At 72.9% G+C, this 57,025-nt stretch carries 49 protein-coding genes (2 of these 49 running past the window's edge); 35 read left to right on the top strand and 14 right to left on the bottom strand.

The features are described from left to right. On the bottom strand, window positions 1-706 hold the 5' portion of the coding sequence (locus tag M1P99_RS26345; RefSeq protein WP_304455281.1) for a LysR family transcriptional regulator. The gene continues 218 nt to the left of window position 1, outside the view; only the first 706 of its 924 coding nucleotides appear in the window; it begins with the start codon at window positions 704-706; the stop codon falls past the left edge of the window. Between the two features lie 71 nt (window positions 707-777). Here M1P99_RS26345 and M1P99_RS26340 point away from each other — a divergent pair, with 71 nt between their 5' ends. The 5 genes from M1P99_RS26340 to M1P99_RS26320 all read left to right on the top strand — a co-directional run bounded on the left by M1P99_RS26340 (window position 778) and on the right by M1P99_RS26320 (window position 7,460). After that, the gene (locus M1P99_RS26340) at window positions 778-1,833 is read left to right on the top strand and encodes a DMT family transporter (RefSeq protein WP_304455280.1); all 1,056 of its coding nucleotides are present in this window, start codon (window positions 778-780) and stop codon (window positions 1,831-1,833) included. A 186-nt stretch (window positions 1,834-2,019) separates the two neighbouring features. Continuing rightward, window positions 2,020-3,819 carry a hypothetical protein gene (locus tag M1P99_RS26335; RefSeq protein ID WP_304455279.1) on the top strand — a complete coding sequence of 600 codons (1,800 nt, stop codon included), beginning with the start codon at window positions 2,020-2,022 and terminating at the stop codon, window positions 3,817-3,819. 102 nt (window positions 3,820-3,921) lie between these two features. Then, a complete protein-coding gene (locus tag M1P99_RS26330; RefSeq protein ID WP_304455278.1) occupies window positions 3,922-4,569 on the top strand; it encodes an alpha-ketoglutarate-dependent dioxygenase AlkB in 648 nt (215 codons plus the stop codon). 315 nt (window positions 4,570-4,884) lie between these two features. Next, a complete protein-coding gene (locus M1P99_RS26325) occupies window positions 4,885-5,898 on the top strand; it encodes a methyltransferase (RefSeq protein WP_304455277.1) in 1,014 nt (337 codons plus the stop codon). Between the two features lie 164 nt (window positions 5,899-6,062). Continuing rightward, window positions 6,063-7,460, top strand: a complete 1,398-nt coding sequence (locus M1P99_RS26320) for a GH1 family beta-glucosidase (RefSeq protein WP_304455276.1) — start codon at window positions 6,063-6,065, stop codon at window positions 7,458-7,460. A 306-nt stretch (window positions 7,461-7,766) separates the two neighbouring features. Here M1P99_RS26320 and M1P99_RS26315 read toward each other — a convergent pair whose 3' ends face one another. Next, window positions 7,767-7,994, bottom strand: a complete 228-nt coding sequence (locus M1P99_RS26315; RefSeq protein ID WP_304455275.1) for a hypothetical protein — start codon at window positions 7,992-7,994, stop codon at window positions 7,767-7,769. 903 nt (window positions 7,995-8,897) lie between these two features. Here M1P99_RS26315 and M1P99_RS26310 point away from each other — a divergent pair. Beyond that, a complete protein-coding gene (locus tag M1P99_RS26310; protein WP_304455274.1) occupies window positions 8,898-9,809 on the top strand; it encodes a hypothetical protein in 912 nt (303 codons plus the stop codon). Between the two features lie 195 nt (window positions 9,810-10,004). On the opposite strand, the gene M1P99_RS26305 is transcribed toward M1P99_RS26310, so the two are convergent. Next, the gene (locus M1P99_RS26305; protein ID WP_304455273.1) at window positions 10,005-10,817 is read right to left on the bottom strand and encodes a DNA polymerase beta superfamily protein; all 813 of its coding nucleotides are present in this window, start codon (window positions 10,815-10,817) and stop codon (window positions 10,005-10,007) included. Between the two features lie 143 nt (window positions 10,818-10,960). Here M1P99_RS26305 and M1P99_RS26300 point away from each other — a divergent pair, with 143 nt between their 5' ends. Then, window positions 10,961-11,761 carry an SAM-dependent methyltransferase gene (locus M1P99_RS26300; RefSeq protein WP_304455272.1) on the top strand — a complete coding sequence of 267 codons (801 nt, stop codon included), beginning with the start codon at window positions 10,961-10,963 and terminating at the stop codon, window positions 11,759-11,761. 91 nt (window positions 11,762-11,852) lie between these two features. On the opposite strand, the gene M1P99_RS26295 is transcribed toward M1P99_RS26300, so the two are convergent. Further along, window positions 11,853-12,470: a TetR/AcrR family transcriptional regulator gene (locus M1P99_RS26295; protein WP_304455271.1), complete on the bottom strand. Its 618-nt coding sequence runs from the start codon at window positions 12,468-12,470 to the stop codon at window positions 11,853-11,855. Between the two features lie 228 nt (window positions 12,471-12,698). On the opposite strand from M1P99_RS26295, the gene M1P99_RS26290 reads away from it, so the two are divergent. Beyond that, a complete protein-coding gene (locus M1P99_RS26290; RefSeq protein WP_304455270.1) occupies window positions 12,699-13,841 on the top strand; it encodes an MFS transporter in 1,143 nt (380 codons plus the stop codon). A 232-nt stretch (window positions 13,842-14,073) separates the two neighbouring features. On the opposite strand, the gene paaK is transcribed toward M1P99_RS26290, so the two are convergent. Beyond that, a complete protein-coding gene (paaK, locus tag M1P99_RS26285; protein ID WP_304455269.1) occupies window positions 14,074-15,432 on the bottom strand; it encodes a phenylacetate--CoA ligase PaaK in 1,359 nt (452 codons plus the stop codon). Between the two features lie 224 nt (window positions 15,433-15,656). Between paaK and M1P99_RS26280 the strand changes: the two genes are divergently transcribed. The 10 genes from M1P99_RS26280 to paaI all read left to right on the top strand — a co-directional run bounded on the left by M1P99_RS26280 (window position 15,657) and on the right by paaI (window position 23,638). Then, window positions 15,657-16,892 (top strand): acetyl-CoA C-acyltransferase, encoded by a 1,236-nt coding sequence (locus M1P99_RS26280; protein ID WP_304455268.1) that lies wholly within the window; start codon window positions 15,657-15,659, stop codon window positions 16,890-16,892. Next, window positions 16,889-17,638 (top strand): enoyl-CoA hydratase/isomerase family protein, encoded by a 750-nt coding sequence (locus tag M1P99_RS26275; protein WP_304455267.1) that lies wholly within the window; start codon window positions 16,889-16,891, stop codon window positions 17,636-17,638. The genes M1P99_RS26280 and M1P99_RS26275 overlap by 4 nt, the downstream gene beginning before the upstream one ends. Next, a complete protein-coding gene (locus tag M1P99_RS26270) occupies window positions 17,635-18,522 on the top strand; it encodes a 3-hydroxyacyl-CoA dehydrogenase family protein (RefSeq protein ID WP_304455266.1) in 888 nt (295 codons plus the stop codon). Before M1P99_RS26275 ends, M1P99_RS26270 begins: the two co-directional genes overlap by 4 nt. After that, window positions 18,515-19,303, top strand: coding sequence for an enoyl-CoA hydratase-related protein (locus M1P99_RS26265; protein ID WP_304455265.1), 789 nt, complete (start codon window positions 18,515-18,517; stop codon window positions 19,301-19,303). Before M1P99_RS26270 ends, M1P99_RS26265 begins: the two co-directional genes overlap by 8 nt. A 96-nt stretch (window positions 19,304-19,399) precedes the next feature. Further along, window positions 19,400-20,377, top strand: coding sequence for a 1,2-phenylacetyl-CoA epoxidase subunit PaaA (gene paaA / locus M1P99_RS26260; RefSeq protein ID WP_304455264.1), 978 nt, complete (start codon window positions 19,400-19,402; stop codon window positions 20,375-20,377). After that, window positions 20,374-20,679, top strand: a complete 306-nt coding sequence (gene paaB / locus M1P99_RS26255; protein WP_304455263.1) for a 1,2-phenylacetyl-CoA epoxidase subunit PaaB — start codon at window positions 20,374-20,376, stop codon at window positions 20,677-20,679. The genes paaA and paaB overlap by 4 nt, the downstream gene beginning before the upstream one ends. Before the next feature lie 10 nt (window positions 20,680-20,689). Continuing rightward, on the top strand, window positions 20,690-21,571 hold the full coding sequence (gene paaC, locus M1P99_RS26250; protein ID WP_304455262.1) for a 1,2-phenylacetyl-CoA epoxidase subunit PaaC: 882 nt from the start codon (window positions 20,690-20,692) through the stop codon (window positions 21,569-21,571). After that, a complete protein-coding gene (gene paaD, locus M1P99_RS26245) occupies window positions 21,565-22,131 on the top strand; it encodes a 1,2-phenylacetyl-CoA epoxidase subunit PaaD (protein WP_304455261.1) in 567 nt (188 codons plus the stop codon). The genes paaC and paaD overlap by 7 nt, the downstream gene beginning before the upstream one ends. A 2-nt stretch (window positions 22,132-22,133) precedes the next feature. Continuing rightward, entirely contained in the window at window positions 22,134-23,234 is a 1,101-nt protein-coding gene (gene paaE / locus M1P99_RS26240) for a 1,2-phenylacetyl-CoA epoxidase subunit PaaE (protein WP_304455260.1), read from the top strand. Between the two features lie 29 nt (window positions 23,235-23,263). Further along, window positions 23,264-23,638, top strand: a complete 375-nt coding sequence (gene paaI / locus M1P99_RS26235; RefSeq protein WP_304455834.1) for a hydroxyphenylacetyl-CoA thioesterase PaaI — start codon at window positions 23,264-23,266, stop codon at window positions 23,636-23,638. A 57-nt stretch (window positions 23,639-23,695) separates the two neighbouring features. On the opposite strand, the gene yjfF is transcribed toward paaI, so the two are convergent. The 4 genes from yjfF to M1P99_RS26215 all read right to left on the bottom strand — a co-directional run bounded on the left by yjfF (window position 23,696) and on the right by M1P99_RS26215 (window position 28,337). Beyond that, on the bottom strand, window positions 23,696-24,688 hold the full coding sequence (gene yjfF, locus M1P99_RS26230; protein ID WP_304455259.1) for a galactofuranose ABC transporter, permease protein YjfF: 993 nt from the start codon (window positions 24,686-24,688) through the stop codon (window positions 23,696-23,698). Continuing rightward, window positions 24,685-25,692 (bottom strand): ABC transporter permease, encoded by a 1,008-nt coding sequence (locus M1P99_RS26225; protein ID WP_304455258.1) that lies wholly within the window; start codon window positions 25,690-25,692, stop codon window positions 24,685-24,687. Before M1P99_RS26225 ends, yjfF begins: the two co-directional genes overlap by 4 nt. Beyond that, window positions 25,689-27,236: a sugar ABC transporter ATP-binding protein gene (locus M1P99_RS26220; RefSeq protein WP_304455257.1), complete on the bottom strand. Its 1,548-nt coding sequence runs from the start codon at window positions 27,234-27,236 to the stop codon at window positions 25,689-25,691. The genes M1P99_RS26225 and M1P99_RS26220 overlap by 4 nt, the downstream gene beginning before the upstream one ends. A gap of 135 nt (window positions 27,237-27,371) precedes the next feature. Then, complete coding sequence (locus tag M1P99_RS26215) at window positions 27,372-28,337, bottom strand: ABC transporter substrate-binding protein (protein WP_304455256.1); 966 nt, start codon at window positions 28,335-28,337, stop codon at window positions 27,372-27,374. Between the two features lie 312 nt (window positions 28,338-28,649). Here M1P99_RS26215 and M1P99_RS26210 point away from each other — a divergent pair, with 312 nt between their 5' ends. Next, window positions 28,650-29,681, top strand: a complete 1,032-nt coding sequence (locus M1P99_RS26210; protein ID WP_304455255.1) for a LacI family DNA-binding transcriptional regulator — start codon at window positions 28,650-28,652, stop codon at window positions 29,679-29,681. Between the two features lie 755 nt (window positions 29,682-30,436). Here M1P99_RS26210 and M1P99_RS26205 read toward each other — a convergent pair. Beyond that, window positions 30,437-30,631: a hypothetical protein gene (locus M1P99_RS26205; protein WP_304455254.1), complete on the bottom strand. Its 195-nt coding sequence runs from the start codon at window positions 30,629-30,631 to the stop codon at window positions 30,437-30,439. Window positions 30,632-30,952: 321 nt separating this feature from the next. On the opposite strand from M1P99_RS26205, the gene M1P99_RS26200 reads away from it, so the two are divergent. The 4 genes from M1P99_RS26200 to M1P99_RS26185 all read left to right on the top strand — a co-directional run bounded on the left by M1P99_RS26200 (window position 30,953) and on the right by M1P99_RS26185 (window position 33,964). Then, window positions 30,953-31,369, top strand: a complete 417-nt coding sequence (locus M1P99_RS26200; RefSeq protein ID WP_304455253.1) for a hypothetical protein — start codon at window positions 30,953-30,955, stop codon at window positions 31,367-31,369. A 92-nt stretch (window positions 31,370-31,461) separates the two neighbouring features. After that, window positions 31,462-32,136, top strand: coding sequence for a hypothetical protein (locus tag M1P99_RS26195; protein ID WP_304455252.1), 675 nt, complete (start codon window positions 31,462-31,464; stop codon window positions 32,134-32,136). 107 nt (window positions 32,137-32,243) lie between these two features. After that, complete coding sequence (locus M1P99_RS26190; RefSeq protein WP_304455251.1) at window positions 32,244-33,347, top strand: LLM class flavin-dependent oxidoreductase; 1,104 nt, start codon at window positions 32,244-32,246, stop codon at window positions 33,345-33,347. Beyond that, the gene (locus M1P99_RS26185) at window positions 33,344-33,964 is read left to right on the top strand and encodes an FMN reductase (protein WP_304455250.1); all 621 of its coding nucleotides are present in this window, start codon (window positions 33,344-33,346) and stop codon (window positions 33,962-33,964) included. Before M1P99_RS26190 ends, M1P99_RS26185 begins: the two co-directional genes overlap by 4 nt. A 52-nt stretch (window positions 33,965-34,016) precedes the next feature. On the opposite strand, the gene M1P99_RS26180 is transcribed toward M1P99_RS26185, so the two are convergent. Then, complete coding sequence (locus M1P99_RS26180; RefSeq protein ID WP_304455249.1) at window positions 34,017-34,706, bottom strand: triacylglycerol lipase; 690 nt, start codon at window positions 34,704-34,706, stop codon at window positions 34,017-34,019. Window positions 34,707-34,821: 115 nt separating this feature from the next. On the opposite strand from M1P99_RS26180, the gene M1P99_RS26175 reads away from it, so the two are divergent. The 6 genes from M1P99_RS26175 (at window position 34,822) to M1P99_RS26150 (ending at window position 45,586) form a co-directional block, all read left to right on the top strand. Continuing rightward, a complete protein-coding gene (locus M1P99_RS26175; RefSeq protein ID WP_304455248.1) occupies window positions 34,822-37,605 on the top strand; it encodes an AAA family ATPase in 2,784 nt (927 codons plus the stop codon). Between the two features lie 221 nt (window positions 37,606-37,826). Further along, window positions 37,827-38,492: a maleylpyruvate isomerase N-terminal domain-containing protein gene (locus M1P99_RS26170; RefSeq protein ID WP_304455247.1), complete on the top strand. Its 666-nt coding sequence runs from the start codon at window positions 37,827-37,829 to the stop codon at window positions 38,490-38,492. A 391-nt stretch (window positions 38,493-38,883) separates the two neighbouring features. After that, the gene (locus M1P99_RS26165) at window positions 38,884-41,379 is read left to right on the top strand and encodes a glycoside hydrolase family 48 protein (RefSeq protein WP_304455246.1); all 2,496 of its coding nucleotides are present in this window, start codon (window positions 38,884-38,886) and stop codon (window positions 41,377-41,379) included. Window positions 41,380-41,478: 99 nt separating this feature from the next. Next, the gene (locus tag M1P99_RS26160) at window positions 41,479-42,906 is read left to right on the top strand and encodes an endo-1,4-beta-xylanase (RefSeq protein ID WP_304455245.1); all 1,428 of its coding nucleotides are present in this window, start codon (window positions 41,479-41,481) and stop codon (window positions 42,904-42,906) included. A 178-nt stretch (window positions 42,907-43,084) separates the two neighbouring features. Further along, on the top strand, window positions 43,085-44,452 hold the full coding sequence (locus M1P99_RS26155) for a cellulase family glycosylhydrolase (protein WP_304455244.1): 1,368 nt from the start codon (window positions 43,085-43,087) through the stop codon (window positions 44,450-44,452). Window positions 44,453-44,524: 72 nt separating this feature from the next. After that, a complete protein-coding gene (locus M1P99_RS26150; RefSeq protein WP_304455243.1) occupies window positions 44,525-45,586 on the top strand; it encodes a lytic polysaccharide monooxygenase in 1,062 nt (353 codons plus the stop codon). A gap of 106 nt (window positions 45,587-45,692) precedes the next feature. On the opposite strand, the gene M1P99_RS26145 is transcribed toward M1P99_RS26150, so the two are convergent. Next, window positions 45,693-46,931: a nitrate/nitrite transporter gene (locus tag M1P99_RS26145; RefSeq protein ID WP_304455242.1), complete on the bottom strand. Its 1,239-nt coding sequence runs from the start codon at window positions 46,929-46,931 to the stop codon at window positions 45,693-45,695. Window positions 46,932-47,138: 207 nt separating this feature from the next. On the opposite strand from M1P99_RS26145, the gene M1P99_RS26140 reads away from it, so the two are divergent. Genes M1P99_RS26140 through narI form a run of 4 tightly spaced genes read left to right on the top strand, consistent with a single transcriptional unit; the run spans window position 47,139 to window position 53,939 of the window. Then, window positions 47,139-50,840 carry a nitrate reductase subunit alpha gene (locus tag M1P99_RS26140; protein WP_304455241.1) on the top strand — a complete coding sequence of 1,234 codons (3,702 nt, stop codon included), beginning with the start codon at window positions 47,139-47,141 and terminating at the stop codon, window positions 50,838-50,840. Continuing rightward, window positions 50,840-52,558 (top strand): nitrate reductase subunit beta, encoded by a 1,719-nt coding sequence (gene narH, locus M1P99_RS26135; RefSeq protein WP_304455240.1) that lies wholly within the window; start codon window positions 50,840-50,842, stop codon window positions 52,556-52,558. Before M1P99_RS26140 ends, narH begins: the two co-directional genes overlap by 1 nt. Then, window positions 52,555-53,205 carry a nitrate reductase molybdenum cofactor assembly chaperone gene (gene narJ, locus M1P99_RS26130; protein WP_304455239.1) on the top strand — a complete coding sequence of 217 codons (651 nt, stop codon included), beginning with the start codon at window positions 52,555-52,557 and terminating at the stop codon, window positions 53,203-53,205. The genes narH and narJ overlap by 4 nt, the downstream gene beginning before the upstream one ends. Further along, window positions 53,202-53,939: a respiratory nitrate reductase subunit gamma gene (gene narI, locus M1P99_RS26125; protein ID WP_304455238.1), complete on the top strand. Its 738-nt coding sequence runs from the start codon at window positions 53,202-53,204 to the stop codon at window positions 53,937-53,939. The genes narJ and narI overlap by 4 nt, the downstream gene beginning before the upstream one ends. 72 nt (window positions 53,940-54,011) lie before the next feature. Here the strand turns inward: narI and M1P99_RS26120 are convergent, their stop codons facing one another. Continuing rightward, on the bottom strand, window positions 54,012-54,605 hold the full coding sequence (locus M1P99_RS26120) for a flavin reductase family protein (protein ID WP_304455237.1): 594 nt from the start codon (window positions 54,603-54,605) through the stop codon (window positions 54,012-54,014). 49 nt (window positions 54,606-54,654) lie between these two features. Between M1P99_RS26120 and M1P99_RS26115 the strand changes: the two genes are divergently transcribed. Next, window positions 54,655-55,617 carry a threonine/serine dehydratase gene (locus tag M1P99_RS26115; RefSeq protein ID WP_304455236.1) on the top strand — a complete coding sequence of 321 codons (963 nt, stop codon included), beginning with the start codon at window positions 54,655-54,657 and terminating at the stop codon, window positions 55,615-55,617. Window positions 55,618-55,811: 194 nt separating this feature from the next. Here M1P99_RS26115 and M1P99_RS26110 read toward each other — a convergent pair whose 3' ends face one another. Continuing rightward, window positions 55,812-55,994 (bottom strand): hypothetical protein, encoded by a 183-nt coding sequence (locus tag M1P99_RS26110; protein ID WP_304455235.1) that lies wholly within the window; start codon window positions 55,992-55,994, stop codon window positions 55,812-55,814. Between the two features lie 218 nt (window positions 55,995-56,212). On the opposite strand from M1P99_RS26110, the gene M1P99_RS26105 reads away from it, so the two are divergent. Then, window positions 56,213-57,025 carry the 5' portion of a S8 family serine peptidase gene (locus M1P99_RS26105; protein WP_304455234.1) on the top strand. It continues 393 nt past the right edge of the window, so the window shows 813 of its 1,206 coding nt (coding positions 1-813); its start codon is at window positions 56,213-56,215; the stop codon falls past the right edge of the window.

The following is a 57,025-nucleotide window of genomic DNA, read 5'->3' as shown; positions in this document are numbered from 1 at the left end:
CGACCAGGTCCTCGAACAGCCGCAGGTTGTCGATGCGGTGCGCGATGCGCGGGATGAACCCGGCGTCGGCGCACATGCGCCGGATCAGCGCCTCCTCATCGCCCCGGAAGGGGCTGGCGATCCAGGACGCGTGCGCGAACTCGCGGAGCTTGCGCCGGGTCAGCGTGCGGCTGTCGCCGTCCCCGGAGGGCTGGGCCAGGAGGAGACCCTCAGTGCCCACTGGGTGAACGGACAGTGTTCCCGGAAAATCTCGGGGGAGAATACTGTACTGGTAGACGATCCCGAGATCGGCACCGCCGTCCTGCAGGAGCGCGAGCGCCTGGTCGGACTCGTGCTCGGTCAGACGGATGTCGATGCCCGGATGGTCCTGTCGCAGCCGGCGCAGCGCGGGCAGCACCACGGGGGCCGCGCTCGTGTACATGACCAGGTCGACGCGCCCGACGGGCTCGCCCTCGCCGTCGAACTCCGCGCGGGCCTCCTCCACCCGGGCGAGGATCGCCACGGCGTGCTCCGCCAGGCGCCGGCCGGCCGGGGTCAGCCGTACCCGCCGCCCGTCGGGGACGATGAGCGGAACGCGGGCCTCCTTCTCCAGGACGGCGAAGTGTTTGGAGACCGCCGACGTGCTCATCCCTGTGACCTCGGACACTGCCGCCATCGTGCCGAGCCGGTCGAGTTCGACGAGGAGGCGGAGGCGCGTGAAATCCATCCACTAAAACTACATGGTTCATCAACCAATGGTCCGTGGACAGAAACGAAGCGCATCGGTCCAATGGTGGGGTGATCCGCTCCCTGACTCCCTCGCTGCGCCGTGCCCCCGCCCGGGTTCCGGCGCCCATCATGCTGCTCATCGGCATGTTCACCCTGCACACCGGCAGCGCGCTGGCCGTCACCGCCTTCGCCCACGCCAGCCCCGCCACGGTCACGTGGCTGCGTCTCTCCTGGGCCGCGCTGCTCCTCCTGGCCCTGGGCGGGCCCTCGCTGTGGCGGGCGGTGCGCGCCGCGAGCCGACGTGAGCTGGGAGCCGTGGTGATCCTGGGCACAGCGAGCGCGGGGATGATGCTGTTCTATTCCGAGGCGACGGCGCGGATCGAACTCGGCACCGCCACCTCCATCGAGTTCCTCGGCACGCTCGTGGTGGCCGTCGCCGCGATGCGGCGCCGCCGCGAACTCGTGTGGATCCTGGCCGCCGTGGTCGGCGTGGTCTGCCTGACCCGCCCCTGGCTGGGCGAACTCGACCTCGTGGGCGTCGGCTTCGCCCTGGCGGGCGCGGTGTGCGTGGTCGCCTACATCGTCCTCACCCAGAAGGTGGGCGCCGGGTTCTCGGCCGTCCACGGCCTGGCCCTGACGATGACCGTCGGAGCCCTCGTCTCCGCGCCCCTGGGCGCCCCCGCCGCGTTCGCCGCACCCGACCTGGACCTGATCCTGTTCACCCTGGGCATCGCCCTGCTCTTCCCCATGGTGCCGTTCCTGCTGGAGATGATGGCGCTGCAGCGGATGGGCCGGACCGCCTACAGCACGTTCTCCAGCATGGAGCCGGGGGTCAGCCTGATCATGGGCCTGGTCGTCATCGGCCAGTCGCCCGCCCTGGTGCAGGTCGCCGGGATGGCGCTGGTGGTGGTCGCGGGCGTGGGCACCACACGCGGCGACAGCGCCCGCCCGGCCGTGTCGGAGGACCCCGGCCCCGACAAGCGGGGGACCGGGGAACCCGGCTCCCACGCCCGCGCCCCGGAGCGGGCCCCGGTCGCCGTCGGCGACCGCGACGCCCTCGGCGAAGCGCGGTGCTCGGACGCGGCGCTCGAAGGCGGTACGTCCCTGGCGGGTCAGCGCCAGTGACGTCCGGGCGCGGCCCACACGGGGGCGGCCGGGAGACCGCTGCGGCCTCGCTCCACCGCCCGATCCCCGCCCCCGTCCGGATCTTCGCGTGCGGCCCCCGCCGCCCGGGGGCGACCGACGCCACCGTCCCGACCCGCGCCCGAGCGGCCCGAACCCGCCTCCGTATGCACTAGCTTGGTGCGAATCATGGCCGCGAAATCTGACCTCGAACTCCTGCGCGCCCACGAACCCGTGCTCATGTGCACGAAGGGGGAGCTCTTCTTCCCCGCCGACGTGGACGCCTACGTACGCAACTGCAGTCTGTGGATCGAGGAGGGCGGCGGAGAGCGCGTCATCGTCCCCGCCGGAGAACTCACCCTCGACCGTCTGGCCGGTGCGGAGGAGGAGTGGCCGCACCGGCACAAGCACCTGCGCTTCGTCCAGGAGGAGACGCTGCGCGAGGAGGCACGGCGCTTCAAGGGCATGTCCCGCTCGGTCATCCCCAAGAGCGGCCGGCTGGCCGCCGTCGGCGTCCTGGGCCGCGTCCTGGACATCCTCATGAAGATCTCGCTGCTCATCCGCGGCGCGGTGCCCGGCGGCGTCACCTTCGCGGCGGTGACCCGCTACCGGGAGCGCGTGGACAGCGGCGGCGCCACCTACTACGGCCGGGTCACCCGCGAGGGCGGCTACCTCGTCCTCCAGTACTGGTTCTTCTACGCCATGAACGACTGGCGGACCATCTACGGCGGCGTCAACGACCACGAGGCCGACTGGGAACGCGTCACCGTCTACGCCGTGGAGAACCCCGACGGCTCCACCCGGCCCGTGTGGGTCGGCGCGTCCTCGCACGAATACCAGGGGGACGACCTGCGCCGCTCCTGGGAGGACCCGGACCTGCGCAGACAGGGTTCCCACCCCGTCGTCTACGTCGGCGCCGGATCGCACTCCCACCAGATGCTGCCCGGCGACTACCTCATCCAGGTCGACCCCGCCGTCCTGCGCGGCCTGGTGCGCGCGTGGCGCCGCCTGAGCCAGCGCATCTTCCGCGCCGACAGCGCCATCCTCCGACACGGCATCGGCGTGCCCTTCGTCGACTACGCCCGCGGCGACGGCGAACGCCTGGGCCCGGGCGGCGACCGGGAGTGGCACGCCGTCCTCATCGACGACGACACCCCCTGGCTGCGCGGCTTCCGCGGCCTGTGGGGGCGCGACACCCGCGACTTCTTCGACGGCGAGCGCGCTCCGAGCGGCCCCCGCTACGAGCGCGACGGCAGCATCCGCCGCTCCTGGGCCGACCCGCTGGCCTGGGTCGGTCTGCAGAAGGTCGCGCCCACCGAGGCCGCCGCCCGCGCCGAGCTGCGCTCCCACGTGCAGGGCCTGGACGATCGCATCCGCGAACTCGACGCCGAGGTCGTCAGCCGCCGTGACCGCCTGCGCCGACTCGACGCCGCCCGGATGGTCCTGGAGCGCGAGCCCCAGTCACGTACCCGGGCCCGCGAGCACTCCGAGCGCATCGACGTCCTGGAGACCGAACTCGCGCAGGTCTACGAGGAGCGCGTGCTGGCCGCCGACGAACGCGACACCCACCTGCGCGCACTGGCCTCGGACGCGCCGATGGTGCCCCCGCCCACCGCGCACCTGCGCGCACCGCACCTGCCCTACGCCTCGGGCGCGCAGCGCTCCACGCGCTTCCTGCACCTGTGGGTGGCCCTGAGCACCCCGCTGCTGCTGGTCTCCCTGGCGCTGCCCCTGTTCCTGCTGGACCGGGCGTTCACGCTGTACGCCATGCTCGGCGTCGTCGTGGCCTTCGCGTGCGTCGACTCCATCGCCCGGCGCAGGTTCCTGCAGTTCCTCACCGGGTTGGCCGTGCTCGCGGTGGTGGTGGGCCTCATCGTCGGCGTGGTGGCCGCCTTCATCGCCGACTGGCGCATCGCGATCTCCGTCCCGATCGCCGTCGTCGTCGTGGTCCTGTTCGTGGTCAACGTCCGCGACCTCATCCGGCGCTGACCGGGGCCCGGGCCCGGCGTTCTCGGCCGTGCCGGGCCCGCGCCGCCCCGGGCCCGCCGACCCGCGGTGGCGCCGACGGCCCGCGCGGGCGACCATGGAGGCATGAACGACGCGCTGTTCGGGACCCCGGCGGTGGAGGTGGCGCCCGGTGCCGTGCACGTGCCCGGCTGGCTCGGGCCCGACGTCCAGGCCGACCTGGTCCGGCGCTGCCGGGACTGGTCGCGCGGGCCCGCCGGGATGCGCCGGCACACCATGCCGCGCGGCGGCACGATGAGCGTCCGCATGGCCAGCCTGGGCTGGCACTGGGCTCCGTATTCCTACAGCCGCACCCTGCCCGACGGCACACCGGTCCAGCCCTTCCCCGGCCTGCTCGGGGACCTGGCCGTCCGTGCCGTGAGGGCCGCCTACGGGACCCCGCCCGCGGCCGGGGCCGACCCCTACGACGTCGCCCTGGTCAACTTCTACGACGCCGAGGCCCGCATGGGCATGCACCAGGACCGCGACGAGCGCTCGCCCGCCCCGGTCGTCTCCCTCAGCCTCGGCGACACCTGCGTGTTCCGCTTCGGCAACACCGAGACCCGTACCCGCCCCTACACCGACGTCGAACTGCGCAGCGGCGACCTGTTCGTCTTCGGCGGGCCCTCGCGCATGGCCTACCACGGGGTCCCGCGCACCCGGCCCGGCACCGCGCCTGCGGAACTCGGCCTGCGGGGCCGGCTCAACATCACCATCCGGGCCCTGGGCGGATGACCCGCGGGGCGTCGGGCGTGTCGGCAGGCGCTGCGCGGCGCACCGGCCCGGGACCGTCGGGTCGACGCCGACCAGGCCCGCGGAGGACTCCGCCGCCGCCCACCAGCGCCCCAAGGTCCAGGGGAGGCATCCTGGTGGCGCCCGCCCCCCTCCCGTCCGTCTACGGGATGAACACCGCGCCCCAGCGCGGCTTCCACCGGGCGTTCGGCCGACCGCTCTCCCCGGCCGGCATGGCGTTGGCCTGCATCACCCTTTACTTTGTGTCCAGGCGGAACAACTGGTTGTGACACCCCTCGATACGGAAGGCGGACCACGGTGACCGAAGACGAGAACGCCGGCCGCGAACTGATCCGGCTGATGACCGGCCCCTGGGTGGCCCGGTCCGTGGCCACCGCCGTGCGCCTGGGCGTGGTGGACCGCCTGGCGGAGGGCGCCGCCGACGCGGAGGAGATTGCCGGGGCGCTCGGACTCCACCCCGACCGGCTGCACCGGCTGCTGCGGTTGCTGAGCGCGGTCGACCTCGTCCAGCCCAGGGCGGGCCGCTATGAGCTCACCGGCACCGGCGCCGGGCTGCAGCGCAAGCACCCCTCGCGGCTGCGCGACCTCGTGCTGCTCTACGACAGCGGCATGTTCGCCCGGGCCTGGGGAAGCCTGGAGGAGTCGGTGCGCACCGGGCGGACCGCCTTCGAGGCCGCCCACGGTACCGACGTCTTCACCTACCTGTCGGAGCACCCGGGGGACGCCGAACGCTACTCCGCCGGGATCGCTGCGGGCGGGCGGTTCGGCAAGGCCCTGCCCGCCGTGTACGACTTCGCGGACGCCACGGTGGTCGCCGACCTGGGCGGGGGCGACGGCGACCTGCTCTGCACGGTCCTGGACCACGCGCCGCACCTGCGGGGGGTGCTCGTGGAGCGGCCGACGGCCCTGCCCGCCGCCAGCGAACGCCTCTCGGCGCATCTGGAGAGCGGCCGCGCCACGCTCGTGGCCGGGGACTTCCTGGAGTCCGTGCCCTCCGGGGCCGACGTCCACATCCTCAGCCGTGTCCTGCACAACTGGTCCGACGACGAAGCGCGGGCCGTCCTGCGCCGCAGCCGGGAGGCGCTGGAGCCCGGCGGTCGCGTCCTCATCCTGGAACGGATCCTGCCCGACGACGGCAGCCCGCTGCTGGCCAGCCTCTTCGACGTGCACATGATGGTCATGACCAGCGGCGCCGAACGCACCGAGCACCAGTACGAGGCCCTGCTGCGCGACGCCGGGCTGACCACGGAACGGGTGGCCGACCTGTCCCTGGAGATGCGGCTGCTGGTGGCCGCGCCGCTGCGCGGGTGAGCGGTTCCCCTGCGCCCCGGCCACGGACCGGCGGCGTACGGGAACGGGTCAAGGGCCCGGTCCGGCCCACCGGCCAGGAGCGGTCGAGCGGCGAGCGGAGCCGCCCGGCCCCCTCGCGGGCACGGTCTAGGATTGGGAGCGCTCCCAACCACGAAGGGCCCAGTATGACCGACCCGATCCTGCCCCCCGGACTCCTCTTCGGCACCGCCACCGCCGCCTACCAGGTCGAGGGCGCGGCCACCGAGGGCGGCCGGGGCCCGTCCATCTGGGACACCTACTCCCGCACGCCCGGCCGGGTGGCCCGGGGCGAGAGCGGTGACGTGGCCTGCGACCACTACCACCGCTACGCCGAGGACGTGGCCCTCATGGCCGACCTGGGCGTGGACCTGTACCGGTTCTCCGTGTCCTGGCCGCGCGTGCTGCCCACCGGGAGCGGAGCCGTCAACGCCGAGGGCCTGGCCTTCTACGACCGCCTCGTGGACACCGTCCTGGAGGCGGGGATCGAACCCGCCCTGACGCTCTACCACTGGGACCTGCCCCAGGCCCTGGAGGACGGGGGCGGCTGGCGGGCGCGCGACACGGCGTACCGCTTCGCCGAGTACGCCCGCGTGGTCGCCGACCGCCTCGGGGACCGGGTGCGCCGATGGATCACCCTGAACGAGCCGTTCTGCTCGGCGTTCGTGGGCCACGCCGTGGGCCGCCACGCGCCCGGCACCCGCGAGGGCCGCCCCGCGCTGGCCGCCGCCCACCACCTCCTCCTCGCCCACGGGCTGGCCGTGGGCGAACTGCGGGCCGCCGGCGCCGAGCAGGTCGGCATCACCCTCAACCCCGACCACCTGGTGCCCGCCACCGACTCCGACGCCGACCGGGCCGCGGTGGAGCGGGCGCGCACCCTGCACAACCGGACGTGGCTGGACCCGATCCTCACCGGCGCCTACCCCGACAACGAGCGGGAGACCTGGCCGGGGCTCGCCGACGGCTCCTACCGGCTCGAGGGCGACCTCGACACCATCGCCCGGCCGCTGGACTTCGTGGGGATCAACTACTACCGGCCCATCATGCTGCGCGACGCCCCGCACAGCGAGCCCGACCCGGCACTGCGCACGGCCGCGGACATCGGAACCGAACAGGTCCCCTTCGAGGGCGTGCGGCACACGACCATGGGCTGGCCGGTCGTCCCGCACACCTTCACCGACCTGCTGGTCGACCTCAAGCGACGCTACCCCGGCCTGCCGCCGCTGCTGATCACCGAGAACGGCTCGGCCGAGGACGACCGGCCCGACGCCGACGGCCTCGTGCACGACTCCGAGCGCGTCGACTACCTGCGCGACCACCTGGCCGCCCTGGCCGCCGCGATCGAGGCGGGGGTCGACGTGCGCGGCTACTTCGTGTGGTCGCTGCTGGACAACTTCGAGTGGGCCTTCGGCTACGAGCGGCGCTTCGGGCTGGTCAGGGTGGACTACGAGACCCTGGAGCGCCACCCCAAGGACAGCTTCCGCTGGTACCGGGACTTCCTGGGCGAGCACCGCGCGCGCAGGAAGGCGGAACCCGGCGCACGCTGAGCCGGGGCGCCTCCTCCCTTCTGTGAGGGCACTCCTCCCACACGGGCGCCCCGCACGTCGACGTGTCGGCGTGCGGGGCCCGTCCGGCGTCGGCGCTCGCAGACCGGGCGGATGACGGAACGGGGAGCGGTACCGGCGGTGCCGATGTCCGGGCCGGGGACCAACGGCAGCCTGCGTGCCGACCAGCGCATGTTGACCCGCAGAACAGCCTGGCCGAGCCGCGGCGGACCACACCCTTCGGCCCGATCGCCTACGGGGCGGTCACCGAAGGCGTCGCCATCGACCGGCCGACCGCGGACCGGTAGGTCAGCCCTCCCCGCGGGCCACGCCGCCGAAGGCGCCGACCACCGCGCCCAGAGCGAACATGGAGGCCTCGTCCTCGTCCATGTGGACGATCCCGGCGGGAACCCGGACACGGTAGGGCTTGTCCTCGGCGAGGAGGATGTCCAGCCCGTCGATGATGCCCTGACCCTCCAGCATCAACAGGGCTTCCTCGACCCGGCCCGTACGGTCACCGCGAGACCAAATCGACATGCGTCCACCCTAACGAGGGCGGGGGCGCGGGACAACGCCGCGCGCGGCGCGCGCACGCTGGCCGGATGCGGCCACGGGTGCTCCCACCCATGTGGCCGCAGTGTCCGAGAGAGAAGTCTGGCCCTTCGTGTTCCTGGGGGTGCCGGCGCGTCGGTGGTTGTCCGCCGACGACGCGCCGTTGCATCCTGACGGCGCTCTCCGGACCGGCGGGGCTGGGTGTCCACCGACCGAAGGAAGCCAACGCCATGACCTCGCCGAGGCCGTCCGAGCCGCTCCGGGCGCCTTTCGCGAGTCCGGACCTGGGCGCCGTCCCCGGGGGCGTCTTCGCGTCCACCCCAGCCACGCCATCGAGCCACGACCCTCTCCTGCGAACCCGAGCAGACCACGGCCGTCCAGGCCGACGGTACGAGGCCGTGCCCCCGTGCCACACGGCACGGGGCGGCCCGGCCCCGCCCCTGAGGAGGCCGCCCCCGGCCCCGCCGCCAAGGAACGCGCGTCGTCAGTGCGACGCCGTGGTCACCAGTCCCACCGAGCCCCCCGGAGCCACCACGCCACAGAACCCCCAGGACGTGTCCCGACCGCCGGGCGGGCTCCGCGGTCCCCGACGAGGCCCTGATGGCCCTCGCCCTGGACCCGGACCGCCCGGCGCCGACCGGTACCGTCCGCCACGCCCCGCCGTCCGGCGTCTGACGGGTCGGGCGGCGGCCGATTCGTGTGCGCGGGCGAGTACCTGGGGCGTTGCCCGATGTCACGGGAGTGGGGGGTACTCGGCCCTTGTGCCGAACGCCGGTGAGGTGTTGCATGTGTGCTGATTCCGCCGCCGCGTCGGCGCGCGTGATCGTACGGTGAGGGTCCGGCGGGTCCCGCCGGCGCCGTGGTGACCGAGGGCTGAGGGGTGCGGGCGTGCCCGAGGAGAACTGGCAGTGCTCGATGTGCGCCGCCTTCAACGTGGCGGCCAGGCACGCGTGCATGGTCTGCGACACCTTCCGCGTCCTGGGCGGGCGCCGGGACGGAGGGTCGGCCGCGCCCGGCCGCGACCTGCCGGGCGACCTGTTGGCGCCGGCCGTCACCGACGAGGCCTTCCAGGGCCGTGGCGGGGACGACGGCGAGTGGTCCGGGGACGAGGGACTGCCGCCGGTCCGGCTGATGGAGCCGACGCGGAACGCGGGCGCGCGCACCGCCCCACCGCGCACGGCCGAGGAACCGCCGGGCGAGCCGCCGGGGAGGAACGCGCGGCCCCGCACGTCGCGGGTGGCCGGATGGGGCCTGACAGCGGGCGTGCCCGCGCGCGGGCCGACGGCGGGCGGGGGACCGGTACGGGACACGGCCCGGCCCCAGGAGAAGCCCGGCGGAGCGGGCCGCAGGAGTACGCCGCGAAGGCCGCCCGGCACCGTTCGCGCCCTGACCCTGGCCGTGGTCGGCCTGCTCGCGCTGACCGCGTGGTGGGTGCTGCCCCGGGTCGGAGGGGAGCCGGAGCAGGGCGCGGACGGGAGCGCGGCGCCGCCGGCGTGTCCGGGGCGCGTGGCCGCACTGCTGCCGGGCGCGGGGGAGGGGCCCCTGGTGGCGGCCTTCGAGACCGGGCGGCACCGCATCGTGCTGTGCGAGGACGGGGAAGGCGACCTGTACTACTTCGGGGAGTTCCTGGAGGAGAGCGGCGAGCCGATCGTGGTCCCCGCCCGGAGGACCGGGGACGGTTTCGTCGCCGAGGCGGGCACGACCCGGTACCGGATCACCGGCGGACAGGTCGTGATCAGCACGGACCACGGCGGGGAGGTGGCCCGCCACGACCTGGTGGAGACCGGCGCACCGGAGTAGCGCCGACCCGGGACGGGTGCGTCCGCGGGGTCGCACCCGTCACGCACGTACAGCGGGTCTAGCGGGTCTTGACCAGCGTCGCGAGGACCCCGGCGAAGATCATCATCGACAGGCTCACGATCATGAGCACGAACGCGGCTGTTCCGACCATGGTTGTTCCTTACCGTTCCTCGTGGACCTCTACGGTGGATCACCCTATCCCGCCCGGTCACGGCCCTCGCGCGGGGTCGCCGTGACCTCCTCCGCCCACGCGCGCCGGTAGGCGTCGACGAGGAAGCGGTCGGCCCAGGCGGCGTCGGGCTCCTCGGGCAGGCCGCTGGTCCGGCACAGCCGGATCAACCGCTCCTCCAGGGCGCGGGCGCGCTCCAGGGCCTCCTCGCGGGTGTGCTCGCCCCGGCGCAGGGCCAGCAGCCAGGAGCGGTCGGGATCGGGCACCGGCAGGGTGATCGCGCCGGTCTCCAGCAGTTCGACGCCCTGGAGGCCCAGCCGGACCATGTGGTAGGCGTACTTGGTGTCGAAGCCGTACCGCTCGACGAGTTCGGGTCGGTTGGTGTGCCGGCCGCCGCGCACCCCCTCCATGCGTTCGCGCTGGGCGCGCAGGTAGCCCAGGAAGCGGTGCCCCGTCCGGCGCGAGAGCAGCCGCGCGCGCCGGGCGCGCAGGTCGTGGCCGATCGCGGTGACGGTCACGACCTCGTGGTCGGGGACGAACAGCGGCAGCAACACGGTGGGGTTGCCCTCCAGGGCCAGGCGGGTCCACTTGCGCAGCGAGTACACGGTCAGGTCCAGGTCGCCGGGACCGGAGCGCGCGTGGTCGGGACGGCTGCGGTGGACGTACTGCTCGAAGCGGCGCAGACCGATGACGTACTCGGGCGGCTCGATGCAGAGACCCATCTCGTCGCGGTCGTTGTGGCCGTCGACGGCCAGACCGTGGACACCGGATCCGACCTGGCAGCGCAGGACGGTGTTCTGGGCGGCGATGCGGGCGAACTCGGGTGTGGAGTGCTTCACCGGCGTGTCCTCGGGTCTGTTGGCGCGATATTCGCACAATAGTGGGGCATAAGGGCGATTTGGTGCTTGCCGGACCGGTTCCCGACGGGTTTGACTGGTGCGCGCCGCGGCGCCGCGGCCCACGACGACGAGAAAGCAGGACCGTGTCCGAGACCACCCCTCCCCAGATCGACACCTCCGCTCCGCACAACGCCAGGATCTGGAACTACTGGCTGGGCGGGAAGGACAACTACCCGGTGGACCGGGAGATGGGCGAGCAGATCCGCTCGTTCTTCCCCGAGATCGTGGACAACGCGATCGCCGACCGGGGCTTCCTCGTCCGCGCGGTCACCCACCTGGCCCGGGACGAGGGCGTACGGCAGTTCCTGGACATCGGCACGGGCCTGCCCACGCACAACAACACCCACGAGGTCGCCCAGTCCCTGGCCCCCGACGCGCGCGTGGTCTACGTCGACAACGACCCCCTGGTGCTGGCGCACGCGCGGGCACTGCTGACCGGCACCGACGCGGGCGCCACCGACTACGTCGACGCCGACCTGCGCGACCCGGACACGATCCTGGCGGCCGCGGCACGGACGCTCGACCTGTCCCGGCCGGTCGCGCTCATGCTGCTGGGCGTGGTCAACTTCGTCGCCGACGACGACGAGGTGCGCTCGATCCTGGACCGGCTGCTCGGCGCGCTCGCCCCGGGCAGCTTCCTGGTGGTCTCCCACCCCACCGACGACCTCGACCACGACCGCGCCCACCAGGTGGCGGCGGCGTGGAACGAGCGCGGTACGCCCAAGCTGACGATCCGCTCGGCCCAGGGCATCACCGCGCTCTTCGACGGCCTGGAGCTGCTGGAGCCGGGTGTGGTCTCCTGCTCGCTGTGGCGCCCGGACACCACCGAGGTCGGTGAGGTCCGCCCCGTGGACGAGTACGGCGGCGTGGCCCGCAAGGGATGACCCTCCCGCGGCGGGCCGCATCGCCGGCTGCACCTCCCTGGATCCGGACGCGAGCGGACCGGAGGCTTTCCCCACAGGCCGACGACTCCGATCAGGCGGCTCCGTCCGTACCGGTCTCCGGTACGGACGGAGCCGTTGACGTGGCGCTGCGGACGAAACCGGTGATGTGGTCGCGCAGGCGTTCCTGCGCCTGGTCCTCGTGGACGTCGGGGCCCACGATCAACCGGGCGAGCTGCGGCGTGATCTGCGGCCACGCGGCCAGGCCGATGAGGCTCAGCAGCAGGTGCCGGGTGTCGAGTGAGAGCGGCTCGCCGAGCTGTTCGGCGAGGGAGGAGAGCTTGGCCTCGTACAGGGCGGTCCTGCCCTCCTCGTCCGGAAGCGGTTGCTCCCCGTAGTGCAGGGCCTCCCAGAGCAGGAGCCTGAGCAGTTCGGGTCTGGCCCTGTGGTAGTCGAACACGCGCGCCACGTAGGAGGCCGGGTCGGTGTCCCCGTCGAGCGTCACGACCGCGGACAGCTCGTCCAGGGCGTCGCCCACCACGTGCTGGAAGAGCTGTTCCTTGTCGCCGAAGTTCGCGTAGATCCGCTGTTTGTTGACCCCGGCCCGCTCGGCGATGCGGTCCACGCGCGCGCCCGCGATCCCGTAGGCGGCGAACTCCGTGCGGGCCGCCTTGAGCAGGCGGGCGCGCGTTGTTTCCGTTCTCTTCGTCATGACGACATGATAAGGGGGTACCAACCGGTTGGTTGCACCGGGTGGCCCATTGGTTCCTCGTGGTGACGTATGAGGCGGTGCGCATGCCCGGATTCGGCCTCGTGTGCCTTTTCTCTTCTTGACAACCAACTGGTTGGTCTCGATAGTGGGGGCATGGAATCGATAACAGACGGCGGGGTGGTGAGCACACCTCCGGCCGCTACGCGCACGTCGTTTGCGGTAACCGTCGTGGCCCTCTCCACCACAGGAATGCTGGTGGTCGGCCAGCTCTACACCGTCATTCCCCTCTATCCCCTCATGGCCGCCGACTGGGCGGGTGAGGCCGGTGCGGTCGCGTGGACGGCCACCGCCTTCGCGATCGCCTACGCCGTCGGCTTCCTGTTCGTCGGGCCCGCCGCCGACAAGTTCGGGCCCCGCCGCACGATGGTCATCGGCCTCACGGCCACGGCGGTGGCCACCGCCGTAGTCCCCCTCGCCCCGTCACTGGGGGCGGGGCTCGTCCTGCGCACGGTCCAGGGACTGGTGGCCGCGGCCTTCGCGCCCTCGGCCTTCGCCTACGTCGCGACCCATGTCGACGCACACCGCCGTGTCACCGCCATCACCTGGTTGACCAGTTCCTTCCTGGCCGCGGCGGTCCTGGGTCAACTCGGCGCACAGGCCATTGGGCAGCAGTTCGGCTGGGAACCGGTCTTCTTCGCCGGCGGCGTCGCGCTCGCCCTGGGCGCGGCCGTGCTGCGTCTGGTCCTGTACCCGGATGAGACCGAGGGGAGGGCGACCGCGGCCGAGGCCCTCACCGCCATGGCCGGGCTCCTGGGCAACGGGCGCCTCCTGCTGCTGTACGGGGCCACGTTGACGGTCCTCGCGGGATTCGTGGGCATCTACAGCGGTCTGCAGGTCGCGGGCCCACCGGCTCTGGCCGGAGACGGGGGTGCCATGCTGGCCCTGCGCGCCAGCGGGCTCCCGGCGATGCTGGCCATCCCGCTGCTGGCGCCCTGGCTCGCGCGCGTCGCGCCGGAGCGGCGGGTCACCCTCTCGCTCGGCGCCGCGGCCCTGTTGTCGGTCGTCTGCGCGTTCCTCACCGGGGGAGCGGCCATCGGCGTGTGCCTGTTCGCCTTTGTCGCCTGTATCGCGGTGGCGGCGCCCGGCCTGGTCCAGGCCATCGGCGCGAGGGCGGGCGCCGCGCGCGGCAGCGCCGTGGCGCTCTATACCTTCTTCCTCTTCGTCGGCGCAGGGCTCGGCCCCCAACTGGCCGCAGGCGTCGCGGGGATCGGCTTCCCGGCGGTGTCGCTGACCGCCGCCGCGATCCTGGGCGCGGGGGCTCTGTTGGCTCTGGGTTCTCTGGTCCCCCGCCGCTCCGCCAGCCAGCTCTGAGAAAGGACCGGCCGCGTGCCGCGCCGTCGCACGCGGCCGGTCCCGGAACACCTTTCCCCCTCCGGGTCGCCGCGCTCACGAGAGTTGTTTCCAGATCATTCGCCCGCTGTCGGTCGCGGCGTGCGCGACTTCGTCAGTGAGCACGTTCCCCCCGCCGTACGCGCCTTCCTCAAGGAGGCCGCCGCGGGGTCCTCCCGTCCTCCCCGCGGCGGCCGTGCGTGCTACGCGGCCCCTACTCCTTGGGGCGCTGGTCGACGATGCGGCGGAACTTGCCGACGGAGCGCTCGATCTGCTCGGGGTCCACGACGTCGACGCGCACGCTCACGCCGACGCGGTCCTTGACCGTCGCGGTGATCTCCCGGGAGAGCGCCGCGCGCCGGTCGGAGGTGCAGTCGGGGCGTGCCTCGACGCGCACGGCCATGTGGTCCAGGCGGCCCTCCTTGGTCAGGACCAGTTGGAAGTGCGGGGCCAGCCCGTCCAGGCCCAGGATGATCTCCTCGATCTGGGTGGGGAAGACGTTGACGCCGCGCAGGATGATCATGTCGTCGCTGCGGCCGGTGACCTTGTCCATGCGGCGCATCGGGCGGGCGGTGCCCGGGCGCAGGGTGGTCAGGTCACGGGTGCGGTAGCGGATGACGGGCATGGCCTGCTTGGTCAGCGAGGTGAAGGCGAGCTCGCCGTAGGAGCCGTCGTCGAGCACGTCGTGGGTGACCGGGTCCAGCACCTCGGGCAGGAAGTGGTCCTCCCACACGTGCAGTCCGTCCTTGGTCTCCACGCACTCGTTGGCCACACCCGGGCCCATGACCTCCGACAGGCCGTAGATGTCCACCGCGTGGATGTCGAAGCGCTCCTCGATCTCCAGGCGCATGCGCTCGGTCCAGGGCTCGGCGCCGAAGATGCCGGTGGTCAGGGAGGTGGTGCGGGGGTCGATGCCCTGGCGCTCGAACTCGTCCAGCAGGGTCAGCATGTAACTGGGGGTGACCATGATGACCTCGGGCCGGAAGTCCTGGATGAGCTGGACCTGCTTGGCGGTCTGCCCGCCGGAGGCGGGGACGACCGTGCAGCCGAGCCGTTCGGCGCCGTAGTGGGCGCCCAGGCCGCCGGTGAAGAGCCCGTAGCCGTAGGAGACGTGCACCATCTGGCCGGGGCGTCCGCCCGAGGCTCGGATGGAGCGCGCCACCACCTCGGCCCAGGTGTCGATGTCCTGGCGGGTGTAGCCGACGACCGTGGGGCGCCCGGTGGTGCCGCTGGAGGCGTGGATGCGGCTGACCCGCTCGCGGGGGACGGCGAACATCCCGAACGGGTAGTTCTCGCGCAGGTCGGCCTTGGTGGTGTGCGGGAAGTGCCGCAGGTCCGCCAGTTCCCCGAGGTCGCCGGGGCGGACGCCGGCCTCGTCGAACTTGTCCTTGTACAGCGGCACGTTGGCGTAGGCGTGCTCCAGGGTCCACCGCAGACGCGTGAGCTGGAGGTGGCGCAGCTCGTCGACGCTCATCCGCTCGGCCGGGTCGAGGGACTCCGGGGCGGGGGCCCGGCCCAGTCGCCGGGGGGCGTCGGCGCCGTTCGGCTTCGTCGTGGTGTCCTGGATTGCCATGGATCTCTCCGGGTACTCTGCTCCGCGCGTCCTCGGACCGTCCCGCGGGGCGGCCCGGGCGCGGCCGTCGCCGACGGGGCGGGCCGCACGGACTTGCTTACTGACCGAACGTTCGGTTACTAATGCATTAACGCAGTTGCCCGGCGGCTGTGTCAAGGAGAAGTGTTGTTGGGTTCACCAGTGCCGGTGGCGTGCGTCACCGGCCCTCACATGGGGAGTCGTGCATGAGCGAGGTCTACGTCGTCGACGGGGTGCGCACGCCCCAGGGGCGCTACGGGGGCGCCCTGGCCGGGGTCCGTCCCGACGACCTGGCCGCCACGGCCGTCGCCGAGGCGCTGCGCCGCTCGGGCGCTCCGGGCTCGGCCGTGGACGAGGTCATCCTCGGGGCCGCCAACCAGGCGGGAGAGGACAACCGCAACGTGGCCCGCATGGCGGCACTGCTCGCCGGACTCGACCCCGCCGTGCCCGGCTACACCGTCAACCGGCTGTGCGCCTCCGGCCTGACCGCCGTGGCCTCCGCGGCCCAGGCCATCCGCGCCGGCGAGGCCGACCTGGTCGTGGCCGGGGGCGTGGAGTCCATGACCCGCGCCCCCTGGGTGATGGCCAAGCCCGGCACACCGTGGGCCAAGCCCGGCGAGGTCGCCGACACCTCCCTGGGCTGGCGCTTCACCAACCCGCGCTTCGCCGCCCACGACGCCGCTGTCCCGGCCGGGGCCGCCCCCGACGACCTGCGCTACACCCTGTCCATGGGGGAGACCGCCGAGGAGGTCGCCGTCCTGGAGGGACTCACCCGCCAGGAGTGCGACGCCTTCGCGCTGCGCAGCCACGAACGCGCCGTGGCCGCCGCCGGGGCCGGGCGCTTCGACGCGGAGATCGTCCCGGTCACCGTCACCGGGCGGCGCGGTGCCACGCACGAGGTCACCGCAGACGAGGGTCCCCGCCCCGCATCCTCCATGGAGTCCCTGGCCGGGCTGCGCCCCGTCTTCCGTGAGGGCGGCATCGTCACCGCCGGGAACTCCTCCTCGCTCTCGGACGGGGCCAGCGCGCTGGTGCTGGCCAGTGCCGAGGCGGTGCGCGAACACGGGCTCACCCCGCGCGCCCGCGTCGTCGCCTCCGCCGCGGCCGGCGTCGCCCCGCAGGTCATGGGACTGGGGCCGGTCCCGGCCACGCACAAGGTCCTCGACCGGGCCGGCTGGCGGCTCGACGACGTGGGCTCCGTCGAACTCAACGAGGCCTTCGCCGCCCAGTCCCTGGGCGTCATGCGCCGGCTCGGGCTGAAGGAGGACCGCGTCAACGCCGACGGCGGCGCCATCGCCCTGGGCCACCCGTTGGGCAGTTCCGGCGCCCGGCTGGTCGTGACCCTGCTGGGCCGCATGGAGCGCGAGGACACCGCGCGCGGCCTGGCCACCCTGTGCGTGGGCGTGGGCCAGGGCGCGGCACTGCTGGTGGAGCGCCCGTGAGCGAGCACGCCGACTTCACCACACTGCGGGTCGAGCACCGCGAGGACCGAGTGGTGGTGGAACTGCACCGCCCCGAGGCCCGCAACGCCATCAACGCCCGGATGATCGACGAGCTGCACCGGGTCTGCGCCGACCTGGAGGCCGCGCCCCGGCCGCTGCTGCTGACCGGGCACGGCACCGTGTTCGCGGGCGGCGCCGACATCGCCGAACTGCGCGGGCGCGGTCGCGAGGAGGCCCTCTCCGGCATCAACAGCCGCCTGTTCGAGCGCCTGCACCGGCTGCCCGCGCCGACGGTCGCGGCCGTGGACGGGTTCGCGCTGGGCGGTGGCGCGGAACTGTCCTACGCCTGCGACCTGCGCATCGCCACTCCTGACGCCGTCTTCGCCCAGCCCGAGCCGGGCCTGGGCATCATCGCCGGGGCCGGCGCCTGCTGGCGGCTCAAGGAACTGGTCGGCGCCTCGGTGGCCAAGCAGGTACTCCTGGGCGGTGTGCGCCTGGACGCCGAGACGGCCCTGCGCCACGGGCTGGTCGCCGAGATCGTCCCGGCCGTGGAGCTGCGCGAGCGCGCCCACGCCCTCATCGACCGGATGGCCGCGTCCTCCGCCCTGGCCCTGCGCATGACCAAGATGGTCCTGGACGCCGACGGACCCCACCCGCTGGCCGACGACCTGGCACAGGCGGTGCTGTTCGAGAGCACCGACAAGCACGACCGGATGACCCGGTTCCTGGAGAGGAAGAAGCGATGAGCACCACCGCGCGGGCCGTTCCCGCGACCGTCGCCGTCGTCGGCGGCGGCACCATGGGCGCCGGCATCGTCCAGCAGTTCCTCACCGCTGGGGCCGACGTGGTGCTGGTCGAGGCATCCGAGGAGGCCGCCCGGTCCGGCCGGGCGCGGGTGGCCGCCGGCCTGGACGGGGCCCGCCGGCGGGGCAAGCTGGACACGGCGCCCTCCGAGGTCCTGGCGCGCCTGAGCACCGTCACCGACGTCGCAGGGGTGCCCGCGGGCACCGGCCTGGTGGTGGAGGCGGTGCCCGAACGGCCCGAACTCAAGATCGCGGTCCTGGCCGCCGCGGAGCGCGTCGTGGGCGAGGAGGCCGTCCTGGCCTCCAACACCAGCTCGCTGTCGGTCACCGACCTGGCCGCCGCCCTCGAGCGCCCCGAGCGCTTCCTGGGCACCCACTTCTTCAACCCCGTTCCGGCCTCCAAGCTGGTGGAGATCGTCACCGCTCCGCAGACCGCGCCCGAGGTGCTGGCGGCGGTGCGCGGGTGGGTCGCGGCGCTGGGCAAGACCGAGATCGTGGTCCGCGACGCGCCGGGTTTCGCCACCAGCCGCCTGGGCGTCACGCTGGGCCTGGAGGCGATCCGGATGGTCGAGGAGGGGGTGGCCTCGCCCGCCGACATCGACACCGCCATGGAGCTGGGCTACCGGCACCCCATGGGTCCGCTGCGCCTGACCGACCTGGTCGGACTCGACGTGCGGCTGGCCATCGCCGAACACCTGGCCGCCGAGCTGGGGGACCGGTTCGCCCCGCCGGAGCTGTTGCGCCGTATGGTCGCCGAGGGAAGGCTCGGTCGCAAGGCCGGGCAGGGCTTCCACATCTGGGACGAGGGAGAACACAAGCGTGAGTGAACACAGGGCGGCGGAGTTCGACGAGGTCGACGGGCTCGCCACGGTGCGCCTGCACACCCCGGCGCTGACCCGGCGGGTCAAGGAGGACCTGCTGGCGGCGCTGCGCCGGGCGGCGGAGTCCACCACGGCGCGGGCGGTGCTGCTGCTGGGGTCGGAGAAGGCGTTCTGCGTCGGACAGGACCTGGCCGAGCACGCCCGGATCCTCGACGAGGCGCCCGAGCAGGCGCTGACGACCGTGCACGAGCACTACAACCCGATCGTTCTGGCCCTGGAGGAGATCCAGGTGCCGGTCGTGGTCGGGATCGGCGGCGCCGCCGTCGGCGCCGGCCTCGGGTTCGCGCTCGCGGGCGACGTGCGCGTCAGCGCCCGGCGGGCCAAGTTCGGCACCGCCTTCACCGGGATCGGGCTGGCCTCGGACTCCGGGCTGGCCTACCGCCTGGTGCGCTCGCTCGGCCAGGCGCGCGCCATGGAGATGATGCTGCTGGGCACGGTGATCGGCGCCGACCGCGCCCTGGAGCTGGGCCTGGTCACCGAGGTCGTCGACGACGACGCCTGGGCCGAGCGGGCCCGCGAGGTCGCGCTCCGGCTGGCCGCGGGCCCCACCAGCGCCTTCGTGGCGGCCAAGCGCGAGGTGCGGGCGGCGGCCTCGGGCGCCCAGGAGCTGCCCGAACTGCTGGCCGAAGAGGCCGATCTGCAGAACCAGTTGGGTGTGACCGCCGACCACGCGGGGGCGGTCAAGGCGTTCCTGGACAAGCGGGCGCCGACGTTCACCGGTAGCTGACCAGCGTGGATTCCCCCGCCCGGGTACTTGCCCGAGCGGGGGAATCCAGGGATACTAATTACTGACCGAACGTTCGGTTATGAAGGAGAACGAGCCATGTCCACCGTGACGGCCGACCCGGCGCCCTCGGGCTCCGACGAGGCCCACCAGGCGGAGTTCGACGCCAAGGTCGCCGCCGACCAGCGCATCGAACCGCGCGACTGGATGCCCGAGGGGTACCGCAGGACCCTGGTCCGCCAGGTGTCCCAGCACGCCCATTCCGAGATCATCGGCATGCAGCCCGAGGGCGACTGGATCGCCTCGGCGCCCAGCCTGCGCCGCAAGGCCATCCTCCTGGCCAAGGTCCAGGACGAGGCCGGACACGGCCTGTACCTGTACGCGGCCACCGAGACGCTCGGAGTCGACCGCGCCGATCTGACGACGCGGCTCATCGAGGGCCGCCAGAAGTACTCGTCGATCTTCAACTACCCCTCGCTGACCTTCGCCGACGTCGGCGTCATCGGCTGGCTGGTCGACGGCGCCGCCATCTGCAACCAGGTCCCGCTGTGCCGCAGCTCCTTCGGGCCCTACGCCCGGGCCATGGTGCGCATCTGCAAGGAGGAGTCCTTCCACCAGCGGCAGGGCTACGAGCTGCTCATGCGCATGATGGAGGGCACCGAGGCCCAGCGCGCGATGGTCCAGGACGCCGTCGACCGCTGGTGGTGGCCGTCACTGATGATGTTCGGCCCGCCCGACGCCGACTCGCCCAACACCCGGCAGTCCATGGCCTGGCGCATCAAGCGCGACACCAACGACGACCTGCGCCAGAAGTTCGTCGACATGACCGTCCCCCAGGCGGACAAGCTCGGCGTCACCCTGCCCGACCCCGAGCTGGTCTGGAACGAGGAGCGCGGCCACCACGACTTCGGCGAACCCGACTGGGTCGAGTTCAAGCAGGTCATCTCCGGCAGCGGCCCCAAGAACGCCGAGCGTATCGAGCGCCGCCGCGCCGCCCACGAGAAGGGCGCGTGGGTCCGCGAGGCCGCCACGGCCTACGCCACCAAGCACCAGAGCGACCGGGAGGCCGCGGCATGAGCACCACGACCGACGCGTCCCGCCCCGAGTGGCCCCTGTACGAGGTCTTCGTCCGCGGCAAGCGGGGACTCAACCACGTCCACGTGGGCTCCCTGCACGCGCCCGACGACCACATGGCGCTGCACAACGCCCGCAACCTTTACACCCGCCGCAACGAGGGCGTCAGCATCTGGGTCGTGCGCGCCGAGCACATCAGCGCCTCCAGCCCGGACGAGAAGGACCCCTACTTCGCCCCCAGCGGCGACAAGGTCTACCGGCACCCGACCTTCTACTCCATCCCCGACGATGTCCCGCACATCTAAGGAACGGTCCATGAGCGGCGACGACCACATCTACTCGGTCCTGGGCCAGGAGCACGGCGGCGACGACCGCTGGGCCTTCGGCACCGGCTTCACCGACGCCCTCGCGGGCGTGGACACCACCCTGCCCGAGGGCGTCGACGGCGCCGACCTGGCGCTGTACTGCCAGATGCTCGGCGACGACGCGCTCGTGCAGGCCCAACGCCTCGTCCACTGGGTCACCGACGCCCCGGAGCTGGAGGAGGAGGTGGCCCTGGCCAACATCGCGCTCGACCTGCTCGGCCAGGCACGCCTGCTGCTCTCCCGGGCCGGGCAGGCCGACGGCACCGGCCGCGACGAGGACCGCTTCGCCTACTGGCGCGGACCGGCCGAGTTCCGCAACGTGCACCTGGCCGAGGCTCCGCGCGGCGACTTCGCCCGCGCCGTCGCGACGCTGCTGGTGCTCTCCACCGCCCGCCTGGCGGTGTTCACCCGCCTGGTCGACAGCGCCGACCCGGTGCTGTCCGCCGTCGCCGCCAAGGCCGTCAACGAACTGGCCTACCACCGCGAGTACGCGGTGTCCTGGGCGCTGCGGCTGGGCGACGGCACGCCCTTCTCCCACGAGCGCATGGCCGCCGCCGTCGCCGACGTGTGGCCCCTGACCGGGGAGCTGTTCGCCGCCCACCCGGTCGAGACCCGCCTGGCCGCCCAGGGCGCGGGCGTGGACCCGTCCACCGTCGCCGACGAGGTGCACGACGTCCTCACCCAGGTGCTGACCACCGCGACCCTGGCCGCGCCCGAGCCCTTCCCCGAGGCCGCCGTGGCGGGCCGCGACGGCCGCCACACACCCGACCTGCCGCCCCTGCTGGACGAACTCCAACGGGTGGCCCGGGAACACCCGGAGGCGACATGGTGACCACCGAGCACGCGACCGGCCGGACCACCGCGCACGCCGGTCCGGCGAGCGCGGACGAGGCCGCCGGGGCGCGTGCCCTGGCGGCGGCCGCGGCCGTGGCCGACCCCGAGCTGCCCATGCTCACGCTGGCCGACCTGGGCATCCTGCGCGGGGTCGACCTCGACGAGGACGGGACCGTCCAGGTGTGGATCACTCCCACCTACTCCGGGTGCCCGGCCCTGACCGAGATGCGCGCCGACGTGGACCGGGCCGTGCGCGCGGCGGGGTTCGACCGCGTGCGGGTGCGCACCGCGCTCTCCCCGGCCTGGACCACCGACTGGATCACCGGGGAGGGCCGGCGCAAGCTCGCCGAGCACGGCATCTCCCCGCCCGGCCAGGCGCCGCCACGGGCCCCGGGGCCGGTACCGCTCACCCTGATGCCCACCCGCACCGTCCCGCGCTGCCCGCTGTGCGGCGCGGCCGACACCGAGGAGCTGTCCCGGTTCGGCGCCACCTCCTGCAAGTCGCTGCACCGGTGCCGGTCCTGCCTCGAACCGTTCGAGCACGTCAAGGAGATCTGACCGTGACCACACCCGTCACCGACGCGCCCGCGGCGCCGCGCCGCGCGGCGGCGTTCCACCGCCTGCGCGTGGCCGCCGTCGAGCGCCTGTGCGACGACGCCGTCGCCGTCAGCTTCGACGTCCCCGACCGCCTGGCCGAGGAGTTCGCCTTCGCGCCCGGGCAGTCCCTGACCCTGCGCCGCGTGGTGGACGGGGTCGAGGAGCGGCGCAGCTACTCCATCTGCGCGCCCGTGGGAGCCCCACCGCGCGTGGGTGTGCGCCTGGTCGCCGACGGCCTGTTCTCGACCTGGCTGGTCAACGAGGTCGCGCCGGGCGACGAGATCGAGGTGGGCACCCCCACCGGGCGGTTCAGCCCCGACCTGACCGTCTCCGGCCGCCACGTGCTGATCGCCGCCGGTTCGGGCATCACGCCGATGCTGTCGATCGCGGCGTCCCTGCTGCGCGCGACCGACTCCCACGTCACCCTGCTCTACGGCAACCGCCGCAGCGACACGGTCATGTTCGCCGACGAGCTGGCCGACCTCAAGGACGCGTTCGGCCCCCGGCTCGAACTCGTCCACGTGCTCTCCCGTGAGCCGCGTGAGGCCGAGCTGTTCACCGGCCGCCTGGACGCCGCCAAGCTCGACGCGCTGCTGTCCACGATCGTGGCCGCGGACGCGACCGACCACTGGTGGCTGTGCGGCCCCTTCGGCATGGTCACCGACGCCCAGGAGGTCCTGGCCCGGCGCGGGGTGCCGCGCGAGCGCGTGCACCAGGAGCTGTTCTTCGTCGAGGGCGACGAGCCGCCGCCCCAGGCACGCCACGAGGAGCCCGGCGTGGAGGGCCCGGCCTCGGAGGTCACCGTGGTCCTGGACGGCCGCACCAGCACCCTGACCCTGCCGCGGGACACGCCCGTCCTGGACGCCGCCCAGCGCTACCGTCCGGACCTGCCCTTCGCCTGCAAGGGCGGGGTGTGCGGCACCTGCCGGGTCCGGGTCTGCGAGGGCGAGGTGCGCATGCGCCGCAACTACGCGCTCAGCGACGACGAGGTCGCGGCCGGGTACGCGCTGGCCTGCCAGTCGCTGCCCCAGACCGAGACCCTGACCGTGGACTTCGACTCGTGAGCGGGGCGGAGCCGAACGCGGCGCGGCGGATGTTCGAGGCCGACCGGGCGTCGAAGAACCTGGGGATGCGGTTGGTCGACCTGGGCGAGGGCAGCGCCACCGTGGAGATGGCCGTGGGTCCGCTCATGGTCAACGGGCACGGCATCGCCCACGGCGGGTTCGTGTTCACGCTGGCCGACACCGCGTTCGCGTGCGCCTGCAACGCGGACGGGCGCGGGGTGACGGTCGCCTCGGGCGCGGAGATCACGTTCGTGGCCCCGGTGCGCGAGGGCGACCTGCTGGTGGCCACCGCCGCCGAACGCGTGGTCTTCGGCCGCAGCGGGCTCTACGACGTCACCGTCCGCCGCGGCGACGAGGTCGTCGCGGAGTTCCGCGGCCGCAGCCGCACCGTCAACGGCGGATGAGCCGCGCCCGCGGAGGGGCCGACCAGGGCCGGTCCCTCCGCGGCGCGACCCGGGCGCTCAGCCGGATCTGCGCATCATGACGCGTTGGAAGATGATGAAGACCAGCAGCAGCACACCGATGACGATCTTGGTCCACCAGGAGCTGAGCGTGCCCTCGAAGGAGATGATGGTCTGCACGGTGCCCAGCACCAGCACGCCCGCCACCGATCCGGCCACGTAGCCCACCCCGCCGGACAGCAGCGTTCCGCCGATCACCACCGCGGCGATCACGTCCAGTTCCATGCCGACACCGTGCAGGCCGTAGCCGGAGAGCATGTACAGGCTGAAGAGCAGACCGCCCAGCGCCGAGCAGAACCCGCTCACCGCGTACACGCCCACCCGCACCCGGCCGGTCGGCAGGCCCATCAGCCGGGCTGAGGACTCGCTGCCGCCCACCGCGTACACCGTGCGCCCGAACCGCGTCAGGTGCAGGACGTACACGGCCACCAGGACCACGGCCAGAGCGATCAGGACGCTGTAGGTCAGGGTCACCCCGTCGCCCAGGGAGATCGTCCCCGTCGCCAGGGCCCGGAAGACCGGGTCGTTGATGGAGACCGACTCCACGCTGATGAGGAAGCACAGCCCGCGGGCCAGGAACATGCCCGCCAGGGTGACGATGAAGGGCTGCACGTCGAAGAAGTGGATGACCAGCCCCATCAGCAGGCCCAGCGCCGTGCCTGCGGCGAGCACGGCCACAACCGAGGCGAGCGGGGGCCAGCCCGCCTCCAGCGTGGCCGCGGCGATCATGGTCGACAGCGCCGCCACCGCGCCCACCGACAGGTCGATCCCGCCCGTCAGGATCACGAACGTCATCCCCACCGCGAGCACGATGAGGAAGGCGTTGTCCACGAACAGGTTCGTCGCGACCTGGGGCGAGGCGAAGCCCTCGTAGCGCACCGATCCGGTGCCGAAGGTCAGGACGAACACCGTGAACGTGGCGATCACCGGCAGGAAGCGGCGGGGGAGTCGGTCGACGCGGTCCTTCACGCGTCTGACGTCCAGGACGTTCATGGCGCGGTCACCTCCTGGGCGCGGGTGTCGGCGGGTTCGGCTCTGCGCCGGGGCCGGAACAGCTCCGACGTGCGCGGGGACTGCAGCAGGCACACGGCGATCACCACGACCGCCTTGAACACGAGGATGGCGTCGGGCGGCACGCCGATGCTGTAGACGGTCGTGGTCAGCGTCTGGATCACCAGGGCGCCCACGAGGGTGCCGGTGAGCGAGTACCGGCCGCCGGCCAGCGAGGTGCCCCCGATGACCACGGCCAGGATCGCGTCCATCTCGATCCACAGGCCCGCGTTGTTGGCGTCGGCGGCGTTGACGTTCGAGCTGATCATCAGGCCGGCCACGCCCGCGCACAGCCCGGCGAACACGTACACCGTCCAGACGATGGTGCGCGAGCGCACCCCGGCCAGACGGCTGGCCCGGGGATTGGTGCCCACCGACTCCACGAGCATGCCCAGGGCGGTGCCGCGGGTCAGCGCGGCGACGGCCAGCAGCACACCCAGGCTGATGAGGATCGCGATCGGCAGGACCACGAAGCCCGCGCCGATCTGGCGGTAGACCGGATCGTCCACCGTGATGATCTGGCCCTCGGTGACGAGCATCGCGCCGCCGCGTCCGGCGGTCATCAGGACCAGGGTCGCGATGATCGGCTGGATGCCCAGGACCGTGACGAGGAAGCCGTTCCACAGGCCGAGCAGGACGCACACGGCCAGCGCCAGGAGCATGGCGGTGATGGCGTCCCCGCCCGAGGCGATCCAGGTGCAGGCGATGGCGCCCGCGACCGCCGCGACGGCGCCCACCGACAGGTCGATGCCCCGGGTGGCGATCACCAGGGTCATCCCCACCGCGATGAGCAGTGTCGGCGCCCCGTTGCGGAGGATGTCGACCAGGCTGCCGTACAGCGCCCCGTCCTGGATCCGGATCTCCAGGAACGAGGGGTTGACGGCCGCGTTGAGCACGAGGAGGCCGACCAGGGCCGCGGCCGGCCAGAAGAGCTGGTGCCGGATCATGAGGCCATCGCCGTGCCCTGGTCGTCGTGCGCGGCGATGGCGCCCATCACGTCGTCCACGGTGACGCCGTCGCCCTCGAGCTCGGCGGTCTTGCGCCGGTCCCGCAGGACCACCACGCGATCCGACACCCGGACCACCTCCTCCAGTTCGGCACTGATGAACAGCACCGCCATCCCGTCCGCGGCCAGGTCGGCCACCACCTTCTGGATCTGGGCCTTGGCGCCGACGTCGATGCCGCGCGTGGGCTCGTCGAGGATGAGCAGGTCGGGCCGGGTGACCAGCCAGCGCGCCAGCAGGACCTTCTGCTGGTTGCCCCCGGAGAGGGTGCTCATGACGGCGCTCGGATCGGCGGGCCGGATGTCGAGCTTGTCGATGTACTCCGCCACCAGCGCGTCGGCCACGCGCCGGGGGACCGGGCGCATCCATCCGCGTGCGGCCTGCAGGGCCAGGATGAGGTTGTCGCGTACGGTCAGGTCCGCGATGAGCCCCTCCGCCTTGCGGTCCTCCGAGCACAGCGCCACACCGCGGGCGATCATCGACCGCGGTCCGCGCGGGCGGACGGCGCGGCCGCCGATGCTCAGCGTCCCGGTGTCGGCCCGGTCGGCCCCGAACAAGAGCCGGGCCGTCTCGGTGCGCCCGGAGCCGAGCAGACCGGCCAGGCCCACCACCTCGCCGGCGTGGATCTCCAGGTCGAACGGGGCGATCGACCCCGCGCGGCCCAGACCGCGCGCGGTCAGGACCGGCGCGGTGCCGGGAGCGCGCTCCCCGGAGCGGCGCTCGACCTCCTCCAGGGCGCCCAGCTCACGGCCGAGCATCACCGAGACCAGTTCCAGGCGGTCGGTCCGGCTCGGCAGGTACTCCCCGACCAGGGCGCCGTTGCGGAGCACGGTCATCCGGTCGGCGATCTCGTACACCTGCTCCAGGAAGTGCGAGACGAACAGGATCGCCACACCCTCGTCGCGCAGGACGCGCACGATCCGGAAGAGCTCGGCGACCTCGTCGGTGTCCAGGCTGGAGGTCGGCTCGTCCAGGACCAGGACGCGCGCGTCCACGGCCAGGGCCCGTGCGATGGCCACGAGCTGCTGGATGGCGATGGGGTGGCTGTCCAGGCCGGAGCCGGGGTCGATGGACAGGCCGATGCGCTCCAGCAGTCGAGCGGCCCGGGCCCGGCAGGCCCGCTTGTCGATGGCGCCCAGGCGGCGCGGCTCGCGGCCCAGCAGGATGTTCTCCGCCACCGACAGGTTGGGGCAGAGGTTGACCTCCTGGTAGACGGTGCTGATCCCCGCGTTCTGCGCCTGCACGGGTGCGGTGAACTCCACGCGCTCGCCGTGCAGGCGGATCTCGCCTGCGGTCGGTCGGTGCACTCCGGTGAGGGCTTTGATCAGGGTGGACTTGCCCGCGCCGTTCTCGCCCATCAGGGCGTGCACCTCGCCCGGGAACAGCTGGAAGTCGACGCCGGAGAGCGCCCGCACGCCCGGGAAGTCGACGGTGATACCGCGCATGTCGACCACCGGGGCGGTCGGCGGCGGTGGGGAATCGGTCATGGCCCGTGCTTTCGTCGTCGTGAGCGGTCCCCGGCGTCGCTGTCGTCAGTGGCGCCGGGGACCGGGGTAAGTCACCGGTCGGGTCCGGTCGGGGTGAGTGGTGGTGCGGGGTGCCGGCCGGCCCGGTTCCGGTACCTAGTACTGGCGGTCCGGCAGGGCCGCCTCGGCCTCCTCCTGGGTGAAGGTGGTCTCCTCCACCACCACGCGCTCGGGGACCTCCTCGCCCGCCACGACCTGCTCGGCGAGCTCCATCAGCTGGTCGCCGAGCAGGGGGTTGCACTCGACGATGAAGTTGATCTCGCCCGCGGCCAGAGCCTCCATGCCCGCCTCGACGGCGTCCACCGTGATGATCTGGATGTCCTCGCCCGGCTCCATGCCGGCGGCGCGGATCGCCTCGATCGCTCCGAGGCCCATGTCGTCGTTGTGCGCGTAGACCACGTCGATGTCGTCGTGGGAGCGCAGGAAGGCCTCCATGACCTCCTTGCCGCCCGAGCGCGTGAAGTCACCGGTCTGGGTGGCGATGACCTCGATGTCGGAGTTGCCGGCGATGACCTCCTCGAACCCCTCCTTGCGGTCGATGGCGGGCGCGGCGCCCGTGGTGCCCTGCAGCTCCACCACGTTCGTCTGGCCCTCGGCGTTGTCGACCAGCCACTGCCCGGCCTTGCGGCCCTCCTCGACGAAGTCGGAGCCGAGGAAGGTCTCGTACAGGGAGGTGTCCTCGGAGTCGATGGCCCGGTCGGTGAGGATGACGGGGATGTCGGCGCGCTGGGCTTCCAGCAGGACCGCGTCCCACCCGGTCTCCACGACCGGGCTGAAGGCGATGACGTCGACGTCCTGCTGGATGTAGGACCGGATGGCCCGGATCTGGTTCTCCTGCTTCTGCTGGGCGTCGGAGAACTGCAGGTCGATCCCGGCCTCCTCCGCGGCCTGCTGGATGGACTGGGTGTTGGCCGTGCGCCAGCCGCTCTCGGCGCCGACCTGGGCGAAGCCCATGGTGATCGTCCCGTCGTCGGTCTCGTCCGCGCCGCCCGGGCCGCCTGAACCGCAGGCGGTCACCGTCGTGAGAACGAGCGCCGCGGCGACCGTGGTGAACCTTTTCATTGGGGGGAGCCTCCATGTCGACGGTGACCCGTTGGATGTTGGTGGTGATCAGGATCACGTGGCCAATATAGTGAGCGCTAACATTCCGTGGGTCAACCCCTCTGCTCGGCACGATTCGACGACATTGCTCCTGGGCGACGAGCGGCGTATGTTAGCGCCAACGAAGTTTCACGAGCTGACACCGGGGCTGCGGGCCGCCCCGGCCCCGGATCCGTGACGGGCCCGACGCCAAGGCACCGCCGGACCGGTCGCATAGCCTGGTGGCCGCTGACAACCCAGTGGGCGCCGACGCCGACAGTCAAGGAGTCATGGGTGGACCACACGCCTTCGTCCGTCCGGGGCAACCGCGATCCCGCCATGACGGACGTCGCCCGGTTGGCGGGCGTGTCCCACCAGACGGTCTCCCGCGTCCTCAACGAACACCCCAACGTCCGTGAGCAGACCCGGCTGCGTGTGCGCGCCGCCATCGAACAGCTGGGCTACCGGCCCAACCGGGCCGCCCGTGCCCTGGCGACCGGGAGGTCCCAGCTGATCGGGGTGGTGGCCCAGAACTCGACGCTGTTCGGACCCTCCTCGCTGCTGGCCGCGTTCGAGCTGGCCGCGGCGGCACAGGGATTCGTGGTCAGTGTGCGCCGGGTCCGCGTCCTCGACCGCGGCTCCATCGCCGACGCCGTGGAGCACCACCGCGAGCAGCGGGTCGCGGGCATCGTGGTGATAGCGCCGACCGCGGCCGCCGCCGAGGCCCTGAACGAGGTGCCGACCGAGGTCCCCCTGGTCGCGGTGGACGGCGACCCCGAGCGGGACGCCACCCTGGTGACCGTCGACCAGGAGGCCGGTGCCCGACTGGCCACGCGGCACCTGCTGGCCGCCGGCCACCGCACGGTCTGGCACGTGTCCGGCCCCGCGAACTGGTTCGACGCGGCCGGACGCGTGCGCGGCTGGCGCCGGGCGCTGGAGGAGGCGGGCGCCGAGGTGCCGCCCGTCAACGCGGCCGACTGGAGTGCCGTCTCGGGCTACCGGGCGGGTCTGATGCTGGCCCGGATGCCGGAGGTGACCGCGGTGTTCGCCGCCAACGACCACCTGGCGCTGGGGATCCTGCGGGCGCTGTTCGAGCACGGCCGGTCCGTGCCCGGGGACGTGAGCGTGGTCGGGTTCGACGACGTGCCCGAGGCCCCCTTCTTCATCCCGCCGCTCACCACCGTGCGGCCCGACTTCGACAGCGTGGCCGCCGAGGCCCTGAGCGTGCTGCTGTCGGTGATCTCGGGGGAGGTGGCCGGTTCCACGCGTCGGGTGATCACCCCCACCCTCGTCGAGCGCGACAGCGTGGCCGCACCGGCCGGCTGAGCGGGCCCGACGGGCGGGGGAGGAGGGTCCGGGCCGCGCCGGCGTACCGGCGCCGCCCCGGACATGGCTGTGGCCCGCGTCCCCCAACGCGGGCCACAGCGTGCGCGGCCAGTGTGCACGAGGTGCGGTCTGGCCGCTGGGAAGGCGGATGCGGCGACTGAATACGTGTCGGAAACCCCCATTGCCGACACGAGCGCGCGCATCCGCGCATGGATTGTGGAGAGCGTCTCACAGGTACTGGATGGGTGGATGGGGCTTTCGGGAGTCAGTCTGGGGCGCTTTCACCTGTGACAACGCCTCGTCTACATCCAGTGTTCCCGCCAGGCGGAGGGATTTTCGGTTCCTTCGGCAAAGAGCGGGTTCGGATTCGGCCACTGGATCCCTATGCTCATGGTTCCCGTGGATGATGGAGCGCTCCCATGACCGGCCCACTGGCCCTGTGGCGTCCCACCGGGTGGGCGGAACCGGCCCTGGCGCGCGCTTTCGGACGGCCTCAGTGGCGGCCAGTCGATCTTCCGGCCAGTGCCCAACGAGGGTGACGCGGCACGGACCGCTCGGCAGTGGAACCTGCCGCGCGGCGGTGAGGGCTGTGTCACGTGCCTCCGCGTCGACGCGGACTACGCCGGGGGACGCGACCCGGTGCGGCAGTGGGCGGGCACACGAGCCTGGGGCGGTGGGTGCCCGCGCGGGAGTCGGCCGAGCTCAACGCCCGTCCGCGCGGGCCCGTCACGCTGGTGCGGTCGTTCCCGCCCGACTCACCCCGAAGGGATCGTGCCCGGCTGAGGCTCGGGCGCGGTGTCACCGCCGGGGACGAGGGCGAGGTCGGGGTCCGCGGCGGTGAGGGCGGTCATGACGTCGCCGAGGGCGTCGGACAGGACCACGGGCTCGCGTTCGGTCCGGCTGGTGTCGGTGGGGGAGGGGCGCCGTCGGGGATCGAGGGTGGTGGCCATGGGGTGTCGGGCGGGTCCGGTGGGCCGCGCCCTCCTCCTTCTCGTGTGCTCACGTCCGCGGCCGGCCGTAGCGGCTCCCGGTGGCCGCCGCGGTGCCTGCCTTCACAGGCATACCCGGGCGGGGTGACATTCAGTGGATACGGAGGGTGCCTGTGGATGAACGGGCGCGGTCCCGGGCCGGTGCCCACCCGGCCGCGACCACCCGTGCCCTCGACGGCCCGACCCGGTCACGGGTAGGGTCGCTGACCGAGCGCCCGTCACCGCCGCGGCCCTGCCCCGCGGGACGACCACCCGCCCCCGCCCCGAGGAAGTCCACTGCCCGTGTTGTCCACCGCCGGCCGGATCGCGTCAGCCCTGTGGCTGGTCGCGCTGCTCGGCACGCTCATGGCGGTGGCCCTCTCCCACGGCGCGGAGGGCGCCTCGACCCACGTCGCGCACGCCCCGACACCGCACCACCACGCGCACAGCGGTGACCACGGGTCCGCGCACGCCGCCGAGGACGGGGACGAAGCCGCCGCGGCCTGTGCCGCCTCCGCCGAGCACGCCCACGCGGGCTGCGAGAGCGTGCAGGCGGCCCCGTTCCAGTTGCTGGTCCTGCTCGCCCCGATCCCCCCGTGGTGGCGGGGTCGGCGGCCGAGTGCGGCCGGGGCGCGCCCGGACCGGCTCGGCCCGGGCGGGGGCCCACGACGACGGCGCTGTCCACAACTGGTCTCCGAGTTGTCGGTGATGCGGGTCTAGAGGCCCCTCGCGCGCTGTGCCGTACCGGTCGGTCGGCGCGTTCGGCCTGCCCTCTTTCCCTCCCGCGTCACCAGCACCACAGGAGTACCCTCATGCGTCGTCGTCGGCGTCAGTCCCCCGGCAGTTCCCTCGCCCGCTTCACCAGCGCCGCGGCCTCGGCCGGGGCCGCCCAGATCCATCTCGTCATGGCCCCCGACCACTGGGGCGAGTGGTGGGTGTCCGGCCTGTTCTTCGTGGTCACCGGGATCGCGCAGACGGTGTGGGCGGTCCTTGCGGTCTGGCCGGGCGGGCCCGCCCTGATGCTGGCCGGTGCGGCGCTCAACCTGGGGTCGGTCGGGACATGGGCGCTCAGCCGGGTGTGGGGTCTTCCGTTCGGACCGCATGCCTGGCTGCCCGAGCCGGCCGGGACGACCGACCTGGTCGCCGTCGGCCTGGAGGCGGTCGTCGTGGCCGGCGCCCTCTGGGCCCTCGCGCGGCGCGGAGCGGAGCGGGATCCGCGCACGGCGGGGGTCGCCTGGGCCGTCAGCGCCGCGCTCGCGGTGGCCCTGTCCACCGCCGTCGCGGTCAACGGCGCCGACGAGCACGCGCATGCCACCGACGCGCACGCCACCGGCGCGGGCGGTGCCGAGGACCAGGGGGAGCACGGTGAGGAGCCGATGGACGGCTCCGGCGCGCAACCGGGCGGCGCCGCCGAGGATCCCCCGTCGACCTCCGATCCCGAGGGCGGGCAGGGGCACGTCGACGACGGGCACGACCACGAGCACTGAGGGACGGACACGCCCGCCCGCGCGGGGAATACCTGCGCGGGCCGGATCGTTCGAGGTGATAGTTTAATCGGAAACTACTTCTTTGGAAGTTAACCTGGAGGGCGGCCATGCAGTTCGGAATCTTCTCGGTGAGCGACGTCACCACCGACCCCACCACCGGACGCGCGCCGACCGAGGCCGAGCGCGTCAAGGCCATGGTCACCATCGCGCTCAAGGCCGAGGAGGTCGGCCTCGACGTCTTCGCCACCGGCGAGCACCACAACCCGCCCTTCGTGGCGTCCTCCCCGACCACCATGCTCGGCTACATCGCCGCGCGGACGAAGAACCTCATCCTGTCCACGTCGACCACGCTGATCACCACGAACGACCCGGTGAAGATCGCCGAGGACTTCGCGATGCTCCAGCACCTGGCGGACGGCCGGGTGGACCTGATGATGGGCCGGGGCAACACCGGGCCCGTCTATCCGTGGTTCGGCCAGGACATCCGCCAGGGCATCCCGCTGGCCCTGGAGAACTACAACCTCCTGCACCGGCTGTGGCGCGAGGACGTCGTGGACTGGGAGGGCAAGTTCCGCACGCCGCTGCAGGGCTTCACCTCCACCCCGCGGCCGCTGGACGACGTCCCGCCGTTCGTCTGGCACGGCTCCATCCGCAGCCCGGAGATCGCGGAGCAGGCCGCCTACTACGGTGACGGCTTCTTCCACAACAACATCTTCTGGCCCGCGACCCACACCAAGAAGCTGATCTCGCTCTACCGGCGCCGCTTCGAGCACTACGGCCACGGCAAGGCCGACCAGGCGATCGTCGGGCTGGGCGGACAGGTGTTCATGCGCAAGAACTCCCAGGACGCGGTGAGGGAGTTCCGGCCCTACTTCGACAACGCACCCGTCTACGGCGGCGGCCCCTCCCTGGAGGAGTTCACCCGCGAGACCCCGCTGACCGTGGGCAGCCCGCAGGAGGTCATCGACCGCACCCTGGGCTTCCGCGACTCCTTCGGCCACTACCAGCGCCAGCTCTTCCTGATGGACCACGCCGGACTGCCGCTCAAGACCGTCCTGGAACAGCTGGACCTGCTGGGCGAGGAGGTCGTACCCGTCCTGCGCAAGGAGTTCGCCGCGGGCCGGCCCGCCCACGTCCCCGACGCACCCACCCACGCATCGCTCCTGGCCGCCAAGCCGGGGGCGGAGGAGAACACGGAGGCCCAGGCATGACCACGCGCACACTCGTCACCGTCACCGCGGGGCTGAGCACGCCCTCCTCCACACGCCTGCTCGCCGACCGGCTGACGAGCGCGGCCGAGAGGGAGCTGCGGGAGCGGGGTGGGGACGTCCGGACCCGGGTCGTGGAACTGCGCGACCTCGCCCACGACATCATGAACGCGATGGTGACCGGTGTACCGACCGGCGATCTGCGCTCCGTTCTCGACGACGTCGCGCGGGCCGACGGCGTCATCGCGGTCACCCCGGTCTTCAACGCCTCCTACAGCGGCCTGTTCAAGTCCTTCTTCGACGTGGTCGACACCGAGGCCATGGACGGCAAGCCCGTCCTGGCAGCGGCGACCGGTGGCAGCCCCCGCCACTCGCTCGTGCTGGAGCACGCCCTGCGGCCGATGTTCTCCTACACGCGGTCGGTGGTCGTGCCGACCGCCGTCTACGCGGCTTCGGAGGACTGGGGTGCGGGCGACAGCGGCGGGCGCGAGCTGAGCGAGCGCATCGACCGCGCGGCACGCCAGCTCGCGGCACTGGCCGTGGAGCACGTGCCGGACCGAGCCGACCCCTACGAAGAGCCGACGGCCTTCAGCGACCTGATGTCGGGCCTGGGGGTCTGAACCGGCGGAGCCGGGCCCGGCGGCGCCGCCGGGCCCGGCTCCGGTCCCGCCGTCAGCCGACCGCGGCGGGGGCGCCCACGGTGCTCCGCACACCGTCGATGACGCTGGAGCTCCACATCATGGAGATGTGCTCCAGGCACCCGGTGCGGATGTTGTCCGCCCCGTCCAGCGACGTGCTGTCGTACGGCGAGATGACCAGGTCGCAGGGCGAGCGGAAGGTCGTGTAGTCCACCCGCCCGGGGGTGGGGTCGCCGCGGTTGAGCTCGGTCAGGAAGCCCGACCCGTGCCGCATCTCCGCGCACGGGGTGATGAGCGACGTGCACAGGTGGGCGAGGTCCGTGCCGTTGTTGGGACCGCCGATCGAGATCCACTGGTCGACCGTCTGGTCGCCGCCCAGGAACTTGATGTACCACCGCGTGGACAGCCCGCCCATGGAGTGGGAGACCAGGTGGACCCGGTCGGCCCCGTGCTGGTCGCGGACGTCGTCGGTGTAGGCGGACAGACGGTCGGCGATGGTCCGGTTCGAGCGCAGCCAGTCATAGGAGAACACGTGCAGCCGGTCGGCGGGGTAGCCCGACTTGACCAGGCTCGCCCGCATGGTCGACCACTGTTCGCCCTTGCCGGCGAATCCGTGGACGAAGATGATCGGCGTGGGCTCGGCCGCGGCGGCCGGTACGGCCGAGGCCAGGGACAGCGACGCGGCGAGCGCGAGCCCGCACAGGAGCGCGAACGAACGTTTCATGGTGACTCCGGAAGGGGTGGGGGAGACTCGAGTGTGTGCTCCCGCTCACAGAGAGCGCATCGGCTGAACCGCCGGTCCCTTTACAGCTCTTTAACTCGCGGGTAACTTCTTTTCCGTGACCCGCGTGCCCCCGCTTACACGCGTCGCCCCCCTGTACGGGCGTGACCAGGAAATCGCCGCCACCCGCCACCTGCTGCGGGCCGCCCGCTCCGGCCGGAGCCGGATCCTGCTGGTCCGCGGCGCACCCGGCTCGGGCAGGTCCGCGCTGCTCGCCCACGCCCGCGCACAGGCCCCCGACTTCACCGTGCTGGCCGCGCACGCCGCGGCCGAGGAGCGCCACCTGGCCTTCGCCGGCCTGCACCAGCTCCTGCGCCCCGCGATGCCGTACCTGCCGCGCCTGCCGACGGCCCAACGCGAGGCCCTCCACCGGTCCCTGGAGTGCGGCCACACGGACCGGCCCTTCCTGCTGTCGGTGGCGGTCCTGGGACTGATCACCGAGATCGCCGCGGAGCACCCCGTGCTCATCTGCGCGGACGACGTCCACCTGATGGACGCGCCCTCCCGGGAGGTGCTCGCCTTCGCCGGGCGGCGGCTCGCCGACGAGGGCGTGGCCGCCCTCCTGTCCGCCGAGGCCGGAACCCACGAGGCACCCGGCGGCATCCCCGTCCTGGACCTGGAACCCCTGGACCGGGAGAGCACCGGGCACCTCCTCGACGCGGCCGCGGCGCACAGCCCCCTGGCCGACACCGCCAGAGCCGAGCTCGCGACCCTCGCCCAGGGCAATCCGCGGGCCGCACTCGAACTCCTGGCCGCCGCAGGCCCCGACGAGCGCTCCGGAGCCGCCGACCTGGGCCGCCCACCCCGCTCTCGCGGCGACCTGACCGACACCTACACCGGCCGGGCCCGCCGACTGCCCGCGTCCGTCCGCCACCGGCTCCTGCTGTTGGCGGCCGACCCCGCGACCTCCGGCCCCGCCCCGGCCGCACGGTCCGGGTCCCCGCAGGAGGACGACCCGGTCCCGTGGTGGGAGCCGGCCGAACACGCCGGGCTGGTCCGCCAGGACGGCGGACGCACCGCGCTGGCCCACCCACTGGTCGGCCCCGCCCTCTACCACGGCCTGCCCGCCGCCGAACGGCACGCCGCCCACCTCGCCCTCGCCCGGCGAGCCCCGGCCGACACCGCCTGGCACCGGGCCGCCGCACGCACCGCCCCGGACGAGCCCACCGCCGCGGACCTGCGCCTGAGCGCACTGGAGCGGATGGGGCAGCGCGGGCACGCCCCCGCCTCGGTGCTGTTCGAACGCGCCGCCGACCTGACACCCGCCGCCGCCACCCGCGCCATGCGCCTGGCCGAGTCGGCCCGCGCGGCCTGGCTGTCCGGCAACCACCCCCGCACCCTGCGCCTCCTGGAACGGGTCGGCGACGAGCTACCCGCCCTGGGCGGCGCGGCGGGTCCCGTGCGCGAACACGTCGAACTCGTACGCGCCGACATGGAACTGCGCTCGGGCGTGGCCATCGCCGCCTTCCAACGCCTGCGGACCTTTGCCGACCGCCTGCCCCGCCGCGACAGCGCCCTGGCGCTGCGCGCCCTCCACCAGGCGGGGGAGGCCTGCTGTCTGTCCGGCGACCACACCCGCTACTTCGCCACCGCCGAGCGGGCACTCTCCCTCCACGGGAGCGGCCACCGGTCCCAGGACCGCCTCATCCTCGACTACATGTCGGGCAAGGCCGACCTCTTCCAGGGCCGCCACACCGAGGGCGTGGCCGCCCTGCGCCGCGTGATGGCGGAGGCCGACGGCACCGACGACCCCCAACACCTCCTCCTGGGCGGCATCGCCGGACTCCTGTGCGGCGACAACCTGAGCGCGGGCGCCCTCGCCGGCCGGGCGGCCGACCAGGCGCGGCGTACCGGGGCCGCCTCCCTCGTCCCCCGGGCCCTGGAGTTCCGCACCTACGCCGAGCTCTGGCTGGGCCGCCTCTCCCTCGCCGAGGCCGGCGCCACCGAGGGGCTGCGGCTGGCCCAGGCCACCGGGCAGGACAACTGCGCCGGCCACCACCGCGCCGGGCTCGCCCTGCTGGCCGCGATCCACGGCGAGGCGGACGCCTGCCGGGACCAGGCGGGCGCGGCCCTGGCCCTGGCCGACTCCCACGACCTCGGTCTGCCCGCGGGGCTGGCCTCCTGGGCGCTGGCCCTGCTGGACCTGGGCCTGGGCCGGGTGGACGAAGCCGCCGCGCGCCTGGTCTCCCTGCGCCGGGCCGGCCCGGGCCGCGGCCACACGGCCGTACACCTGTTGAGCACCCCGCACCTGGTCGAGTCGACCATGCGCGGCGCCGCGACCGCACCCGGCCCCGACCGTGCCGAGGCCGTGCGCTCGGCCGTCACCACCTTCGAGCGCTGGGCCGAGGCCACCGGTGAGGCCTCCGCCCGCGCCCTGGCGCTGCGCTGCCGGGCCCTGCTCGGCTCGGGGCGGGAGAGCACGCGACTCTTCGGCCGGGCGGTCGAGCTGCACGCGTCGGGCTACTGCGACCTCGAACTGGCACGGACCCAGCTGCTGTTCGGCTCCCACCTGCGGCGCGAACGCCACCCGGCCGGGGCCCGCGAGCACCTGACCGCGGCCCTGGAGTCCTTCGAGCTCCTGGGCGCCCGTCCGTGGGCCGACCAGGCGCGAGCGGAACTGCGCGCCACGCGCGGCAGGCCCGCCCAGAGTGAGCGCGACCCCGTCAGGGAGCTGAGCCCCCAACAGCTGCAGATCGCCCGCCACGTCGCCACGGGATCCACCAACCGGGAGGTGGCGGCGCTGCTGTTCCTGAGCCCGCGCACGGTCGACCACCACCTGCGCAACATCTACGCCAAACTCGGTATCCGGTCCCGGGTGGATCTCGCCCGGCTCATCGACTGAGCACGTACCGCCGTGACCGCGGCATCCCCCCGCGCATCCCCACCCAACGAGGTTCCCGCGCCCGAGAAGACGCTCAAGGACAAAGTGCTGTGCTACGTCGTGCGCGCGGGCCGGTTGCTAGTGTTCCGGCACAGCGCGCTGGTGGGCCGCCTGTACGACTGCCCCCCCCGACCGCTCGGCCCGGCCCCCGGAGCCCGAACGGCGTTCGGTAGCGTGGCGGCATGGACTCAGCGAGTGTGTACACCCGTTGCCAGGCCCGCCTGCTCGACCTGGCCGCAGAGCTGACGGCCGAGCGGCTCGCCACCCCCGTGCCCGCCCTGCCGGACTGGACGGTCCTGCAGACCTACGCCCATCTGGCGGGCGTGTGCGCCGACGTGGCCGCCGGCCAGGTGCCGCCCGCCGACGACGCCGCAACGGCCCGCCAGGTCGCCGAACGCGCCGATGCCGACCTGGGCGCCGTGTGCGCGGAATGGCGCCGTGAGACCCCCGCCCTGCTGGAGGTCTTCGCGCGCGAGACCCGCGCGCGCTACCGGCTGCCCGTCCTGGACGTGTGGCACCACGAGAACGACGTCCGCGGCGCGCTGGGCCTGGGCGCGCAGACGCGGGACGCCGATCGGCTCGCGCACTTCGTCCTGGGCGGGCTGGCCCGCGGCTGGGACCCGGGCCTGCCGGGGGTGCGCGTCGTCGCCGTCGACACCGGTCAGGAATGGCGCTTGGGCGAGCGCGACGACCTGGAGTGGCGGGCCGAGGCCTTCGAGCTCGCGCGCGCCGCGACCGGCCGCCGCAGCCTGCGGCAGATCGCCGCCATGGACTGGAGCGGCGATCCGAGCGCCGTCGCGCACCGGCTGCCGACACTGCCCGCGCCCGAGGCGGACCTGTCCGTGTGAGGTGGCTGGTGGCGGCCGACGGCGGCCGCCACCAGCCACGTCGCCCCCACACCCGCGCGCGGCGCCCGCGCGGCCGTGCGCGAGGTGTGAGACCGGCGCGCAATCCTTCTCGTTACACCCATTGCAGCGGCTTTACTACGGTGTTAACTTTTCGGCACTGCTGGGAGCGCTCCCGTGGCGGGAGCGCTCCCAGGTCGAACCGGGACAGCGCCGACCCGGTTCGGACGGTCCCACATTCCCCACCCCCCGCACTCCCCGAACCCCCCCACCCCCCAAGGTCTCGGCCCCACTGCCCACGCCGAGGCGCCCTCCGCCCCGGCCGCGTCGCGGCCGGGGCCCGCGCCCCGCTCCGCGGCATCCGGGAACGAGCACCACCCGAGGAGGATGCGCAGTGACCACGCACGTATCCCGGCCCCGCCGCAGACGGCGGTGGCCCCTCCCAGCGGCCCTGGGCACCGCCCTCACGGCGGCCCTGCTGACCACCGTGTCCGTCCAGGCCGAACCCGCCCCCACCGCGGACTACGAGTACACACCGGTCGCCGAGAGGGTCCAGCGTGAGAATCCCGAGCTGACGCAGTACGAGTCGGCCTTCCTGGAGCAGTACGACACCATCAAGGACCCCGCCAGCGGCTACTTCCGCGAGTTCGACGGGCTCCTCGTCCCCTACCACTCGGTGGAGAAGCTGATCGTGGAGGCGCCCGACACCGGGCACGCCACGACCTCGGAGGCCTACAGCTACTACCTCTGGCTGGAGGCCACCTACGGCCGCGTCTCCGGTGACTGGCAGCCCTTCAACGACGCCTGGGCGTCGATGGAGGCCTTCATCATCCCCTCCACCGCCGACCAGCCCACCAACGGCTCCTACGACCCCTCCACCCCGGCCTCCTACATCCCCGAGTCGCTCTCGCCCGACGACTACCCGATGCCGACCACCCCCGGGGTGCAGCCCGGCCGGGACCCCCTCGCCGACGAGCTGAGCAGCACCTACGGCACCGACGAGGTCTACGGGATGCACTGGCTGCTGGACGTGGACAACATCTACGGCTACGGCTTCTGCGGTGACGGCAGCGACGACGCCCCCGCCTACATCAACACCTTCCAGCGCGGCTCCAACGAGTCCGTGTGGGAGGCCGTCCCCCACCCCTCCTGCGAGACCTTCGAGCACGGCGGGGAGAACGGGTTCCTCGACCTGTTCGTGGAGGACCAGGCCTACTCCGAGCAGTGGCGCTACACCAACGCGCCCGACGCCGACGCCCGGGCCGTTCAGGTCGCCTACCTCGCGCACGAGTGGGCCGGCGAGCAGGGCAACGCCTCCGCCATCGCCGACAGCGTCTCCGACGCGGCGAAGATGGGCGACTACCTGCGGTACGCGATGTTCGACAAGTACTTCAAGCAGATCGGCGACTGCGTCGACGCCGCGTCCTGCCCGCCCGGATCGGGCAAGGAGTCGGCGCACTACCTCATGGCCTGGTACTACTCCTGGGGCGGCGCGCTGGAGAGCGCCGAGTACCCCTGGGCCTGGCGGATCGGCGGCTCGGCCGCCCACCAGGGCTACCAGAACGTGATGGCCGCCTACGCGCTCTCGGAGGTCGACGCCCTGCGCCCGGAGTCGGCGACCGGTGCCGAGGACTGGGGCATCAGCCTCGACCGGCAGTTGGAGTTCCTGCAGTGGCTGCAGTCCTCCGACGGCGGTATCGCCGGCGGCGCGACCAACAGCTGGGAGGGCGACTACTCCGAGCCGCCCGCGGGCACCCCCACCTTCTACGGCATGTTCTACGACGAGAAGCCCGTGTGGCACGACCCGCCGTCCAACCAGTGGTTCGGCTTCCAGGTCTGGGACATCGAGCGCGTGGCCGAGTACCACCGCATCACCGGGGACGAGCGCGCAGGCGACATCCTCGACGCGTGGGTGCCCTGGGCGATAGAGAACACCACGGTCGGCCCCGACGGCGAGTTCGCCGTCCCGGCCGAGATGGAGTGGAGCGGCGCCCCCGACGACTGGAACGGCACGCCCACCGGCAACCCGGACCTGAACGTGGAGGTCGTCTCGCACAACCAGGACGTCGGTATCGCCGCCGGCCTGGCCAAGACCCTCATGCACTACGCGGACGCCACCGGCGACGAGGCGTCGCTGGAGACCGCCGAGGGCCTGCTGGACGCGCTGCTGGCGCACCAGGACGACCTGGGCGTGGCCGTGCCGGAGGTGCGGGCCGACTACGAGCGGTTCGACGACGCCTTCGACGCGCCGAACGGCGGACTCTACGTGCCCGAGGGCTGGTCCGGGCAGATGCCCAACGGCGACGTGGTCGACTCCGACTCCACCTTCGCCTCCATCCGCTCCTTCGTCGAGGACGACCCCGACTGGCCCCGGGTCCAGGAGTACCTGGACGGCGGCCCGGCTCCGGAGTTCACCTACCACCGGTTCTGGGCCCAGGTCGACGTGGCCACGGCCCTGGCCACGCACGGTGAGCTGTTCGGCGGCTCCGACCCGGATCCCGACCCCAGCCCGAGCCCCAGTCCGAGCCCGGACCCGAGCCCCAGTCCGAGCCCGGACCCCGAGCCGACCGGTTCCTGCGAGGTCGCCTATGACGTCACCTCCGAGTGGAACCAGGGCGCGACCGTGAACGTCACCGTGCGCAACACCGGCGACGCCGACGCCGAGGACTGGGCCCTGACCTGGGCTCGCCCCCCGGGCGAGGAGATCACCGGGGCCTGGAACGCGGAGATCGACCAGTCGGGCGGCACGGTCACCGCCACACCCGTCGGTTGGAACAGCACCATCGCCGCCGGGGGCCAGACCTCCTTCGGCTTCCAACTGACCCACACGGGCCAGGCCGACGTGCCCGAGGCGTTCGCGCTGGACGGCGAGGCCTGCGCCACCGGCTGATCCGCGATCCCGCGGACCGCCCCTCCGGGGCCGGACGCCGACCCCCACCCGGCGTCCGGCCCCACCCCCCACGGACCACGACGACCCCGAGGATCCCCCATGCCAGGCAGGACACGCACACGCGCCAGGGCGCTGGCGGCCGTCGCACTCGGCTGCGCGCTCGCGGCGGGGACGGCCACGGCCGCCCACGCGGCGCCGGCCGAGCCCGCCGCCGAACCGGCGGCGGAGCAGAGCGGGCTGCGCGAGCCGGCCGACCGACTCGGCCTGAGGATGGGCACCGCCGTCTCAGCGCACCTGCTCGACCAGCAGGTCTACGCCGCCACCGCCGCCACCGAGTTCAACACCATCACCCACGAGAACTCCCTCAAGTGGGAGTCGGTCCAGCCGCAGCGCGGGCAGTACTCCTTCGCCAACGCCGACCGGGTCATGGAGTTCGCGCGGGCCAACGACCAGCGGGTGCACGGCCACACGCTGGTCTGGCACAGCCAGCTCCCCTCCTGGGTGGAGGACGGCGGCTTCTCCGCCCAGGAGCTCACCGCCCTCACCGACGACCACATCGAGACCACCATGGGCCGCTACGCCGGGGAGATCGCCACCTGGGACGTGGTCAACGAGCCCTTCAACGAGGACGGCACCTTCCGCGACTCGGTCTTCCACCGGACGCTGGGCGAGGACTACGTCGCCCAGGCCCTCACCACCGCCGACGCGGTCGACCCGGACGCCCGGCTGTTCGTCAACGACTACAACATCGAGGGGATCAACGCCAAGAGCGACGGGATGTACGCGCTGGCCGAGTCCCTCCTCGACCAGGGCGTGCCGCTGGACGGGATCGGCATCCAGGGCCACCTGGTCGTCGGCCAGGTCCCCGGCGACGTGCGCCAGAACATCGAGCGCTTCACGGACCTGGGGCTGGAGGTGGTCATCACCGAGCTGGACATCAGGATGGACCTGCCCGTCACCCAGGACAAGCTCGACCGCCAGGCCGCCGACTACGCACGTGTCATGGACGCCTGCCTGTCGGTCCCCGGCTGCTCCGGCGTCTCCGTGTGGGGCGTCACCGACGCCCACTCCTGGGTGCCCGACGTCTTCGAGGGACAGGGCGCCGCACTCCCGATCGACGAGTCCTACGCTCCCAAACCCGCCTACTGGGCGGTGAGCGAGGCCCTGGGAGGAGACAGCGGCCCCGGGACAGGGGAGCCGGGGGAACAGGACTGCCTGGTCTCCTACGACGTGACCTCCCACTGGGGCCAGGGCGCGGTCGTGGACGTCACCGTGCGCAACGACGGGGCCTCAGCCGTCTCGGAGTGGTCGCTGACGTGGACCCAGCCCCCCGGTGAGCGGATCACCGGTGCCTGGAACGCCCAGGTCGTCCAGAGCGGGAGCGAGGCCACCGCGACGCCCGCGGCCTGGAACGGCACCATCGCGCCGGGCGCGTCGGTCTCCTTCGGCATGCAGATCACGCACGGGGGCGAGGCCGGCACTCCCGAGGCGTTCGCACTGCGGGGCCAGGCCTGCCGGACCGGGTGAGGACGCGCCCCGCGCACCGTCCAGGGGCCGGGCGTCCCACCCCCCGGCGCCCGGCCCCGTCCGCCCCAGAACCCCGCCCGCCCCCGACCGGCGCCGGGGACAGATTCCCGCCACTGTCCCCGGCGTCCCCCAGACCACCTTCGACAACGTTGTCTCCGACAGATGGAGGAATCACCCGATGAGATCATCCGTACCCCGGCGCCTGCTGGTCGCCCTCGGGGCCGTCCTGGCCCTCATGGCCGGCGTACTGGCGTACGCGCTGCCGGCCCAGGCCGACACCGGCTTCCGGATCAGCGAGGGCCGGCTGGTCGACGCGGCCGGCAACGACTTCGTCATGCGCGGTGTCAGCCACGCCCACACCTGGTACCCGCAGGAGACCCAGTCTCTGGGCGACATCAAGTCCCTGGGGGCCAACGCCGTGCGGGTCGTCCTCAGCAGCGGCGACCGATGGAACGAGAACGGTGTCGGCGACGTGTCCGCGGTGGTGGACGACTGCAAGGCCAACCGGCTGATCTGCGTCCTGGAGGTGCACGACACCACCGGGTACGGCGAGGAGGCCGAGGCCGCCACGCTCGACCAGGCGGTCGACTACTGGCTGCGGGTGCGCGACGCCGTCGAGGGCGAGGAGGACCACGTCCTGGTCAACATCGGCAACGAGCCCTACGGCAACGACGCGGCGACCGTCCAGGACTGGGCGGCCGACACCACCGCGGCGATCCAGCGCCTGCGCGACGAGGGCTTCGACCACACCCTGGTCGTGGACGCGCCCAACTGGGGCCAGGACTGGTCGCACACCATGCGCGCCGACGCCCAGCAGGTCTTCGACTCCGACCCCGACGCCAACACGCTGTTCTCGATCCACATGTACGGCGTCTACGAGCAGGAGTCGACGGTCGTCGACTACATGGAGGCCTTCACGGACGCGGGCCTGCCCCTGATGGTCGGCGAGTTCGGTATCGACCACAGTGACGGCAACCCCGACGAGGACGCCATCATGGCGCACGCCGAGCGCCTGGGCCTGGGCTACATCGGCTGGTCCTGGAGCGGCAACAGCGGCGGCGTCGAGTACCTGGACATGGTGGAGGACTTCGACGTGAACCGGCTCACCCCCTGGGGCGAGCGGATCTTCCACGGCCCGAACGGGATCGCCGAGACGGCCGTCGAGGCCCCGGTCTACGGAGGGACCGACCCCGACCCGTCGCCGAGCCCGGACCCGACGCCGAGCCCGGACCCGACCGACCCGCCCGGGGACGGCGACTGCGAGGCCGAGTACACGGTCCAGCACGAGTGGTCCGGCGGCTTCCAGGCGCAGGTGGCCGTCACCGCCACCGCGCCGATCACCGCCTGGACGGTCACCTGGACCTTCGCCGACGGCGAGCGCGTCACCCAGGCCTGGAACGCCACGGTCACCGGGGACGGCGACCAGGTGAGCGCGGACAACGCCGCCTACAACGGCGCGCTCGCGGCCGGACAGTCGACCAGCTTCGGCTTCACCGGCTCCCATGAGGGGACCGTCGGCGTCCCCGAACTCGACTGCACCGCCTGACACACCGGTCGCACGGGGCCACGCGGCCCCGTGCGACCACCCACCCCCCACCGAATGGAGCAGTGAACAACGATGAGAACGAGGACACGCCACGCACTGATCACGACCGTGGCCCTGGGCGGCCTGGCGGCCGGCTACGCCGTCGCCCTCACCCCAGAGCCCGCCGAGGCCCACGGGGCCTACACCTACCCGGCCAGCCGCACCTACGCCTGCTTCCAGGACGCCACCGGGGGCACCAGCGGCGGTGCCCTCCAGCCCACCAACGACGCCTGCGCCGACGCCCTGGCCGAGGGCGGCGACTACGCGTTCTGGAACTGGTTCGGCAACCTCATCGGCGACGTCGGCGACGCCCACCGCGAACGGGTGGCCGACGGCGAGCTGTGCGGTCCCACCGAGAGCTTCGCGGCCTTCAACGAGCCGAGAACGGACTGGCCGAGCACGCCGCTGGAGCCCAACACGTCCGTGGAGTTCCGCCACAACGCCTGGGCGCCGCACCCGGGGACCTTCTTCACCTACGTCACCGAGGACGGATGGGATCCGAACACGCCCCTGGCCTGGGACGACCTGGAGCTCATCGACGAGACCACGAACCCGCCGCTGCGCAGCGAGGGCGACGCGGGCGCGGAGTACTACTGGGACGTCGACCTGCCCGACCGCGAGGGGCGGCACGTGGTGTACGTCGTCTGGGAGCGCTCGGACAGCCCCGAGGCGTTCTACAACTGCTCGGACGTGGTCTTCGGAGAGGACCCGGGCGGTCCCGACCCGTCCCCGAGCCCCGACCCCACGCCCAGCCCGGACCCGACGCCGAGCCCCGACCCCACCACTCCGCCCGAGGAGTACTGCCGGGCGGAGTACACGGTGGTCGGCGAGTGGTCGAACGGCTTCCAGGGCGAGGTCGAGGTGACCGCCGGTGAGCAGGACCTCGCCGGGTGGATGGTCGACTGGGTGTTCGCCAACGGCCAGGAGATCCAGAGCTCCTGGAACGCCGAGGTCGTCGCCCACGGGGCGCACCACGAGGCGACCAGCGTGGCCCACAATGCGGCGCTGGCCGCGGGGGAGTCCACCACCTTCGGGTTCGTGGCCTCCCACGACGGGGTGAACACCCTGCCCGCGGTGACCTGCCGGCAGGACTGACCCGCGACGATCCGGCCGGAGGCGGGACCCGCGCCCGGGACCCGCGCCCGGGACGCGTGCCCGGGCGCGGGGCGGCTCCGGTCCCCGGAGCCGGCCGGGCGCAGGCTCAGCCCGCGTCGACCGCCGTCCCCGGGCGGGGGCGGCGGGCGGGGCCCGCCGCCCGGCCCAGGGCGAGCGCGGTGTAGACCGCCGCGGCCAGGGCCACGGCCGCCAGGAGCACGAATCCGATCAGGTAGGCGCCCGTGGCCTGGTAGACCACACCCATCACCAGCGGTGGGAAGTAGCCGCCCAGTCCACCCGCGGCACCGACCAGGCCGGTCACCGCGCCCACGCGCGCCGGTTCGACGACCTTGGCCAGCAGGGCGAACACACCGCCCGTCCCGAGGCCGAGCATGAACGCGGTGAGGACGAAGGCGGTGCCGGCCGCGAGTTCGGCGGGCGGCTCGAAGGCCAGGAAGACGGACAGGGCGCTCACCGCGCCGAAGGAGGCCACGCACACGCGCACGGGGCCCACCCGGTCCGAGAGTGTGCCGCCCACCGGGCGGGCGATCACCGCGGCCAGGGCGAATCCGGCGGTCCGCATGCCCGCCTCGGTCTGGACGAAGCCGTAGGCGGTGGTCAGGATCGTGGGCAGGTAGGTGGAGAAGGCGACGAAGCCGCCGAAGGCGAGCGCGTACAGGGCCGAGAGCTGCCAGGTGCGCTTGAGCCGGGCGGCCTGGCCCAGCCGGGGGAGCAGGGCCTCGGTGCGCGGTTCCCATCCGGGCGCGTCGCGGCTGAACAGGGCCATGGCCGTACCCGTCGCCGCAAGGGCGAGCGCGATCACCAGGTGCGTGCCCAGCAGGCCGAGCCGCTCGGCGAGCCAGGGGGTGGCGAACGCCGACAGAGCGGTGCCGCCCATGCCCGCGCCGAACACGCCGGTGGCGAAGCCGCGGCGGTGCGGGGGGAACCACGCGCTGACGAAGGGGATGCCCACGGCGAAGGACGTGCCGGCCACGCCCAGCAGGAAGCCCGAGACCAGCATGAGGGCGAACGAGCCGCCGGAGAGACCGACCAGCAGCACGGGGACGATGCTGACCGCGCAGACCGCGGTGAACATGCGCCTGCCGCCGTAGCGGTCGGTCAGCGCCCCCACGGGAATGCGGCCGAGCGCCCCGACCAGGACCGGAAAGGCCACGAGGAGGGACGTCTGGGTGGGGGTCAGGTCCAGGGCCTCGCTGTAGGTCTTCGACAGCGGTCCGACGAGGTTCCACGCCCAGAAGGTCATCGTGAAGGCGAGGGTGGCGAGGGCGAGGTTGGTCGCCGCCCCTCTCACCGGTGCGGGAGCTCTCTCCCCTGTGGTGCTCATCAGGTCCGTACTCCTCCGTCGCGGCCACTGTCGCGGACGACGCTAGCGACGCGTCCGCCGGTCGGGAGAGTGTCGCGGGTCCCCGTCCGGACGGGACTTTGGGACCTCATGAGGGGACTTTTGCCGACATTTTTCCTGGGCTCTGCCGTACAAGGATGAAACGGACAAGCGAGTACGCGAACGACGACGAGATCGCGAGGCAGCCGGATGCGCGACGGCGACGAACCCGGGAGCGGTCCCCAGGACCTGCTCCTGCGGGCGGGAACCTACCTGCGCAGGTCCGCCACCACGGACGACCTGCGCGCGGAGTTCAAGCAAGGCGGCCGTGAGGGCGACGTGTTCTACCGGGACCGGTGGAGCCACGACAAGGTGGTGCGTTCCACCCACGGCGTGAACTGCACGGGATCCTGTTCCTGGAACGTCTATGTCAAGGACGGGATCATCACCTGGGAGACCCAGGCGACCGACTACCCGTCCGTGGGCCCGGACCGGCCGGAGTACGAGCCGCGCGGCTGTCCGCGCGGCGCGGCGTTCTCCTGGTACACCTACTCGCCGACCCGGGTGCGCTACCCCTACGCCCGCGGCGTGCTGGTGGAGATGTACCGCGAGGCGCGGGGCCGGCTGGGCGACCCCGTGGCGGCGTGGGCGGAGATCACCACCGACCCCGACAGGCGGCGCCGCTACCAGCGGGCGCGCGGCAAGGGCGGGCTCGTGCGCGTCACCTGGCAGGAGGCACTGGAGATCGCCGCGGCCGCGCACGTGCACACGATCAAGGAGTACGGGCCGGACCGCGTCGCGGGCTTCTCCCCGATCCCGGCGATGTCCCAGGTCTCCCACGGCGTGGGCGCCCGGTTCGTGAACCTGCTGGGCGGCTCGATGCTGTCGTTCTACGACTGGTACGCCGACCTCCCGGTGGCCTCCCCCCACGTGTTCGGGGACCAGACCGACGTCCCCGAGTCCGGGGACTGGTGGGACGCGGCCTACCTCATGCTGTGGGGGTCCAACGTCCCGGTCACCCGTACCCCCGACGCGCACTGGATGGCGGAGGCGCGCTACCGGGGCCAGAAGGTCGTCGTGGTCGCCCCCGACTACAACGACGCCGCCAAGTTCGCCGACGAGTGGCTGGCACCGCACCCCGGTACCGACGGCGCGCTGGCGATGGCCATGGGACACGTCATCCTGCGCGAGCACTTCGTCGAACGGCGCACACCCGCCTTCGAGGAGTACGTGCGCAAGTTCACCGACCTGCCCTTCCTCATCGCCCTGGAGGAGCGCGACGGCCGCCACGTGCCGGGCAAGTTCCTCATGGCGGCGGACCTGCGCGAGGCACCTTCCGAGGGGAGCGAGGGCCACGACCGGTGGCGGCCGCTGCTGGTGGACGACGAGACCGGCGAGGTCGTCGCGCCGCGCGGCACCCTCGCCGACCGCTGGGGCGAGGCGGGCGAGGGCCGGTGGAACCTGGACCTCGGCGGCGTCCGGCCCCGACTCGGCGCGCACGGCGACGGCGGCACCGGCGAGGCCGTCGAGGTCGCCCTGCCGCGCTTCGACACCGACGGCGGCCAGGCCGGCGACCTGGTCCGAGGCGTCCCCGTGCGCAGGATCGGCGACCGTCTGGTGACCACCGTCTTCGACCTCCTCCTCGCCCAGTACGGGGTCGCGCGTCCCGGCCTACCCGGCGACTGGCCGACCGGCTACGACGACGCGAGCGAGCCCTACACCCCCGCCTGGCAGGAGCCGATCACCTCCGTGCCCGCCGACCGGGTCGTGCGCATCGCCCGCGAGTTCGCGTCGACCGCCGAGGCCAGCGGCGGGCGCGCCATGATCATCCTGGGAGCCGGAACCAACCAGTGGTTCCACGGCGACACCATGTACCGGTCCTTCCTCACCCTCCTGCTGCTCACCGGCTGCCAGGGCGTCAACGGCGGCGGCTGGGCGCACTACGTCGGCCAGGAGAAGTGCCGGACCCAGACCGGCTGGGCCACCTACGCCTCGGCCATGGACTGGACCCGGCCCGCGCGCTTCATGGCCGCGACCCCCTACTGGTACCTGCACACCGACCAGTGGCGCTACGACACCTACAGCGCCGACGCCCTCAGCACGCCGCTGGGTCCCGGCCGGACCCGCGGCAAGCACACCGCGGACCTCGTGGCGGCCTCGGCCCGGATGGGCTGGATGCCCTCCTACCCCACCTTCGACCGCAACCCCCTGGACCTGGTGCGCTCGGCCCGCGAGGAGGGCACGGAGCCCGCCGACTACGTCACCGGCCGCCTCGCCGACGGCACGCTCCGCTTCGCCGCCGAGGACCCCGACGACCCGAGGAACTGGCCGCGCACGCTCACGGTGTGGCGGGCCAACCTGCTCGGCTCCTCGGCCAAGGGCAACGAGTACTTCCTGCGCCACCTGCTGGGCACCAGCTCCAACTTGCGCAGCGAGGAGGCGGGACCCGAACACCGGCCCACCGAGGTCGAGTGGCGCGAGGAGGCCCCCGAGGGCAAGCTCGACCTGCTGCTCTCACTCGACTTCCGCATGACGAGCACCACGATGCTCTCCGACATCGTGCTCCCGGCCGCGACCTGGTACGAGAAGCACGACCTGTCCACCACGGACATGCACCCCTTCGTGCACGCCTTCAACCCCGCCATCGACCCGCCCTGGCAGGCGCGCACCGACTTCGACGCCTTCCACGGGCTCGCCCGGTCCTTCAGCACCCTGGCCGAGGAGCACCTGGGCACCGTCACCGACCTGGTCGCCGTCCCGCACCAGCACGACACCCCGGGCGAGCTGGCCCAACCCGGCGGAACCGTCCCGGACTGGAAGAACGCGGGCGAGCGCCCGGTACCGGGCGCCACCATGCCCGGCCTGGTCACGGTGGAGCGCGACTACACGGCCGTCGCCGACAAGATGTCCGCCCTGGGCCCGCTCGTGGAGACCAAGGGCCTGCCCGTCAAGGGCGTCTCCTTCACCCCGGACGAGGAGGTGGCGTGGCTGCGCCGGGCCAACGGGACCGTGCGCGGCGGAGTCGCCGACGGGCGGCCGTCGCTGGAGACCGACGTCAAGGTGTGCGAGACGATCCTGGCGCTGTCGGGGACCAGCAACGGCCGGCTGGCCGCCCAGGGCTTCGAGCGCCTGGCGGCCCGGACCGGCACCGACATGGACGAGCTGATCCACGGCGCCCACGAGCGCCGTGTGGTGTTCTCCGACACCCAGCGCGGCCCCACCCCGGTCGGAGCCAGCCCGGAGTGGTCCGGCAAGGAGGGCCCCGAACGCCGCTACTCTCCCTTCACGATCAACGTGGAGCACGACAAGCCCTGGCACACGCTCACCGGCCGCCAGCACTTCTATGTCGACCACGACTGGATGCACGAGTTCGGCGAAGCCCTGCCGGTGTACCGTCCGCCGCTGAACATCCACCGGCTCTTCGGGGAACCCGCCTTCGGTCCCACGGGGCGCCGCGAGGTGGTGGTGCGCTACCTGACGCCGCACTCCAAGTGGTCGATCCACTCCGAGTACCAGGACAATCTGCTCATGCTCACGCTCTCCAGGGGCGGCCCCAACATCTGGATGAGCCCCGCCGACGCCGAGGCGATCGGTGCGGTGGACAACGACTGGGTGGAGGCCGTCAACCGCAACGGCGTCGTGGCCGCGCGCCTGGTCGTCTCCCACCGGATGCCCACGGGGACCGTGTACATGTACCACGCCCAGGACCGGATGGTGGACGTGCCCAAGACCGAGACCACCGGCCGGCGCGGAGGCATCCACAACTCGCTGACCCGGGTGCTCGTCAAACCCACGCACCTGATCGGCGGGTACGCGCAGTTCAGCTACGCCTTCAACTACCTGGGGCCGACCGGCAACCAGCGCGACGAGGTCACGATCGTGCGCAAGCGGACGACGGAGGTGGCGTACTGATGGCACGGACCCAGCGCAAGCAGGGCGGACGGCGCCGCATCGGCCGGGTCATGGCGCAGGTGGCCATGGTCATGAACCTGGACAAGTGCATCGGCTGCCACACCTGCTCGGTCACCTGCAAACAGGCGTGGACCAACCGCAGCGGCGTGGAGTACGCCTGGTTCAACAACGTTGAGACCCGGCCCGGCCAGGGCTACCCGCGCACCTACCAGGACCAGGACAAGTGGAAGGGCGGCTGGCGCCGGACCGCCCGCGGACGCCTCGTCCCGAGGTCGGGCGGGCGGCTGAGCAGGCTCGCCACGATCTTCGCCAACCCCGTCATGCCCTCCCTCCAGGACTACTACGAGCCCTGGACCTACGACTACGAGAACCTGATCAAGGCGCCCCTGAGCGACGACATGCCGGTGGCCCGGCCCCGGTCGCTCATCAGCGGCGAGCCGATGAACATCGCCTGGAGCGCGAACTGGGACGACAACCTGGGCGGCGGCGAGGAGACCGGGTCCGAGGACCCGATCGTGCGCAGGCTCGGCGACCAGATCACGTTCTCCTTCGACCAGACGTTCATGTTCTACCTGCCGCGCATCTGCGAGCACTGCCTCAACCCCACGTGCGTGTCGGCGTGCCCGAGCGGAGCCATGTACAAGCGCACCGAGGACGGGATCGTCCTGGTCGACCAGGACCGCTGCCGCGGCTGGCGCATGTGCGTGACGGCCTGCCCGTACAAGAAGGTCTACTTCAACCACAAGACCGGCAAGGCCGAGAAGTGCACGATGTGCTACCCGCGCGTCGAGGTCGGGATGCCCACGGTGTGCGCCGAGACGTGCGTGGGCCGGCTGCGCTACCTCGGCGTCGTCCTCTACGACGCCGACCGGGTCGGCGAGGCCGCCGCCGTCGAGGACGAGAAGGACCTCTACCCCGCCCAGCTCGACCTCATGCTCGATCCCGAGGACCCCGAGGTGCGCGATGCGGCCAGGAGCGCGGGCATCCCCGACTCCTGGATCGAGTCCGCGCGGCGCTCCCCGGTCTACACCCTGGCCAAGGGGCACCGGGTGGCCCTGCCGCTGCACCCGGAGTTCCGTACGATGCCCATGGTCTGGTACATTCCGCCGCTCTCCCCGGTGGTGGACGCCCTCTCCGAGACCGGGCACGACGGAGAGGACGCCGACAACCTCTTCGCCGCGATCGACACCCTGCGCATTCCCGTCGAGTACCTGGCCGAACTGTTCACCGCGGGCGACACCGCACCGGTGACCGACGTCCTGCGGCGCCTGGCCGCCATGCGCTCCCACATGCGCCGGATCAACCTCGGCCAGGAGCGCGACGAGTCCATCGCCGCCGGGGTCGGCATGACCGGCGACCAGATCGAGGACATGTACCGGCTCCTGGCCATCGCCAAGTACGACGACCGCTACGTCATCCCCACCGCCTACGGCGTGGACGAGGCCGATCGCGGCGTCATCGAGGAGATCGGCTGCAGCCTCGACTTCGAGGGCGGCCCGGGCATGGGCGCCTCGGGCCCCTTCGGGGAGTCCTCCGGACGCGAGGGAACCGCCTCCGTGGAGACCTTCCACGCCCTGCGGGAGCGGCAGTCCGCGGGCGACGAGCGGACCGGCCCCGGCCTCGCCGGCCGCGTCAACCTCCTGAACTGGGACGGCAGGGGAAGGCCCGACGGGCTCTTCCCGCCGTCCGACTCCGGCCCGAAAGGACACCCCCGATGACCGCCACCGCCGTCGGCTCCCGTACCGACGCCGTGCTGCGCCAGTCCGCCTCCCTCCTGCTCGGCTACCCCGACGAAGGGCTGTACGAGGTCCTGCCCCTGGTACGCGCGGCACTGGAGGACCTGCCCGGCGGAGACCCCGCCCGGGGCCTGCTCGACCTCATTCGGCACCTGGAGGGGACCGTCCCCCTGGAGGCGGGCGCGCACTACGTGCACACCTTCGACATGCGCCGCCGCCGCGCCCTGCACCTGACCTTCTACACCGACGGCGACACCCGTCGGCGGGGCCACGCGCTGGCCCGGCTCAAGGAGGTCTACGGGTCCCACGGCTGGGAACTGGACGCCCGCGAGCTGCCCGACCACCTGGCGGTGGTGCTGGAGTTCGCCGCCCGCGGCGACGCCGCGACCGGGTCGGCGCTGCTCCGCCACTTCCAGCCGGGACTGGAGCTGCTGCGCGCGGCCCTGCACGCGCACGGCACCCCGTACGCGGCCGTACCCGACGCGGTGTGCGCGACCCTGCCGCCGCCGGGCGAGGAGGAGCGGGCCGCGGTCGAGCGGCTGGCGATGGCCGGACCGCCGGCCGAGGACGTGGGGCTGGACGCCTACGGCAGCCCGGTCGACCTCGGCATGCCGGGAGGGCGGCGATGACCTCCCTCGAACACCTCCTGTGGGCGGTCCTGCCCTACCTCGTCGTGCTCGTCCTGGTCGGCGGCACCGTCTGGCGGTACCGCTACGACCGGTTCGGCTGGACCACGCGCTCCTCACAACTGCACGAGTCGCGGCTGCTGCGCCTGGCGAGCCCGCTGTTCCACTTCGGGCTGCTCGTGGTGATCATCGGGCACGTGATCGGGCTCGTGATCCCCAAGAGCTGGACCGAGGCGGTCGGCGTCTCGCAGGGCTTCTACCACGTCAACGCGCTCGTCCTGGGCATGATCGCGGGCGCGGCCACGCTGGCGGGCATCGCGCTGCTGATCTACCGCCGGCGCGTCAACGGGCCGGTGTTCAGCGCCACCACCGTCAACGACAAGGCGATGTACCTGGTCCTGGTGCTGGCGATCGTCACCGGGATGGCCACGACGGTGCTCTCGGCCGGGGCCGACCTGACCGGGGGGCACGGCCACGACTACCGGGAGACCGTCTCGTTGTGGTTCCGGAGCCTGTTCACGCTCGACCCCGACGTGACGGCGATGAGCGCCGCGACTCCGGCGTTCAAGATCCACGTGCTCTTCGGGCTGACCCTGTTCACCCTCTTCCCGTTCACGCGCCTGGTGCATGCCTTCACCGCGCCCGTGGGCTACCTGTTCCGGCCCTACGTGGTCTACCGCTCGCGCGGACACTCCACGCGGTCCCGGACCCGGCCCGCGCGCCGCGGATGGGAGTGACACGATGCGGACGCCGGGCCGGCTCCGAGGCCGCCACGGGGGCGACACGGAGCCGGTACCCGGCCCGTCCGGCTACGGGGTGTAGGGAACGCGGTCGAGGGCCCGGACCTCGCCCAGTGTCGACCATTCGTTGCGGCCCAGGCGCGCCAGCGGCCGCAGCCGGGTCACCTCCGGATGGCCGTCCACCAGCACGTCCTCGTCCAGGGCCACGTGCACCACGCGGCCGAACACGACCGTGGAGTCGCCCAGGCACAGCGTGGAGTGCAGGGTGCACTCCAGCGCCACCGGGGAGGCGGCCACGCGCGGCGGCTTGACGGCCGCGCTCGGCTCGCGTTCGATCCCCGCCCGGTCGAATTCGCTGACCTGCGGCGGAAAGGGCGTGCCGGTCGCGTTGACCGCCTCCTGGAGCGGTTCGGGCGCCAGGTTCACCACGAACTCCCCTGTCTCCTCGGCGTTGCGCAGGGAGTCCTTGCGCCCCACCGAGGTGAACTGCACGATCGGCGGTTCGGTGCAGGCGATCGTGAAGAAGGAGTGCGGGGCGAGGTTGTCCACGCCCGCGGCGGACGTGGTGGAGACCCACGCGATCGGGCGCGGTACCACCACGGCCGTGAGCAGCTGGTAGAAGGCGCGGCCGGGCAGGTCCTCGGGAGTTCGTTCGGTACGCATCGGTTCCATTGTCCCGTGTGCCGCACCGGGGCGGGGGCATACTCGCGCCATGGAACTGGTCACTGTCGACGACGTCCGCTCCGCCGCCGCCCGGATCGAGGGGACGGTCGTGCGCACCCCCCTGACCGCGGGGCCGGTCGGCGGCCCGCCCTTCCTGCTCAAGCCCGAGAGCCTGCAGCCCACGGGCGCGTTCAAGCTGCGCGGCGCCGCCAACGCGGTGGCGCTGATCGATGCCGACCAGCGGCGCGGGGGCGTGGTCACCCACTCCTCCGGCAACCACGGCCAGGCCCTGGCCTACGCCGCACGCGCCCGGGGGGTGCCGTGCACCGTCGTCGTCCCCGAGGGCGCGCCCAAGGTGAAGGTGGACCGGATGCGGGCCTGGGGCGCCCGCGTGGTCATGGCGTCCGCGGCCGAACGCGAGGAGGTGGCGCGGGGTCTGGAACGCGACGAGGGGATGGCGCTGGTGCCGCCCTTCGACGACGACCGCGTGATCGCCGGGCAGGGCACGGTGGGACTGGAGATCCTGGAGCAGTCGCCCGAGGTCACCACGATCGTCGTGCCCGTCGGCGGGGGAGGACTGGCGTCCGGGGTGGCCACGGCGGTCTCGGCCGTCCACCCCGGAAGCGTCCGGGTGGTGGGCGTCGAGCCCGAGCTGGCCGCCGACGCGGCCGAGAGCCTGAGGGCCGGGCTCCTGGTGGCCTGGCCGCCGGAACGGACCTACCGCACGATGGCCGACGGGGTGCGGGTGTGCCTGTCGCCCCGCACGTTCGCCCACCTGTCGGCCCGCCTGGACGACATCGTGACGGTGACCGAGGACGAGATCGCCCGCGCGGTGGCCGCGCTGGCCCACGGCGCGCGCCTGGTGGCCGAGCCCAGCGGGGCACTGGCCGCCGCGGCCCTGCTCTCGGGCCGGGTGCCGACCGTCCCCGGGCGGGCGGAGGCCACGGTCGCGGTGCTCTCGGGCGGCAACCTCGACCCCGAGCTGTTCGCCCGCCTGGTGGCGGGCCACTGAGCGGCCGACGGGTACCTGTCCCGCTGCGCGTCGCACCGGCGGCACTCCCGCCTCGTCCCCATCGGTCGCCGCGCCGGCCGGGACCCGCTGCGCGATCACGGCGAAGCCCGGACGGGAGGGGGACTCCTTCTCCGGCCGCGCGCGGGCACCACCGCGGAAGCCGCACGTGACGGGCGGCCTCCGCCGGACACGGACTAAGGCGTGCCGTTCGGGTCGTGGCGCGCGTGGGAGGCGGCGGACGCGCGCTCGGGGGCGGCGCGGTCCTCACGGCGGCGCATGGCCATGTCGGAGAGCGCCGCGAGGCTGAGGGCGACGATGAGCGCGGCGGCGATGGCGACCGTCCACAGGGCGGTGCCGAAGGCGGAGGGGTCGACCATGGTGGCTCCGGGGGGTCGGGTGGGTGCTCCGGTCACCACTACCGTAATCGGTGTTCACTTTCGCTACGACTGTAATTGGTCGTGAGCTGCGTCATAGACACACAGGGTGACCGAGTTGTGGCCCGGAGGATACTGGTCGCGGTGGCGGGGCAGGTGTAGTCCAAGGGAGCGGCCCAGCGCCGGTGCCGGGTCGCCCCGTCTGACGATCAGGAGTCGCCATGCGCCAGAAGTGCTCCGTCCTGCGCGACCTGGGTGCTCCCAGCACCACGGGTCCCTTCGACCTCGGCCGGCTGCCCGGCGGCGTCCGGCGCTCACTGGCCGAGGATCTGGCCGCCGAGCCGGACATCGAGGTCGTGGACATGGACAAGCACGACCTGGAGGAGGCCGCGCACGACCCCAGGGTCCGCGCGGTCGCCCCCGTCATGCCCACCCGCCTCATCGCCCCCGTCCCGCTCGCGGACGAGGCCGGACCCGCCGCCGAGGACGGCCACACCTGGGGCGTCGACGCCGTGGGCGCCCTCGACTCGCGGTTCACCGGTGCCGGGGTGAGCGTGGCCGTCCTGGACACGGGCGTGGACGCCGACCACCCCGCCTTCGCCGACATGGAGCTCGTCCAGCGGGACTTCACCGGCGACGGCGACGGCGACCGCCAGGGGCACGGCACCCACACCGCTGGGACCGTGTTCGGCCGGGACGTGGAGGGGACCAGGATCGGCGTCGCGCCGGGCGTGTCTCGCGGCCTCATCGCCAAGGTCCTCGACGACCAGGGCTCCGGCGACTCCGACATGCTCCTCAAGGGGGTCCAGTGGGCGGCCGGCGAGGGCGCGCACGTGGTGTCGATGTCGCTGGGCTACGACTTCCCCGGCCTGGTGGACCGCCTGGTGGCGCAGGGGTGGCCCGTCGACCTGGCCACGTCCTCCGCCCTGGAGGCCTACCGCGCGAACCTGCGGTTGTTCGACGCGCTCATGGACCTGCTCCGGGCACGCGCGGCCTTCGGCCAGGACACGGTCGTCGTGGCGGCCGCGGGCAAC

This window comes from Nocardiopsis sp. YSL2 (assembly GCF_030555055.1).
Taxonomy (GTDB): Bacteria; Actinomycetota; Actinomycetes; order Streptosporangiales; family Streptosporangiaceae; genus Nocardiopsis.
Note: the sequence above shows the minus strand (reverse complement) of the source record. Positions and strands in the feature narration are given on the sequence as shown.

What these genes read in the sequence shown, in the direction of transcription:
- M1P99_RS26270 (WP_304455266.1), top strand. Translation starts at nt 17,635, where the DNA reads ATGAGCACCACCGCGCGGGCCGTTCCCGCGACCGTCGCCGTCGTCGGC.
- M1P99_RS26295 (WP_304455271.1), bottom strand. Translation starts at nt 12,470, where the DNA reads ATGACGAAGAGAACGGAAACAACGCGCGCCCGCCTGCTCAAGGCGGCC.
- M1P99_RS26155 (WP_304455244.1), top strand. Translation starts at nt 43,085, where the DNA reads ATGAGATCATCCGTACCCCGGCGCCTGCTGGTCGCCCTCGGGGCCGTC.
- M1P99_RS26215 (WP_304455256.1), bottom strand. Translation starts at nt 28,337, where the DNA reads ATGAAAAGGTTCACCACGGTCGCCGCGGCGCTCGTTCTCACGACGGTG.
- M1P99_RS26205 (WP_304455254.1), bottom strand. Translation starts at nt 30,631, where the DNA reads ATGGCCACCACCCTCGATCCCCGACGGCGCCCCTCCCCCACCGACACC.
- M1P99_RS26120 (WP_304455237.1), bottom strand. Translation starts at nt 54,605, where the DNA reads ATGCGTACCGAACGAACTCCCGAGGACCTGCCCGGCCGCGCCTTCTAC.
- M1P99_RS26160 (WP_304455245.1), top strand. Translation starts at nt 41,479, where the DNA reads ATGCCAGGCAGGACACGCACACGCGCCAGGGCGCTGGCGGCCGTCGCA.
- M1P99_RS26280 (WP_304455268.1), top strand. Translation starts at nt 15,657, where the DNA reads ATGAGCGAGGTCTACGTCGTCGACGGGGTGCGCACGCCCCAGGGGCGC.
- paaD (WP_304455261.1), top strand. Translation starts at nt 21,565, where the DNA reads ATGGTGACCACCGAGCACGCGACCGGCCGGACCACCGCGCACGCCGGT.
- M1P99_RS26225 (WP_304455258.1), bottom strand. Translation starts at nt 25,692, where the DNA reads ATGATCCGGCACCAGCTCTTCTGGCCGGCCGCGGCCCTGGTCGGCCTC.
- M1P99_RS26185 (WP_304455250.1), top strand. Translation starts at nt 33,344, where the DNA reads ATGACCACGCGCACACTCGTCACCGTCACCGCGGGGCTGAGCACGCCC.
- M1P99_RS26140 (WP_304455241.1), top strand. Translation starts at nt 47,139, where the DNA reads ATGCGCGACGGCGACGAACCCGGGAGCGGTCCCCAGGACCTGCTCCTG.
- paaC (WP_304455262.1), top strand. Translation starts at nt 20,690, where the DNA reads ATGAGCGGCGACGACCACATCTACTCGGTCCTGGGCCAGGAGCACGGC.
- M1P99_RS26320 (WP_304455276.1), top strand. Translation starts at nt 6,063, where the DNA reads ATGACCGACCCGATCCTGCCCCCCGGACTCCTCTTCGGCACCGCCACC.
- M1P99_RS26335 (WP_304455279.1), top strand. Translation starts at nt 2,020, where the DNA reads ATGGCCGCGAAATCTGACCTCGAACTCCTGCGCGCCCACGAACCCGTG.
- paaB (WP_304455263.1), top strand. Translation starts at nt 20,374, where the DNA reads ATGAGCACCACGACCGACGCGTCCCGCCCCGAGTGGCCCCTGTACGAG.
- M1P99_RS26115 (WP_304455236.1), top strand. Translation starts at nt 54,655, where the DNA reads ATGGAACTGGTCACTGTCGACGACGTCCGCTCCGCCGCCGCCCGGATC.
- narI (WP_304455238.1), top strand. Translation starts at nt 53,202, where the DNA reads ATGACCTCCCTCGAACACCTCCTGTGGGCGGTCCTGCCCTACCTCGTC.
- M1P99_RS26190 (WP_304455251.1), top strand. Translation starts at nt 32,244, where the DNA reads ATGCAGTTCGGAATCTTCTCGGTGAGCGACGTCACCACCGACCCCACC.
- M1P99_RS26330 (WP_304455278.1), top strand. Translation starts at nt 3,922, where the DNA reads ATGAACGACGCGCTGTTCGGGACCCCGGCGGTGGAGGTGGCGCCCGGT.
- yjfF (WP_304455259.1), bottom strand. Translation starts at nt 24,688, where the DNA reads ATGAACGTCCTGGACGTCAGACGCGTGAAGGACCGCGTCGACCGACTC.
- M1P99_RS26220 (WP_304455257.1), bottom strand. Translation starts at nt 27,236, where the DNA reads ATGACCGATTCCCCACCGCCGCCGACCGCCCCGGTGGTCGACATGCGC.
- narJ (WP_304455239.1), top strand. Translation starts at nt 52,555, where the DNA reads ATGACCGCCACCGCCGTCGGCTCCCGTACCGACGCCGTGCTGCGCCAG.
- narH (WP_304455240.1), top strand. Translation starts at nt 50,840, where the DNA reads ATGGCACGGACCCAGCGCAAGCAGGGCGGACGGCGCCGCATCGGCCGG.
- M1P99_RS26315 (WP_304455275.1), bottom strand. Translation starts at nt 7,994, where the DNA reads ATGTCGATTTGGTCTCGCGGTGACCGTACGGGCCGGGTCGAGGAAGCC.
- paaI (WP_304455834.1), top strand. Translation starts at nt 23,264, where the DNA reads ATGTTCGAGGCCGACCGGGCGTCGAAGAACCTGGGGATGCGGTTGGTC.
- M1P99_RS26145 (WP_304455242.1), bottom strand. Translation starts at nt 46,931, where the DNA reads ATGAGCACCACAGGGGAGAGAGCTCCCGCACCGGTGAGAGGGGCGGCG.
- M1P99_RS26150 (WP_304455243.1), top strand. Translation starts at nt 44,525, where the DNA reads ATGAGAACGAGGACACGCCACGCACTGATCACGACCGTGGCCCTGGGC.
- paaK (WP_304455269.1), bottom strand. Translation starts at nt 15,432, where the DNA reads ATGGCAATCCAGGACACCACGACGAAGCCGAACGGCGCCGACGCCCCC.
- M1P99_RS26170 (WP_304455247.1), top strand. Translation starts at nt 37,827, where the DNA reads ATGGACTCAGCGAGTGTGTACACCCGTTGCCAGGCCCGCCTGCTCGAC.
- paaA (WP_304455264.1), top strand. Translation starts at nt 19,400, where the DNA reads ATGTCCACCGTGACGGCCGACCCGGCGCCCTCGGGCTCCGACGAGGCC.
- M1P99_RS26195 (WP_304455252.1), top strand. Translation starts at nt 31,462, where the DNA reads ATGCGTCGTCGTCGGCGTCAGTCCCCCGGCAGTTCCCTCGCCCGCTTC.
- M1P99_RS26110 (WP_304455235.1), bottom strand. Translation starts at nt 55,994, where the DNA reads ATGGTCGACCCCTCCGCCTTCGGCACCGCCCTGTGGACGGTCGCCATC.
- M1P99_RS26180 (WP_304455249.1), bottom strand. Translation starts at nt 34,706, where the DNA reads ATGAAACGTTCGTTCGCGCTCCTGTGCGGGCTCGCGCTCGCCGCGTCG.